Raw genomic sequence first — 57,671 nt, forward strand, 5'->3', positions numbered from 1 at the left:
ATCTAACCCTTTATCAATAAATGTTAAGGCAGACACCATGTATTGATAAGAAATGGGGGCAAATTCAGAGTGGGTTGTCACAAAAACAATAATACCTTGATTGTCATATTTTCTTATTTGCTGTGCCACTTCTAGCCCTTTTCTTTCTTCATTTTTTATTTCTATGTCCAAAAAGTAAATCGGTATCCTCGTTGTAAATGGAATTTGTTCGATTATACGCTCACTTTTACTCGTTGCCTCAATGAAATCATAAGCAATTTGATTTGATGCACAAATTTCCTCCATCATTTGCTTTAAGTTTTGTGCTTGCATCATATTATCTTCTAATATAAAAATGCTCATTCGCTCACTCATTTCTCTTGTCATCCATTGTAAGCATAGCATGTTTGATGTTTATTCATCAAAAAAACAAGCACAGACAAATCTGGTAGCGAATTTCCCAAACGGAGGTTTAACCTCCCTTTTAAAAGCATTACATGATCTAGATTAAAGTCTCCTGTTCAAAATAACATGTTTTCGGGATAAAGAAACTCATCCCCTACCAAAAATTGTACAGTATCTATTTTACATTTCTTTCATTAATTATTTATTCAACCAAAACTATAAATAAAATAAATATATTTATATTAACTTTAATAAAATAAGGGAAAATCATTTATTTTCTTACCAGCTTGTTTTAGAATAAAGGTAAGATTAATTTTCAGTAGGAGTGATATGTGTGGACCAATACAAATTTGATGTGAACCATAGTAAAATCATTGTTGATGCTATTGTTGAAGGTTACAGAGACTACATAGAACACCGAAAAGATCGTTTTAAAGCAATGAAAATTAGTTCTGCATTTGCATGGACGAAAGGAAATTTTATTGAAAGTAGATTGGCTGAGAATTGTGTTGATCTAAATTTTTCTTACAAATTAGCAAAAGCAGGTTTAACGTGGAATTAACTACAATTTATCCATGGTGAACAAAAAAGGATCTTTCTAATTAAAAATGCTGACTATTTTAACGAAAACTGTTTTTCGCAGGCTGTTTTACCTGGGAAGTTTAAGGACAAAGATTATCGTAAAACATACCTTCATGAACTATCGAAAATTAATCAAAGACTAGAATTTTCAGCTGTCGATTCAAACAAAAGAAATGACAGCGAATATACTCAACAATTATCTTTTTTTGTAACGGAGGAACAAGTAAAAGATGAATTGAAACAATTCAAATCGTTATACAATGAGTTCCATATTCTTACCTATAAAATTGATGACGCTTATCAAATATCTAACATTATGCATTATCTGCCTAATCCAGATAATAATATTGCATATAGGGTAGAAAATCTATCAAAGTATATTTCTGGTGCGGAATTAACCGATGAAGAAAGAGAAATTATTGCTCCTGCACCTGAAAAAGATTTGATCGATCCTGTCGAATTTGATATCGGAATCTTTGAAGAGAAAGAAATGAAATAAAATATTTTTTTAGAAAGAGGAGCATTATGTTTATAGGTGAAAATTTAACGAATCTTCGTATCATGCATGGTTATTCACGAAAACAGCTCTCTGACATAATAGGTGTAACAGAACAAGCCGTCTGGCAATACGAAAATAATTATACCTCACCAAAGATGCAGATTGTTAATCATTTAAAGTCTATTTTCCAAGTGAAAAGCAAGTATTTTTATAACAAGGATGTGCTTGATCGGTATGTAAAAACAGGAAATATTCCAGTCATGAATATTGCTTATCGCTCTAAAGTAATGAAGATCATATCTAAAACCCAATCAGAGGCCAAGCATATCGAGTTTTTAGACAGCTTCGTTAATTATGTAACAACTAATGTCGTTTATCCTACGCAAAAGATTATCCATCTAAGAAATGAAGTAATTGATTACGTAAATACTGCTGGTGAAGATAGAGAAACACAAATAAAGAAAGTAGCTAAGCTTGCACGCCATAAGCTAGGGTTTGACCATGACTCTAATGATGATCTTATGTTTTTAATAGAAAAAAGTGGTGTATTTATTTTTGAAAAGGCAATTGAAGAAGATATTGATGCTTACAGCTTATGGACCAAACAAGATCGCCCTTTTATTATTTTAGGGAATTTGAAACGATCGGCCGTTCGGCGAAATTTTGATATTGCACATGAACTAGGTCACTTATTACTTCACTATCGAGTAGAATTCACTAGTTTAGACCGAAAAGAATATAAAGCATTGGAAAATGAAGCTAATCAATTTGCTGGAGCATTTCTTCTTCCTGAAGAGCCCTTTTTAACAGATATGCGTTCGATTGTTCGTAAAACAAATCCTGAGGCATATATTGATTTGAAAAAGAAATGGAAAACGTCATTACAAGTTTTAGGGTATCGAGCAGCTAACTTGAGGCTATTGGATGCGAAGAATCATCGTAACTTTTATGCGGCTCTTCACCGAAAAGGGTATTTAAAAAGGGAGCCCCTGGATGAAACAATACATATTCAAAAACCAGAAAAAGTGAAGTCCATTTTCGATTTAGTTGCTAAAAAAGGCATCATTGATATCCGTAATATGATTGATAATGATTGGATGGTGGAGACTGATTTCCTTCATCGATTAACAGGAATCGATGTGGATTTTTTCAATAATTATTTAACAAAAGAACAGGATTTTGAGTTAATTAATATTAAATGATATTCATAGGGTGGTTTATTTTCCAGCCTTGTTCGCTTCATAAGCCTATAGAAAAACCTTTAAAGGCCGATTTCCCCTTTCGCAAGGCAATGGACGAAATCGGCCTTTAATTTTTCAATTTAAAATTATCTATTGCTTTATGTAGTCTAATTACCCCTTTTTTTATTTCTTCCTTTTTTAGATGCCCAAAACCTAAAATAATTCGATTAGTATATTTTTCTTTTTCAATCGTATGATCTTCTACAGGATATACTTTAACACCAAACTGTTCGATCCATTCTAGTAATTCTTTTGAAAAATGGAATTCACTTAATTCAACAATTAGGTGTAAGCCTGTTGAATAACCAAAAATGTTAACCTTATTCGAAAATGTTATTTCTAAACAATGAATAAGAAAGTTTCTTCGGTCTTTATAAATCTTTTTCATCTTCGTAATATGTCGTTCCAAATAACCTTCACCTATAAAACGGGCAAGGATAAGCTGATCTAAAGAAGGGGTATGCAGATCAGAAAACCATTTTAGCTTCCGACATTTTTCAATAAGATGTGAAGGTAGAATTAAATATCCCATTCTTAGAGCTGGTGATAAAATTTTACTAAATGAACCAATGTACAAAACATGTTCTGGATCCAATCCTTGTAATGAACTTACGGGTGGACCTTCATATCGAAACTCACTGTCATAATCATCTTCGACAAGATAACAATTGGTTTTTCTTGAGTAGTTAATCAACTGAATCCGTCGTTGAATCGGTAACGTTCCTCCTAAAGGAAACTGATGAGAAGGAGTAATAAAAACAAGCTTTGGATTTTTATTTACTGGTAGCAAAGATGTCTTCATTCCATATTCATCAACAGGTATAGGGTAAAGGATAGAGTCCGTAGTTTTAAAAATGGTTTGAATATCATTCGTTATCGGATCTTCCATTATGACTAAATCATCCGGAGATAAAAGCAATTTAGAAACAAGTGTTAGGGCTTGGGTTGCTCCAGAAGTTATGACAATTTGCTCTGGATGACAATCAACACCCCTTGTTTTTAGTAAATAGCGTGATAAAACCTGCCTTAATTCTGGACGTCCTTCAGGAATATCATATCCAAACGTAGAAGATGCAATATCATTCCATATAGTATACGATAATTTTGCCCATGTTTTGCGTGGAAATAAATCCAATGCAGGTATTCCTGAACGAAAGCTGATCATATCATTTTCTTTATTTTTATCTTCACCCCAATTCAAAGAATGGAATGAAGGTATTTTTTTTTGTTGTTCTAAAAAAGTCCCTTCAGCAACAAATGTCCCTGAACCCATTCGTGAAACGACAAAGCCTTCAGCCAATAATTGATCATAAGCTTCTAAAATCACATTTCTCGACACTTTTAATTCAGTAGATAGTGCACGTGTCGATGGTAGTTTCTCTCCTGATTGTAAGTTGCCATTTAAAATTCGTTCTCGGATTAGTTGATAAACTTGTCTAATTAAAGGTATATCCAACGAACGGTCAATAGGTATCCAAAGCATAGTTACATCTTCCTCATTAAATAAAAGTGGTACCATGAAAAATTATAATAAGTGGTACTAATACAAACCATTTTAGCATGATAAAGTTGATTCAAATAGTAAAAAGGAGATGTATGGTGATGATTAATCCGGAAGTCCAAGTAAGCCAAGCACTTAAATCGATTGCACGTAATGAACATATCAAATCTTATATTCAAAAATCCAATGAACTCTATCCCTTATTATTGCAAGCTGCCCAACGATTTGTCACTGGAGAACATAAAAAAGATGGTATTGTAACAGCAAAAGAACTAATCTCAAGAGGTTATTTTATTTCACTAGAATATATAGGGGAAAATACTACCGATTTAGAAGAATGTCGAAAAGCAAAAAATGAGTTTTTGAATCTTATTGAAGAAATGGGTTCTCTGTCTATGAAGCAAACTATCTCGCTTGATTTATCCCATATTGGGTTAGCTGTGAATTCAGAAACAGCTTATATTCAATTACTGGAGATGGCCAAGAAAGCAAATCTGTACGGGATTACACTTATGATAAGTATGGAAGAATCATCGAAAACAAGTGATATTCTTGATATCTATAAAAAAACAACGGAGCAGTATCCTAATGTAGGAGTCACTATACAGGCTCACTTATATCGATCTTACAATGATATTCAGGAACTCATTCATTATCCTGGGAAGATACGAGTTGTCAAAGGCGCTTATCAAGAACCTGTCGATATTGCTATGTCTAGATCAAAGGAATTAAATAACCGTTATCTTAAACTTGTACAACAATTAATAGAAGCTGATCACTCAGTATCCATAGCCACACATGATGAGATGCTTATTCAAGAAATGGAACACCGTCAATACTTAAATCAGCCCCACGTAGAAATGGAAATGCTCTACGGAGTCCGTCCAGATTTGTTAAGGAATTTAAAAAGGAAAGAGTACAACTGTAAAGTATATTTGACTTACGGAAAAGAGTGGTATTTGTATTTATGTCATCGAATAGCTGAATATCCGGAAAATCTATATAGTGTCGTAACAGATATAATCAATCCATCCTTAGCAGAGAGAAGTAAATCCTATTGAACGAACATTTAGTCCCAAGTTTGAAAATCATTTTGGCCATGACTATTGTGGGAAGTTCGGTTGTAGCAGGTAAACTAATCGTTCAAAGTTTTCCCGTGTTCTTAGCATCTGAACTAAGATTCCTTCTCGCAAGCATTATTTTAGTTCCATTATTGATAAAATTTGAAGGGTTCCCTTCTATTAGAAAGGGAGATGTATTAATCCTATTTTTACAAACATTATCTGGTGTATTTTTGTTTAATATTTTTATGTTATATGGACTGACAAGAACCACAGCCATTGAAGGCGGAATTATTACAAGTACCATTCCAGCAGTCACAGGGGGACTTGCCTTCCTGTTCCTTAAGGAAAAATTAACAAAGAATGTAATCATGGGAATTTTGCTAGCAGTTTTAGGGACATTAACAATCAATTTTTACGGATCTTTTTCATCCGTTGAACGTGGATCGTCCCCTTTATTTGGGAATTTACTTATCTTCGGTGCCGTTATTAGTGAAGCTTTGTTTATTATATTTGGGAAGTTTGTTGCACAACGAGTTAGTCCTCTTGCTATTTCGACGATTGTCAGTGTTTTTGGGGCTGTATTATTTTTACCCTTTGCCCTCTATGAGGGTAATCAGTTTAAGTTTGAAGAAGTATCCATTACAGAGTGGGGATTAATATTTTATTTCGGTATCGTTGTAACTGTCATTGCTTTTATTCTCATGTACCAAGGTGTTTCAAAGGTTCCTGCAAGTACAGCTGGAGTATTAACAGGTGTTTTACCAATGAGCAGTGTCATTCTCTCTGTACTTATTTTAGGTGAAGAAATTTCCTTCCCCCATATTGTAGGGATTGGTTTTACCTTAACAGCTATTTATTTGATTGCAAAACCGGCGAAAAAAACATATAGTCCAAATCATTAGTCTCAAAAACATTCGTTTTTGAGACTTGATTCATTTATAAATAAAATGACCTTAAACACTATTAATATAGGTTTTAAAACGTATCGCAAGAAAAAAATCTTATCATCTGTTATGAATGATAAGCTGAAAATAATATTGATTTTCTAGTAGAGTATTAATTCAATTTAAAACAGTTGGACTTACGATCACTCTAAGATAACATTTAAGTCAATTCTCTTAGCGTAGAATATCGACTTTTTGTATCCAGGAATTGGCTTGGCGTATATTTTCTACGTTCTTCCGGAACTCCTTCATGTAGCTACAGCCATCTATTATTAAGGAAATATGTTTACCCCTTGTAATCATCCACTACCTTAACTCTGCCTGTGGAATTAATTTAAATCCTTCTATCATCGTATCTTCTTCCACCTCGATCAATAGGCAGCGTTTACCATTGTAGTTCACCCGTTTTATATACTTTAAACCTTCAGGGCTTATAGAGACTTTTGCAACTGGCGTCTCGATTTTTATTGACTTTGCTGTATAATTTGGGACGATGTTACTTGCTTTTAGTTCATACTTCTCATCATCAATGATTTTTTGGAATGCTTCTTCCACTTTTTCTGTCTCAACGTCTTCTACACCGCTTACCTTTAATACACGCTCTACCTCTCTATAGTTCAATGTAGGGCTTTCTTCCTCTTCTTCTTCCTCATCAATCATACGGTTTATTTCTTCATATACATTGGCAAGTGTATGTGTATCTACTTCGTCTCCTACTACATCCTTTACAATCTCTTCAAAAACAGCCTTATCTTCTTGTGCAGTAATAATATCTTCTCCGCTCAACACATTTTCGATAAAATGAAAATCCGGTTGATTCGCTTTGCCTGTCGCATAAAGAACACGATTTACATCTGCTGCATCATCGGTAATGCTCGGGAACAAAAATCCACCTACTGGAGATGTTAAATTAATTATAGGGTCGACCATGATATTCGATCTAAATTCTCTCTCAATATAGTCAAATACAAGTGATTTCTTTGGCTCTTCTGTCCGATTAAGACTACAAAGAATAAAAGGATTTGTATATACTTCATCTCGATCGTTTATTTCCGATTCCTCACTAAATCGTTTTGTCGAATTAAAATATTCACCACGAATAAACGTGACTACCATATCTTTCTCGTATTGGACATCGTCATTAACCATTTTTTCAACGATACGTAGCATATGTGCCTTCCATTCTTCTACATCTTTCGTTTTCAGACTTTCATGAAGAATAAGTTGACTATTTTCTTCTGTGTCACGCTTAAATTTCACTTCAAATAACTTAACATCTAATTTACCTGTCAACACCTTTTTGAAGTTTGTCATAAACAATTCTTGTTGCTCACGATCCAGCATTGCAAACGGCTGGCTCTCCTGGTGATAAATATCGCTACTTTCCTTTGGTATATACACATTAAAAATATCGTTTATTTTCAATAAATCATTGTCAAGTTTAAATTGCCTGCGAATTGCTGCTATATCTTTTTTGTTCATTTGAGTCCAACTCCCTTATCTCTTGCTGTCCATTTTCGGTTGTCACTTTTACATACTCTCTCATTATAGCAATTTTTATGATGATAGAATAAGATAAGGTAATAGGTGTTGAAAAATAAAGAAAGAAGGTGTATGCATGAGATGTGGTTCAAAATGTTTTCTAGTGGAAATGAAAAGGAATGGTATGACAGAAACAATACCTGTCACCGCTAGATCACCAATTGGAGCACGAAAAGTAATCCGAAATGAATATGCCGAAAATGTGGAGATACTAGTTGTAAAAGAGGAAAAAAGAAAATAATGCTAGTGAATGAAAAAATTAAATGAAGCGGATAACGAAAGTGGAATGTGAAATTGGATTTGAACTTACCCTAATGCATATTGGAACGATGGGGTATGTGCATCATTTTTGCAAGAAAAAATGGAGAATGCTTATATACGCTAGAACATTGGTAGGTAGGTGCCCCTGCATTTTTGGAGTGCTGAATTTTTCGTGGTGTGCGCTGAATCTCACGTGGTTCGCGCTGAATCTTTCGCGGTGTGCGCTGAATCCTTCGACGGTCGCGCTGAATTTCCGACGATCGCGCCGAATTTCGCGTCGTGCACACTGAATCCTCCGACGGTCGCGCTGAATTTTCTCAATGGTTGCTGGTTGTTCATTCTGTAGAAATAATCGTGCACTTTAAGACTCGCTTTCAAATAGAAAAAACGAGCATGATTAAAATGATACATGCTCGCCTCTCCTTTATTTAAGTTCCGCAATACGTCCGATAAGAACCTGTTGGTACTGGAGTTTTAGCATATTCGGTTTGATCCTTAGTATGTTCATAAGGATGCTCAAGCATCTGTAAAAGCTGATCCATCGGACGATAATCGTTCTTTTCTACTACCGCTTCCAACGCCTCTTCCACACGGTGGTTTCTTGGGATAACTGCAGGATTGCTATTCCGCATTCTTTTTTTAGCCGATTCCATGGGCTCCTCCTGCGTTTCTAATCTTAACATCCACCGCTTATGCCAATCTTTAAATTCCTTCGATGCGAACAACACCATACCATCCAGTTCATCAAAAGTAAGTGCCAGAAACGTATTCGTATAATCCGCTTTATATTTTTTCATCGCATTTAGTAAGTCGTCAATAAGTGCTTTATCCTCGGGTTCTTCTTGAAAAAGTCCAAGCTTTTCCCTCATTCCATTCGTCCAATGTGTATAAAACAGACTAGGAAATGCTTTCAGTTCCTTTTCTGCCAGTTTTATAGCCTGATCTTCGTCATTATGCAATAATTGCAACAAAGTTTCTGCAAACCGAGTAAGATTCCAATTCGCAATAACTGGCTGATTGCCATATGCATAGCGCCCTCCATGATCAATGGAACTAAATACAGTCGCCGGATCATACGAATCCATAAATGCACATGGACCATAATCAATCGTTTCTCCATTAATTGTCATGTTATCTGTATTCATCACCCCATGGATAAAACCTACAAGCTGCCATTTGGCGATTAATTTCGCTTGCTTTTTGATTACTTCTTGAAGTAATGAAAGGTACGGATTACTAGCACTTTCTATTTCTGGAAAATGACGTTCGATCGTATAATTTGCAAGCGCCTGAATTTCATCCACAGTTCCATAAACCGTTGCATATTGAAATGTACCTACACGTAAATGGCTTGATGCAACACGAGTAAGTATCGCACCCTCCAGTTCCTCTTCACGATAAATTGGCTCCCCAGTTGTCACTACTGCTAGGCTTCGAGTCGTTGGAATCCGTAAAGCATGCATAGCTTCACTCATGATATACTCCCGTAGCATCGGGCCAAGAGCAGCACGTCCATCACCTCCACGTGAATACGGTGTTCTCCCTGCTCCCTTAAGCTGAATATCAAATCGTTCATCTTGTGGCGTTATCTGTTCACCTAAAAGAATCGCCCGTCCATCACCCAACATCGTAAAATGCCCAAATTGATGTCCGGCATAAGCTTGTGCAAGTGGCAACGCTCCTTTGGGAATCTCATTACCAGCAAAAATTGCTGCACCCGCGTCACTTCGTAGTGATTCCGCACATAATCCAAATGATGCCGCCAATTCCGTATTGAATTTAACTAGTTTTGGTCCCTGTACAGGTGTTGGATTCGTTAGGGTATAGAATGTCTCGGGCAGATGAGCATAACTATTATCAAAGTTCCAGCCCATTTCTTTCTTTTCTGTCATAGAATCACCTATTTCATATTTAATATCGATATTAAACCCTCACTAATTATTGATAAAATACCTGTTAGCATCTCTTTTCATTTTCCAGTGATTAACTACTTTTTAATTTCTATTTAGTAAAACTCATTAATTGAAGAGAAATTATACTTAACTCAAAGGTATGCTTAGCCTTTAGCTGAAACTCTTAAATTATACACAAAACTAAAAAGAGATTATTCATCCATTGTATCTCCTTTTTTATCAATTCTAAACTGCTTATTTATCATTGCTCTAATCAGACTAATTTAAGCTGGATAATAGTTTAAGCAAGTCTGGATAAAATGCAGTTCATTTTTCACCGCTATTATCTTACAGGACTGCGGTGATTGAGAAATCACCTTAAAAATATGTTCCGCTTTTTTAAAAAGGGTAGATAAAATGATCATCACACATACTTTTTCACTATATTCTAACCATAACACAATAACATAATATATGTACCCTCATGCCTTTCGTAGTTTCCTTCCTTTTATTCTTAGGTTCGCTTTACGTAAAACGTTCCATACAATTTTGTCTAGCGAACTTAAAAGCATAAATAGCCTGCTGTTATTTGACTATAGGGTGCGATACTTACTCGTGTTGCATCAAGCCATTTACGTGAAGGAAAGAGTCCCGGTGGAGAGATTAAATTCGGGACAAAGAGAATTAAAAATAACGGGTATTTTTTGAGCGCTAATAAAAGTATCGAAAATGCCAAGAACTTAAATTTGTAAAAATACTCCAACCATCGTATACTATTACAGTAATTGTTATTTGTCGTCATGCTGCCATGAATACGTAGATATGTAAGTTTTCTAAAAATAAGAAATTTTAAATTAAAGGGAAATTTATCAAGTTGTTGAAAACAATATTGGTGAATTTCTCCTTTTATCGTTATAAAATAATATGAACAAAGAAGTCCATAATAGAATTTAGACAGAGGAATAAGAGGTAAAAAAAATGAAAAAATTCAATATTGCTTTAAGTATCTTATTAATGAATTTATTTATTGCATTTTTAGGAATCGGGCTAGTCATTCCCGTATTACCTACCATCATGAATGAACTACATTTAACAGGAGCCATGGTAGGATATTTAGTTGCAGCTTTTGCGGTAACACAATTGCTTGTTTCTCCAATTGCAGGTCAATGGGTAGACACTTTTGGACGGAAGAAAATGATCGTGATTGGGTTATTTCTCTTCAGCCTGTCTGAATTGCTATTTGGACTCGGTAAGGTATTAGAAGTTTTATTTATTTCCCGTTTGCTTGGTGGCGTTAGTGCAGCTCTTATTATGCCTGCAGTAACAGCTTTCATTGCTGATATTACAACGATGGAGACACGATCAAAGGGACTTGGCTATATGTCAGCAGCCATCAGTACAGGATTTATTATTGGCCCTGGAATTGGAGGATTTTTAGCTGAACTAGGTACTCGCGTGCCATTTTTTGTTGCTGCTGTCTTTGCTTTTATCGCAGCAATCTTATCCCTTTTGACGCTTCGTGAACCAGAAAGAAATCAAGATGGACATATTAAAGATAAAATAACAGGACTGAAACGTGTTTTAAATCCATTATATTTTACCGCCTTCTTAATTATCTTAATTTCATCTTTTGGATTAGCCGCTTTTGATGCGATATTTAGCCTTTTCGTCGATCATAAATTTGGTTTCACTCCGAAAGATATCGCGATTGTCATCACGGGGGGAGCGATTGTCGGTGCCATCGCTCAAGTGGTGTTATTTGATCGTTTAACAAAACTTTTTGGAGAAATAAAATTAATTTGTTATTGCTTTATTTTCGCCACCGTATTCGTTTTTCTTATTACTGTCGTCCATTCCTATTTTGCCATTTTATTTGTTACTATTTTTGTCTTTGTCGGGTTCGATTTAATGAGACCAGCTGTGACATCGTATTTATCTAAAGTAGCGAAAAATGAGCAAGGGTATGTTAGTGGAATGAACTCCATGTTTACTAGTTTTGGTAATGTTTTAGGCCCGATTGTTGGTGGATTTTTATTTGATGTTGATTTAGATTATCCTTTTTATTTTGCGGCAATCTTTTTATTAATTGGTATTGTCTTAACCATACTTTGGAAACCGCAAACCGATGTAGCAAAATAACAGCTTTTTGCAATCTTGGAACTTACATTTGCCTCTCTCTCTAAATCACGGTTATTCTCGGTTAAGTAGGATCTGCTGAACAACTATTACTTTCATCCTGCCGTTGTCTTCCGCGAAATGTGACATGCTTTCCGTGGGCCCGGCTTCAGCCTCCTCGGAAGAAAACCACTTCCTGCGGGGTCTTCAGACTCGTGGGACTCCGCTAAATGCTCGTCCCATCGAAGACCATTTGCTTTTCCCACTGGAGTCAGTCACTTTTCGCTCCAGACAACTAGATTATCATTACATGTGCAAAGGTTTTTTGGTAAACCAGTCAAATCCTTTGCACTTTATATCGAGAAAAGCGAGTACAAACTATTGATTTAGATGGGATTTCTGTTTATTCAGTAGACCTTATTTATTTTATATGAAAAGATGATCTCTAAACAGAGATCATCTTTTTTATCGATCAAGTTACCATCCACGGTCTTGCATTCTATCTTCGGCACTTAATGAAGAAATTTCAATTCCTTTCATTGCAGCACCAAGCTCTTTAGATAATTCACCAATTAATTCATAATTTTTGTAATTTGTTGTTGCTTTAACAATAGCTTTCGCAAATTTCTCCGGATTTTCTGATTTAAAGATACCAGATCCGACAAATACTCCGTCTGCTCCTAATTCCATCATTAATGCTGCATCGGCTGGAGTTGCTACACCACCTGCAGCAAAGTTAACGACAGGGAGTCTGCCCTCTTCTTTAATTTGTTTAAGAAGTTCAAAAGATGCACCAAGGTTCTTTGCTTCTGTCATTAATTCATCATCATTCATTCCAGTAACCTTTCGCACTTGTGCATTCACTTTCCGAAGATGACGAACAGCCTCAACGATATTCCCTGTTCCAGGTTCTCCTTTTGTACGTAACATCGAAGCACCTTCCCCAATTCGACGGGCAGCTTCTCCTAAATCACGGCAACCACAAACAAACGGTACATTGTAGTCACTCTTTAGAAGATGGAATTCTTCATCTGCCGGAGTTAATACTTCACTCTCATCAATATAATCAACATTCATTGCTTCAAGAACTCTCGCCTCTGAAATATGGCCGATACGCACCTTAGCCATGACGGGAATCGATACAGCTTGTATAACCTCCTCAACAATTCGAGGGTCAGCCATTCTCGCTACGCCACCAGCTGCCCGAATATCAGATGGTACTCTTTCTAACGCCATAACAGCAACTGCGCCTGAAGCCTCCGCTACTTTCGCTTGCTCTGCATTTATAACGTCCATAATGACGCCGCCTTTAGTGATTTCGATAAAATTACGTTGATTTCCCATTTATTCCACTCCATTCAAATTTGCGTTTTCTATGATTATTTTTTATTATAGGAAGTAAGTGATCCCAATGAAAGAGTCAGTTTTAATAAATATGATGATGCCAGATAGAAATAAAACTAGATTTTTGACCTTGAGGTGAAACACTTTCTCATATGAGGATAAAAACAGGAAGGAAGATGGAACAAATGGATATGTTATCTTGTCATTTAAACCGTTCAAACGACGTTCCGCTGTATGAGCAGTTATACGGTTTTATAAAAAAGGAAATTACGGAAGGTCGCCTAGAATATGGTTCCAAGCTTCCGTCCAAACGCAAGCTTTCTGAATTTCTTAAGATTAGTCAAAATACGGTAGAAACTGCCTACGATCAATTAACGGCGGAAGGATATATTGAAGGAATACCACGTAAAGGTTATTTCGTCTTAGCATATGAAGATTTGGAATATGTACAAACAACAACTAAATCAGCGAATGAAGAAACAACCGAAAAAAAGGAATTGAAATACTATTTTCATCCAAGCCGGATTGATACAGAGAACTTCCCTTTTACAAAATGGCGTAAATATGCGAGAGACACGATTGATCAAGCTCACCACTCTTTACTTCTATTAGGGGATAAACAAGGAGAATTGGAATTACGACAGCAAATTGTCCATTATTTATATCACGCACGTGGTGTGAAATGCACAGCTGAACAAATTATCATTGGTGCGGGAAGCGACATTCTTATGCAACAACTTATCCTATTACTTCATAGAAACACGATCTACGGCGTGGAGAATCCAGGTTATCACGTTATATTACACATTTTAAAAAGTTATCAAAATAAAGTACACCCACTAGAAGTAGATGACGAAGGTGTTAAAGTATCATCCATTGAACAAGCAAACATTGACACTGTTTATGTCACGCCCTCACAACATTTTCCATATGGATCAGTGCTTTCTGTTAACCGCCGCATTAAGTTATTGAACTGGGCTGCTGGTAGGAATGATCGCTATATTATTGAAGACGATTATGATAGCGAATTCCGTTATAGTGGAAAGTCCATTCCTTCCCTACAAAGCATGGATCATAGTGAGAAAGTAGTTTATTTGGGGAGCTTCTCCAAATCTTTAATCCCCTCACTCCGGATTAGTTACATGGTATTGCCAAAACATTTATTAAAGAAATATAGAGAAAAGGAATTGTCCTATTACCATTGTTCGGTATCAAGGATCGATCAGCACATCTTATCGCAATTCATGAAAGAAGGCGATTTTGAACGACATCTAAATAGAATGCGAAAAATTTACCGGCGAAAATTGGAAAAAACACTAAACGTGTTAAAGCCATATAAAGAAAAAGTCGACGTAATCGGTGAACATTCTGGACTTCACATCGTCTTGACCGTAAAAAATGGGATGGAAGAGCAAGAACTTATTCAAAGAGCATTGAAAGCAGAAATTAAAATTCACCCGCTTTCCTCTTATTCATTGGAAAAAAAGTTCGATTCCTCCCCAAAAATGATTCTAGGCTTTGCTGGAATCCCAGAAGACGAATTAGAAAGTGCAATCGAATTGTTATTGGAAAGTTGGGGATTATGAATTAAATTGGGAATATCTTGCATGATTCACTAAACCCAATCCCCACCACCGTATCTTAAGCTAACAGCTACTATTGCTCCACTATTTCAGGACTTCAACTCAAAGAGTGCGCACATAAAAGCATTCCGATGTTTTATCGGAATGCTTTACGCTATCATACATTATCCATGCCTCAATAACGAATGGGGGCAGATATCAGATAAAATGCATTATTCATTGTCTGTATCGAGGTTTTTTAAGGAACGATATTTACTCCCAAAATAAAGAATCGGGTCTCCTTCCATCACTTTCAAATCCCAGACTTTTGCTATATAGATGATATGATCGCCAGCTTTCACTTCATTACAAACTTGGCAAGATAAATTGGCAAGAGCATTCTTAATAACTGGAGCACCATCTAAGTAGTCATATGCACTCTCGCTAATTTTTTCTTGTTGACCCGCATAAATCATGGATAGTTCTTTTTGATTTTCATTTAAAATACTTACTCCAAACCGTTCTAGCTTTTGTAGCTTATTATACATGGATGCTTTCTCATCTATTGAAATAGCAATTAGCTTGGGTTGAAGAGAAACTGACATAAAAGCATTGACTGTCATCCCATGAATTTTTTCTCCAAAATTGCCTGTTACAACGGTAATTCCTGTTGCAAACTTCCCCATTGCATCTCGAAATAATCGATCATTCATCATTCCATCTCCTATCTTTAAATTTCTATAAATCTCTTAAAACGAATTTTTATTAACTAGTCAATATGTACATATTAGCGTGAAACCGATTAGGCTTGTTTAGTTCGCGTACTGGCAAATAGGCTAAGTACTATCAAGGAAAGGTTGAATACCATAGCGATCGTAATGCCCATTTCCAATGACATTCCTCCCGTCTGACTCATTGCAATGATAGCACCTCCAATTCCGATTGCTACCCCAGGTGTAAACGAGTCGGCAAATTGCAAGCTTCCTGAAACCTGTCCAGATTCTCCCTCTTTCGCAAGAGCGAAAGCAACAGTACCACTCGTCGTATGTGCTAAACCGATCCCAATCCCCGTAATGACTTCACCAAGTACTGCCATCACAATATTAACCGCAGGAATCCAAGCCATGATTGCGATACCAGTGATCATTAGCAGGATACCGGTGATGATCCGCTTTTGTCGCCCACGCCCTTTGTCTGCTGCATCCCAACGAGCCTGCAAAATAGCAATGATACACCAGCTAAGCGCGGCACTTGCCACAATGAGCCCCGCCCTATCAGCAGTCACTCCTTTCGTATCTGTCAGTGCAAGCACAAGAAAGTTCTGGGTAAAGACGTACGCAGCGAAAAACAAGCCACGTGAAGCTATAAGAGATGGTAGCCCTGCACGAAATGTGAACGTGCCTTTTGGTAGCAGCTTTCGAAGTGGGTGTACCATAAGAGCCAAGCCGACGAATAAAAGCACCATTCCTACTATTTTAGGAAGCATACCAAGGCCGCTCAAGAAAAGCCCAGTACCAATCGCTAGCAAAACAGACAACCCAATGACTCCCGTCTCATTCCTTTCTTGGAAGCTTGGCATTTTCAATTTCCGGAAAGCAGGTAAGCTTAGTAATACTGCTAGAAACAGAAAAGGAAGAACCCCCCAAAAAACGAATCTCCATGACAACTGTTGTGCGATAACACCAGCTACGTAAGGGCCGAGCATCGATGGCAAAACATAGGCTGTGCCGAGAGCCCCTAAAATTTTAGGACGTAACTCATCTGGATAGCTTATTGATATTGCTGTATAAATACAAGTAAACATGGCACCGGCACCGAATCCTTGTACAGCACGGGAGCCAATTAATACATACATATCGTTCGCAATAGCAGCTACGACTAAACCGATTGTAAAAATGATAATAGCAGCAGTGAAAAGCAAAGCAGGCCCTCTCCTGTCAATTTCACGCCCTATCACTAAAGTACCAATAATCTGTGCAAGTAAATAAGCACTGAATATCCAACCAAAGAGATGAAGTCCTTGCAAATCACCGGCAATGACTGGTGCCACTGTCGTTACAGCTAATCCTTCAAATCCGATCGTCATTGCTGCCAAAATGATACCGATCGTTAATGCTAAATAACGTGAGCCAAAAATGCTTTCTGAATGAGACATTCTGTTCACCTTCCATCATGTAATAGCCTATTGGCATTTTAAGGCTACAGGATAATCAAATCCTTCACCCGTTTTAAAAGCATTTTCACTGCATTTCTAATGTTTTTTAGCAACATTCAATTGATGATAAATATCTACTCAACTTTTTAAATATTGGTGATTCTTTCCTATCGCTCTTACCACCGCAGGGCTTTCTGAATGAATTGCCGATCTACTATGGTAAGAGGGTGTCAATTTCTCTATCACACAGAATATTTCGAAATTTGCAATATGAAAAGATAAACTGCTTTTCAACACAGAACAATCATAAAACACTAAACGATGGTTCTCAGATTCTATCGTACATATGTATATATAAAACCCCATCTGGATACTTTGTAAAGATAATTCTTTATAAAGAAAAAACTATACAAACAACAAGATATACTACTATTTTGACTTTGTCAACATTTTTCTTTATAATCTATTTAGGAGTAATACTGAAGGTGAGTGGAATGAAAAAAATAAATTCTCGTGAAAAGGAAAGCAATAAAAAAACTAGAAGAGCCATTGTAAAATTGCTCAAAGAGAATGAATCAATGGATGCTCATCAATTATCGACCCTGCTTGATGTTACCGCAATGGCAATCAGGCAACATTTATATGAGCTTCAAGAAGAAAGGTTAGTCACCTATACGGAAGAGCCGAGGACAATGGGGCGACCCGCGAAGATGTGGACGCTTACCCCTGAAGCAAACCGGTTATTTCCGGATGGATATGCTGATCTAACTGTCAGCTTGATTGAATCCATGAAAGAAGCGTTCGGGGATGAAGGCTTGGAGAGACTACTTGAGGTTCGTAACCGTAAACAAATTCAAGATTACTTAAACAAAGCTCCAGCGAGCCTACCGTTGAATGAACAATTAATCGCCCTTGCGGAATTACGGACGGATGAAGGCTTTATGGCAAATGTTATAGAAGATCCTGCTGGTTCCTTTTATTTGGTAGAAAAGCATTGCCCAATTTGTGAGGCAGCAAGGGCATGCACAAACATTTGTAAGAAGGAATTGGAGATGTTTCAACACGTCCTCGGAGATGGCGTTGAAGTCACAAGAGGCGAACATATTATAAAAGGCGACAATCGTTGTGTGTATCAAATTAAATCAAAAAAGGCATCTAAGTAATCTTCCATATTACTAGATGCCTTTTTTCAAAAGAAAATAGATCGCTGTCTTTTAACATCGTTTTGGCGTTTTTTATCAGCCGCTATGTAGCCACGTTTTCTCTAATAACTTTCCAATATCATGTATTACTAGTTTGTTCAATAAAAAAGGGGCTGTCCTAAAAGACAAAAATCACCCGAAAACGCTCTCTTTCCAAAGGCTCTGCCTCAGCCACCGATACAGAGGACGGGTCAGTATCAATGACGTCACAAACCTTTACGGCGGGACGAACGAAGTGAAGGCTCAGGACGTGACGATTGTCACCGACCTCGCGTATGCTTCGGGGTTTTTGGTTAATGCTAATCCCGCAGTCTGTCACTTTTTTGGTTGATTTTCAGCTTGGAAGTAGAATCATCTATGCTGTTTTTCATGCTCTTCCTATTGGCTTTCTGGGCAACCTAGATTACTCTGCCCCCGCTTCTAAAAGGATTTGTTCAATTTCTTTAAATCCTTTTTCATGTGCATGTTGTAAAGGAGTTACATTACCGTTATCTGCTATATGGACATCTGCCCCATGATCAATTAACAATTGTACGGTTTGCTGTTGCTTTTCATCACCATTATTTAAAATAATTGCCTCTAGTAAGGCCGTCCAACCAAGATTATTGACATGATTGACGTCAATATCCGTATTCGTAAGAAGCTCCTCAACAACATCAACATATCCATGTTCTGCGGCAGGAATTAAGGCAGTACCACCATATCGATTTGTTATTGTCGGATCGGCTCCAGCTTCAATTGTTAGCTTTAAAATATCGAGAAAACCCTCAGCACCCGCATACAAGAATGGATTATTTTCCATATCATCTTGAATGTTCACGTCGGCCCCTGCGTCAATTAACATTTTCATTGACTCCACATCGTTATGATACGTGGCAATCATAGCGGCTGTCCTTCCCTCTGAATCTTGCGTATTAATATCGACACCTTCTTTCATTAAGCTACTAATTATGTCCGTATCTCCATGTTCAACCGCTTCCAACAATTGTTCATTCATATCGATCTCTCCTTTAGCTTGTTCCATTTTAGTATCATGGTTATCTAAAGCACAGCCTGGAAAAAGTAAAATACAACTAATACTTATCAATAGCCTCCTCCACATAACACTCACCATCCGCTCAAGAAAATGTTTTTAATCTGCCATTACTTTATCATCATTCCCTGAATAAATAAAACACCATACCATATCAATAAAACGTTCCTATCAAAAAAATGAAGATCTATTATAAATCCAACGTAGTATAAGCGTAGAAAGAATAGCATTAATGCCGCTATTACGGAAATCTTTCAGTGCTAATGAACTCTAAGAAATAGTAGAAATAAGAAAAACTGTACCGTGCTTTTCCATGGTACAGTCTTGTATGAAGTAGCCTCTAGGAGTGACTCATAGATCCCGAATACAATATGCCCATCGAATTCTATATGCCCTTACTGATAATATGCTAACAATATATAGGAGGGTCTTCTCTACTTAGGATTCTTGTTCCTTTTCTAGCTCTTCCTCTTCTAAATCTGCTGCAACTTCTTCTAAACTCTGTAATAGTTCATCCATACGTGACCGTAGAGGATGGGCATTTTGTAAACACTCGAGCTGACTATCAATAATCCGACCCATTGGATTTTTCTCGACGTAATGATAGTGCCCTTCTTGATCTTGGTAGCGTGCTTTCACATTATCACTTAACTGTAATTTTAAAAAGTGTATGAGACGCTCTTGCAACATTCCATGATAAATTGGGAATAAGATTTCTACACGGCGAACCATATTTCGCGTCATCATATCAGCTGAGGATAAAAATACTCTTTCATCTCCATTATTATGAAAATAATAAATGCGACTATGTTCCAAAAAACGCCCTACAATACTAATGACATGGATGTTTTCACTCACACCTGGAATACTTGGACGTAAACAACAAATTCCCCGAACAATACAATCAATTTTTACTCCAGCACAAGAAGCTTCGTACATTTTCATGATGAGTCTTTTATCCGTAAAGGAATTCATTTTCAAAATAATATGACCGTTACCATGTAAGTTATGCGATTCAATTTCCGCATCAATTAGCTCAATAAACTTCGATTGAATTTCATACGGTGAAACGGAAAGATGGTGGTACTCTGGCTTTTCCGTATAACCACTCAAATAGTTGAAGAAGTTTGACGCATCAACACCGAATTTTTTCCTGGAAGTAATGAAGCCGAAGTCGGTATATAATTTAGCTGTTTGATCATTATAATTACCTGTACCTAGATGGACAAAGCGTTCGATTTTTCCATTGCGTTTTCGCACGACTAACGTTATTTTGCTATGTGTTTTCAAGTTGTGAATTCCGTAAATGACATGACAACCTGCTTTTTCTAACGCTTTTGCCCAGTGGACATTTTGTTCCTCATCAAACCGTGCTTTCAGTTCAACTAATACAGTTACTTGCTTCCCATTTTCAGCAGCTCTCTCAAGCGCTTTTATAATTGGCGACTCTCCACTCACACGGTATAACGTCTGTTTAATCGCAAGCACGGCAGGATCGACCGCTGCTCGTGAAATAAATTCAACAATCGGCTCAAATGATTCATACGGATGATGGAATAGTAAATCTTGTTGTAACGCTTTTTCAAATATATCTTCATTCGCACGTAAATCAAGCGGACGTTGTGGTATGATCGTTTCATGAATCAATTTTTCTCGGAAATCTTGCAATGTGTTGACGAATGAAAACAAAAATGTAAAGTCGATGGGTCCGTTAACAGCATATACTTCACCTTGTTCTATATCGAGTTCGGCCGCTAAATAATTCAAAATTTTCTTATGGACATGTTCACCACGGACTTCTAAACGAACAACTCCTCCCCATTTACGCTTTTTTAATTCTTTTTCAATTTCTGATAGAAAGTCTCGTGCCCCTTCTTCATGGATGGTTAAATCTGCATTTCGTGTAATCCGAAACAGGCATGTAGCTTTTATTTTATATCCTCTAAACAAGCGCTCAGCGAAAAACTCTATGACATTCTCAAGTAATACATATTCATAACTTTCTTCTTCAGCAGGAATAGTAATAACACGTTCCAAGACAGATGGCACTTGCACGAATGCCATCCGGTCCATTTTCTCATGGTGTTCTTGTTCGTGCTTCTCTAGCAGAACAGCTAAGTTCAAACTTTTATTCAATACCATTGGAAACGGTCGGTATGCATCGACCGCCAGTGGTGTCAAAACAGGATGAACTTCATTATCAAAGTAGTCTGTCAAGTAATGCAGCTGTTTATTTGATAGTTCATCCATCTGTTTTAAATGAATATTTTCGGTCACTAAATTTGACAAAATGAGGTCATTCCATTGTTCGTACTGCTTTTTCACAAGTTGTTGGGTCTTTTCACCAATTGCATCTAGCTGTTGTCTTGGCGTTAATCCAGCTTTGTTTTCGGGATTATTAAAACCCGATTTCACTTGATCCTTTAATCCAGCAACACGCACCATGAAAAACTCATCTAAATTTGAACTGAAAATGCTAATAAACTTCATCTTTTCAAGCAAAGGGTTTTGCGAGTCCGATACTTCCTCAAGCACTCGTTCATTAAAAGCCAGCCAGCTTAATTCACGATTATTATAATATTCTGGATGGGATAAATATTTTTTTTCGAATGGTTTTTTGGCTTCTACCATAAACCTTTAGCCCCCTTTAATGTTAGAGAACATGGCTTATCGCCATTTTTTAACAGCGAAAGCTTTGTTGAACTTACAACGCTAAGGACATATATAGTACTGGCTGCCGCAACAATGCTTTTTCAGCGGGACAAGTAATAATCGCAGTCTTAGGAGTCACGCTTTTAGCCAGTGAGCAGTAAGAAAGTTTTATCTTTACTTATCTACAAATGAAAGCTGTACCGGGCAAGCAAATGCTTTTTCAACATGTTTCTTTTGCTTTTCACTATATCTCACCAGCTCTGGCGCATGGTGATTCACGTATAGTTGAAAATTAAGCCCAGCGAATGAATGTTGTTTAATTCCAATGTGCGTAATCCAACATTTTTCATCAATGAACGCATTACAAAACTTAATTAATGCTCCAAGCCTTCGCACATAACGCACTTCTTTTTTTGAAAGCATTCCTTTGTATGGCTGGAGCATATTCTTAAAGGACTTTATACTTTTAAACGATGCCATCAATACAATGAGTAATTTTTCTTTCTGCGAATAGCCATCAAAAGTGGCACTCATCAATCTAGAGAATGTTGTACGGTGTCGTTTACTTTTTGAAATGGATTGCCCTATATAAAACAAAGCTGCTGCCTGTTCTGCAAGAAAACGTTCCTTCCGCCCAAGGTTGATGATTTCTGCATCCTGAAACGATTGCAAAAACCGTTGAACAAGTTGTATCCGTTCTTTTGATAAACTTTTATCGACATGGTAACGATCTAAAAGACGATTAGTGCCACGTAATTTCACCCGTTCTTTTAAACGAAAGTTCTTATCAAGAGTAGTAGCCACAGCCTCTTTTGAAGGTAACATATCATATAAAACACCCTCACGAATTCCACGTGTATTGACAATAAAACGACTTGTTCCCGCCCATTCTCCAACGGCACAAAAAACTTCCAAGACAATATTCATTAGATCTGCTCGTTCTCGGGATAACACGTCAATATTCATTATTTCACGCTCGTTTAGCTTTCCAAAAGACGTGCGGATGCGAGCAATTGTTGTACACCTAATTTCCGCGGCATGAATCTCGATTTGAACAGAATCTTCATATAATGTGGAAAGCTGCGCTAACTGGCGAGCATTACCACCGAGTCCCGCAATGATACCTCCAACATTTTTTAACCATGGTACACCTTGTAGCTCTTTTTTTAAGTAATTTCGTAGTTGCAAACGTTGCTCAAAAGGAATCACAGCCCCTTTTGCATAAGACTTTTGGAGTGTTACCGCACCAAAAGGAAAACTATGAGCTTGAACGAGTTTTCTTTTTTTAAACAATGTTACCTCAGTGCTCGCTCCACCTAAGTCAATCGTAATACCACGATCATAAGAAAGCGCCTCCGTAGCAGATAAACAGCCATAATACGCTTCTTTTTCTTCCTCTAATACTTCTACTGTGAAGCCAATTTTTTCATCTATTTTTCGGATGATTTCTCCACGATTTTTTGCCATTCGAATCGCCGCTGTTGCTAAACAACGAACCTCACAGTTGTCGTAAGCTTGTATGAGTTTACGACAAGACTTAAGTGTATCGATTAAAATGTTGATTCCCGTTTCTGATAATGCACCATCATCATCAAAATGCTTACCAAGACGAGCAGTCACCTTAAAGTCATCAACTGGATGAAAACTCGACTGGCGTATTTCATAAATAACGAGTCTAATTGTATTTGAACCTATATCGATAATGCCAATCATGCGATCCATTCTGTGACATCTCTTTTCCTATATTTCTAGCGTCATATTGATGTGTTTTAAAACACATCAAACGACCTATTTCGAGCGTACCATTCAATTGTAAAAAGAAGGTTGAGGGATTGTTAATTTAAGGTAAAGTTGAGGATTAATCTAGATAGCTTTATTTTATGAAAATATAATCGAATCCTTTCCGCTTAAGTGTATAAGATGCAAAAACAAGGTATGTAATGAATATTGGTGGAAACAGAGGTTGGTTACCATGTGATAGGGATTTTTCACACTGTTTTGTGGTGAATGAATCGTTTCAAATAATTGCTTTAAATAAAATATGTGTAACAAATGACACCTTTATACATGTCTTTAATTATTTGGATACTACGCATATAAAAAACTGTTCCATACATGTACATAGAACAGTCATCATTAGACGAAACTCCGGTAACTACCGGAACAACGGTTTTATTTAATTTTTCCTATAGGCGTATTCAAAAATCTAATAGTTTGATGTCTTCATTTAACTCTTTTAATGCTCTAGGTTCGATTTTTAATGTATAATCATTATAACCAATACCACCATAAATAAAATCATATTTAAAAAGCTGTTTATCTATTAAGCACGGTAAATCAAGACCTATCATAGGAACGCTTCCTACTTCATAACCTGTCACTTTTTTAACTTCCTTCCTTGACGCTAATTTAACTGAGCTACACTCTAAAACATCCGACATTTCTTCAAAATCTACTTTCTCATGTGCCCCTGAAATAATGAAGGCAAAGAACCCTTTATTCGTTTTTAGGATTAATGTTGGTGCCGTTTGACCTATCTCAATCCCAAAGTAGTCTGCACCATCTTTTGCAGATAATAATGGACGCTCGTGTCTAATTACCTCATAGTTAAATGGTCTATTTTTCAGTATTTCTTGCAATTTTTTCATAATATCCTCCAAAGTAATACTTTGATTATTTCATCAACTAATTTCAATATATCTAACTATGGATAAATTTTCCGAAAAAAAATATTAAGGAACGTTGCGATACTCTAATCATCTATTAATGTCCATTGCATAAAATAGCTTAACACCTTCATTCGTTTTTTCTAACGTGGTGAATAAGTTGCCATTTGTCCTAAAGGATAACTATATACAATTTCTTCATCGAATGTAACATAATTAAGGTATACCATTAAGAGTAGATACCGTTTACCTGTTTGTGGGTCACTAAGTACAATATGGTCCCGACCTGCCGCTTCAATAATTCCGGTAAAAACCTTTTGATCACCATCGAAAGTCATGTACACCGTTGCTAATTTTCCCCTGTTTAACCGTAAAATGTTTTCAATGAATGATTGTTCAATAGGGAGTTGCCCCATTACTCCTGGTTGAGAAATTGGTGTTGTAGGTGTTGGTGTAGGTGTAGCTGGTGTAAATTCTGACGCTTGAACACCTGGAACTTGCCATGGTGGCATACCCTCCATCAAAAAAGGTTGTCGATAAGGTTGATTATACATCATATTTCCTCCTAAAATGTGTTATATACTCCCGGACAATCAGATTCAGTTGGTTGGTAAAAACAATGAGATTTATATCTACCTACATTCCACTGATCAAACCATTGTGCAGGACAATCAGCAGCTGGTTGAAAAAACCATAAGGAATAAGAAGCTGGGTGATATCGTTTCCCGCTAATAACTTCTCTAGCTAACCGGATATCAATGGGACGGGCCCTTTGATAAAAATAACCTTTTTGAGTAGCTTCAAAACCGCCAGGCGATTGAAAAACCATGTCACTAACAGTACGAAGCTGTGTAAAATCCAAGCAATTACTTCGAACACGGTTTACTCCCACGTTTCCGACCATTAACATTCCGAGGTCCCCTTCACCTTCAGCTTCTGCTCTAATCAATCGCGCTAAAAGCTCCACGTCTTCTTCCGTTGCTGGAATAACTCCCATAATCTTCACCTCCCCCTATTCCTTATGCTATTAAATGAACAATTAATTGGTATTTTGTCCTTAGGAAATCGACATGGATTAATATCCTGACAGAACATTGCTTCCATACATACACGTTTTATTTGATTCACCTGTCGTACACGAAAATTGAATCGATAAATCAGATCAAAAGCAAATAGGTGAAGTCTAGAAAAAATATTTGAAGTTTAACACAAAAGATATCTAGGGGTAGCCAAGACAATTCCCGGCGCTAAAAAGCCCCTCCCTGATTGCTCGGATAGAGGCTTGTAAAGGTTGATATAACACTTGATTAGCATTTTTGGGGAATATGAAGCACGTCTTGATCCTCTAAGACTGCATTTCTTACGTTTGATAATTAATAGGTATTCAAATGAAGCCATGTATGTTCACACATCTTAATAACATTAATGTGTTTGTTAGATTTTAATTTCGTACGTTGTCATCCACTATCACTAAAGGATAATCATAAAGGATTACAATATCGCTGGTCGGTAGTGAGCAAGGAGCAATGAACCTCTCGTCCCAAGATATTAGTTGTTGTTTTTTTAGTGTATTACAGATATAATACATTTAATTATTGTCTCAATAATTTAATACAGTACGTTTATGAAAAAATAAAATGAGGTGATAGATTATATCCAATAATTTACTTGGATTACAGATAACGGTCATATATAATGGATGTATATAATTAGACTTTTGGGAAAATTAAAAGTGGAAATGAAATTTTAGTGAGGGGGTTTGTAATGAATTTTTTAAAACGTGGATTTTTAAGTATTACAAGAAAAAAAGGGAAATCATTAATTTTATTAGCCGTTATTTTTATCCTAGGAAATTTAATAGCAGGAGCAATTTCTATTCAACAAGCAACTGGTAATGTGGAAAAGAATATTAAAGAAAGACTGGGAGCTGCGGCAACGGTTGAGCTTGATTATGAAGAATTAGATACGCTAAGTGACGAAGAGTGGGAAAGTATAGAGTTTGAAGACATAGACATTGAGTTAATTAAAAAAATTGGTGAACTTTCCTATGTGAAATATTATGATTATAGTATGGCTACCCATCTAGGATCAGAGAGCATGGAGAGTTATCAGGGTGATAACGAGGATGAAGATTTTGTTTCGATGGGTCCTAGTATGGACTTTATGCTGAAAGGAATTAACTATGCTCCTGTGATTGACTTTGAAGAACAGAAGGGCAAATTAATCGATGGCCGTGTTTTTACACAGGAAGAGATAGATAATGGCACTTCTGTAGCGATTATTTCAAAAAAATTGGCAGAAAAAAATAATCTGCATGTAGGAGATACGTTTACATTAGAAAATGCAGTCTATGATTATGATGATGAAACAGGAGATGAAGAGTTAATTACATCCCGGGATGTTGTATTGGAAATTATCGGATTATTTGAACCTCAATCAATCAAAGAAAACGAGGGTGATAGTTCGGATCATGGTATGATTGATTTTATGAACATTGAGTATCAAAATACCGTGTATGTTTCAAATGAAATTGTCGCTAGTGAAAATAAATTTAATTGGGAAGAATATTCGAAAGTAGATGAAGAGTTTGCCGAAATGATAGAAGAGGAAGAGGGATCTTTCGAATATTACACGCCAATGTTTGTCTTAAACAGCCCTGAAGATACGGACGCATTTGTGGAAGAGGTAACACCATTGTTGCCAGAGTTTTATACAGTAATCAGTGCTGCCGATCAATATGATAGCATTTCAGGGTCGATGGAATCCATGTCCAAACTATCAAAATATGTTTTAATTGTTGCAGTAATTGCAACGGTATTAATCACTGGTTTAGTAGTTTTACTATTTCTGAGGGATCGAAAACGTGAATTGGGTATTTACTTATCCTTAGGAGAACGACGGGGCCGTGTTGTCGGGCAAGTACTAATCGAAGTAATGGTTGTTGCGTTCATTGGTATTACTATATCCTTATTCAGCGGAAACCTCTTAGCTGGACAGATATCTGATACGCTGATGAAAGCAGATGATAAAAATTCGTCTTTTGAAGATGTTATCTATTATAGTGAGATTCAAACAGATTTGACAACGGAAGACGTATTGGATTCTTATGAGGTAAACCTTAATTCGAGTTATATTATAGGGTTCTATGTAATAGGTTTGTTAACTATTTTAATTTCAACGGTTATTCCATTAATTTATATTGTAAGGCTAAATCCGAAGAAAATACTGATGTAATAGAGAGGTGAGATTATGATATTAGAAGCGAAAGATTTAAGTTATTATTATCAAGATGGCGAGCAACGTCGTTATATTTTAAAAGATACATCTATCTCTTTTGAAAAAGGAAAATTTTATACCATTTTGGGGCAATCGGGTTCAGGTAAAACGACCTTGTTATCATTACTCAGTGCCTTAGATTCGCCTCATGGTGGTGCAGTAATGTTTAAAGAAGAAGACATTAAAAAGATTGGCTACGAAAGATATCGACGCAATAACGTCGGGATTATCTTTCAAAGTTATAATCTAATTCCAACCTTTACAGCTTTAGAAAATGTACTAGTTCCTATGTCGATTACCGAAAATGAAATTCCAGAAGATACAAAGAATGTAGCCTATAATTTACTAGATTACATCGGGATTGTAAAAAGTAAAGCAGATCGCCCCGTTAATAAACTTTCCGGTGGAGAGCAGCAGCGTGTAGCTATTGCCCGCGCACTGGCGACCAATGTGGAATTAATTCTTGCCGATGAGCCAACAGGAAATCTTGATGAAGAGATGGAACAGGAAATCATTGATATCTTTAAAAGATTGGCACATGAGCACGAGAAATGCGTCATTGTGGTAACACACTCTAATGAAATTGCTTTGCAGTCTGATCAGGCTTTCCATTTAAGGAAGGGTGTACTGTCTTCCTATGAGTGACTTTTTATCAAAATTTAACAAAGACAAGTACCAAGACATGGTGAATGAACAAGAAGACAAACAGGTAAAAGATGAGAAAATAGAGAATCAAGAGAATACAGAACCGCAGCAAAAGCAGGAAGAACAAGCTTCTGCTGCGGAAGAGAAAGAAGCAGTATCTAAGCGTGATACTCCGCTTAAGTCAAATCCTAATCCTGTCGCTTCTAGAAGTAGTCGCCGACAGGATGCGGAAGAAGAGGTTGAAATTGATTTAGATTATCAAAAGAAAAAGAGACGTCAGATGTGGCTGATTATTGCAGGATCTGTTTTAGCCTGTATGCTGATTTTCCTCATTTATCATAAGCTTGTCCATGTGAAGGTGGAAGATTTTGTGGACAAGCCTGTTGCAGATGCTCGCGCTTGGGCGAAAGAAAATGATGTGGAAATTGAGCTAGAACAAGAACATAGTATGGAACATGATGCAAATCAGATTATTTCGCAGAGTGTAGCTGCTGGAAAGAAAATACGTAAAGGGAAGACACTCGAATTAGTTAGTAGTTTAGGACCAGATCCAGAAGAGGTTATCCCACTTGCTGATTTTTCGAAAATGGATCGAGTAGAAGCAGAAGAGTGGATTGACGAGAATAAGGCGGAAAACCTGCAACTGGTCGCGGAGTATAGTGATGATATTAAAGATGGAAAATTTATTAAGTTTACCATCAAAGACAGTGGAATTGATGAATCAGAATACCAACGTAAAGACAGTGCTGCCGTCTATTATTCAAAAGGGAAAGAAGTCTTCGAAAAGAATATCACCATCCCTGATTTTACGGGAACTCCCAAAGAAGAAGTAGAAAAATGGGCAAAAACCAATGAAATTAAAATGAAGTACAAAGAGAAGGACTCTGACAGTGTCGAAGCAGGCCATATTATTAGTCAAAGCAAAAAAGCAGATGAAATGATTGCGAAAAGGGACAAGATGAAAGTTGTTGTATCTCTAGGTGAAGCCACAGTAGTTCCGAACTTTTGGGGACTGACAGCCGAGGAAGCTACTAGCAATTATCCAGATTTAGATGTGATAGTAAAGCATGTATTTAACGCAGATGCTCCTTATGGAACACTTATTTCCCAATCTGTTAAAGCTGATACAAAGTTAACGGAGAATGATAATAAAAGTGTGACAGTTACTTATTCGCAAGGTAGGCCTTATTTACATGATTTTCGTGGGCAACTAGAAGGTGATTTGCCGAGATTATTTTATGAAGAATACCAATCAAAAGGTGCGAATATTAAATACTATGTTAAGTTTGTCGATGCACCTGAGGTAAAGGGAACCGTGGTCGGTATGAGTAAATTTAATGAGTTTGTACCAATGACTTACACTGTAGAGATTAGAATTAGTAATAATGCTTCAGCACCTCCTAATCCACCAGATTTTTTCGATGATGAACCAGGTGGAGACGGAGGACCTGTAGAAATAGAAGAACCAGAGCAACCTATAGAAAAATAAGCATTATTCCAAGCGTGTATTCTGCACCTACAAATTCAACTTGATATTTTTTCTGAACAAAGATCTTATCCATTCTGCGATTGCTAGATTTTTCATTAGGTATAGAAGTAATTTTAGTAGTTACAGACCTAATAAAAAAAGCTTTTACTAATACTGGCATCCTTGTTAAGAGCACATTAAAAAAGAGTAAAGCAACCAGAAGGTGATTTCTATATTGTGTAGGGGTCATCTTCTTTAAATTCCATTGACAACGATTTTTGATGTAGGTCATATAATGCTTAATATTTACTTTTCAATTCGTTTAATGTGTTTTACAACTTACTTAAAGATTCTAAAAATAATACAAGTTTCAAAGTGAAATAATTATTTAATTTTCAGAATATTAATGTTATACATTTTTACAATAAAGGAAAGGAGACTCTAGTTAAGAAGGGATAAAACGGAGGATCTTTATAACCATTACAAAAGGAGGCATTAAAATAAACAAGATGCTATTAAGATTTGTTATTGCTTTAATTTTGTTCGGTTTAGTTATAACACCTACTAGCATGGTACTAGCTGAAACAGAAGTTACACTGGATAAAGAACAAGAACCAATTAAGTTGTACTATGAAGATTTTCTTAACGAGGAAGAATTAAACGAAAAGGTAACCGATGTATTAAAAGATGATTCAGTTTCCGGGGTTTTGGTTGTTCACAAAGAAGAGTATCCAGATTTTTCACTTTCTAAATTCCCTGTTGGAACATGGAAACCTTATAAAAATGGACAAATTAGGTATAACGGTCCGAGAAGTGACACCTATAGTAGCACTGTAAATGTTGTTGCTGGTGATCCAGGAATAACAATGGATCTAAAGTATTCTAGTACTCATTCTTCAACTTATTCCGGAAGCTTTGGATTAGATGCTGCTGTAGGCATAAGTGCTGCTGTTGGTTTTCCTGTTACCGGTTCTAATTCAGTATCACTCTCAGGTACTTATAAAGTCCCTTCAGAACATAATGGTAAAACAGTTAAGAGAGCTACTCTTAGGGTAAAAGTTGTGTATGCTAATCATTCTTACACAGTTAGAAACAATAGTTATCCTAAAGGTAAAACAGGTACTGCAAAAAAACCTTATGGAGTCTACTATCAGAAAACTTTTACTTACAAGTAATTTAGGGATCAGCCTGTTTCAGAAACCCGCGCTTGGGCGAAGGTAGTCAAGTCACATTTAAAAATGAGTTAAGCACAGAAGATGATTTCTATATTGAATAGGGATCATCTTCTTTTAATTCCACTGATAAATAAGCGAAGGTAGCAATCCTGTAGAGATTTCCTCCACAATTATAAAACATAACTATTTTTGAATGAACACCTTAACAGTTTGATATCGATTGATACTTGAAACTAATGGATTCCTTCTATGGCAAGGAAAGAAATATTTACGCAAGGACTTTGGCTTTCTAGATGAAACGAAGCTAAGAAACTAAAAAAGCCCCTATACAGCTACGGCCATCTATTTGCGCATGAACAGTTGACAAATCAACTATTTAAAGACATAATTTAATTAATGAATAAAAACATGAAAATATTCACAATAAATTGGAGGCTGTTAGAATGGCTAAAGGGCCAAAGGGTTTTACAGAGGCAGAAAAAGATAATTTGCGAACGAAACTCTGTATAGCATGTGAGCGAAGCTGGGCATTGCACGGGTACAAAAAAACAAGTATAGGTGAATTGACCGCCAAAATTGGAATATCAACAGGGGCGTTTTATATGTTGTATTCGTCTAAGGAAGATTTGTTTTGCGATAGTTTAGAACGGGTACAAAGTCGATTAAAAAACCGATTACGAGATATTATTTGTCAAGACGGTGGCAAAGAGGGATTTACCAAAGCAATGAAATGGCATTTTGAAGAATATGATCGCTATCCATTTCTATACGATTGTGGTACACCTGATTTTTTATCTTTTCTAAATAAATTGCCAAAAGAACGAGTAGAAAAACTAAAATTTGATAGTGCAGCATTTTTTGATGAAACAATGGAACTTGCTAATCTTACGCTAAAAGTTCAAAAGGAAAAAGCGCATGCTTTAATTGGCACCTTACTGTATACGGTGACCATAAAAGACAAGTTAGACTACGATCATTTTGAAGTATTCGACTTTCTCCTAGACAGTGTTGTAGATAAGCTGTTTGAGTAAGTAAAACCGATCAGGGAATATTTTTGAATAAAGGAGGTGGAAAATATGAATTTGCCAATCCCAGATTTTGTTCCGGTTTTCAGTCCAGATACAATACTGACCATATCGATCGTATTATTAATTATTGGTGTATGTCTTGTCGGTGTGGGACTTCTGATGTTGTTTTTGTACAAACGAAAAAACAAAAAAGTAATTGTTCCATGGATTTGCACGGGTGCAGGTCTATTACTCGCGATAAATCACGGAATACAACTACTATTCCGTTTGTAGGAGGGATGAACAGTGATTAAAAAACTCAATCAGACATGCCAAAAGTTTAATGACGCTCTTGGCATTTCCATTAAATTGCCGGAACCAAAAAAGGGCACGTTAAAAGCCGCTTCCACTTATAGCTTTGTTGTTGGAACAGGGTTAGTAGCCGCTAGCATCATATTTGAACAAAAGTGGTGTGCTGCTGCAGGCGGATTAAGTATTGTGAACAGCATTGTATTAAGACGAGAAGCGAAAGAAAAATAAGCAAGTGTGTAAAACGATGTTACCAGCCAGAAAAAAACTTTTATTAAATCCTTCTTTCCTCTTAAAATACAAAAGTTTCATTCCCCACTTTTGTGGTGTTTATGCGTATTTTTAAGATTTGATCCTCACTTTAATAGTATAAAACCGACTGAAATTAGGATCTGATGTTTGAGGTTAAAATTTTTGAACTTTTTCAGTGGCCTCCTATTGGTCTTTAAGACAACCAAAACTTAAAAAATGATTAAATACGCATTTCAATTGACAATGTTGGACTTTAATATCCCTGATTAGTTTTTCTATATTTTTTGTCTAGATCAAATAACTCTTAGAGTTTTTGGTCTTTTTTGTATTTTCTTCTTTTTTTATCTGCAAAACGTCCTCTGTCGTGCTAGTTATACAAAAAGATAAGAATCTCATCAGACAGAAAGGAGGAGATAAAGATGATGAATTTTTCTACGTTACTCGCTTACGAAAGAATGCGGTTGTACGTAAACTTGAAACATTCACATTACAGAGAGAAAAAGTGGTATAGTTACAAACCAATCGTCTTTTAGTTAGCCTTCCCATTACTTTACGGAGCTATATCACTAATAAGAGGAATGTATGATGGATTCTATCCTTATTTCTTTCTAAATCCGAATGGTCATATTCCTGATGGAGTTCGTAGCTATGCTAATGTAGGTTTGGTATAGTAGGTTTCGCTTTTGTGTATTGCATGCTTGGTTTTCTGCTAAGATTAATAAACAGAGTTATTTTTAGATGTAAAAACACAAAGTACCTGCAAAATAATAAAAGGTTATGTGATATGAACTAAAAAAATAGTATCACCTTATTTTTAACTTGCTAATATGAGTTCACTGTTTTTCTACAATTCGGCGACTTAGTTGAAAAAGAAAAACAAAAGGATAATCTCCAATTTTATGGAAGTTAAACTTTTGTTACTAATTTCATCATTCATTTTTTGTGTTCGTCTTAAACATATCCCCTAAATAGTCATCATATTATTTTAAAAAAAGAATTTCATTTCATCACTAAGTTTATTAATTTGAATCATGTTATATATAGTTGAGAAGAAATATGATAATTTTAAAATGATAAAATTTATATCAAATGGACATTCCTAAGAAATAATGTATGTTACAATTTAGATAAAATATGATGTGCGGAGGGATCTCATTATGCCTACAGAGTTTATAACAATTACAACTATATTATCTATCATTATATGGATTGCCGTGTCTCGGGAAGCCGTTAAATCTACGGAAAAGATAAACTGGAGAAAAATGATAACGTTACTATCTGCAGGAACCCTGTCAACGTTAGTGACAACCATTGCACTTTTTCAAAGCCTCTCCTTCTTCCATTAACGGACGTGATTGTGAAAAAACAGCTTGTAACATTAAAAAGGTACAGATTTAATTCTGTGCCTATTCTTTATATATAATGAAGAGTAAGTTATTAAATAGAAAGTTACTTACGTATTGGAGGGCTTATTATGCATTATGATCATATTATAGTAGGTGCAGGTTCAATGGGGATGGCTGCAGGTTATTATTTGGCACGGGAAGGGAAAAAAACTCTCTTATTAGATGCTTTTCAACCTCCACACGATAAAGGCAGTCATCATGGAGATACAAGACTCATTCGCTTCGCCTATGGAGAAGGTGCACGCTATGTTCCTTTTGTATTACGGGCTAAGGAGTTATGGGAAGAGCTAGAAACATTAACAGATAAGAAAGTTTTCCATCGTGTCGGTATTTTAAACTTTACCCCTAAAGATGATCCATATATGGACAATATTATACAAAGCTCTAAACAATATAATTTACCGGTTGAATTGTTAACACCAAAGGAAGCAAATAAACGTTGGAAAGGGATTCACCTTACAAAAGATATGACATCTTGTTTTGAACCAACTTCTGGAGTATTAATGACTCAAAATATTATTGAAGCATATTATGAGTTAGCAATGAAGGCAGGAGCCGAAGTCATAGGAAATAATCGAGTTGTTAAAATCGAACCTGTTAAACATATTGTAAAAATAACAACGGAAAATGGTGATACTTTCACAGCAGACTCAATTATTTTGTCAGTAGGAGCATGGTCTAAACAAATTATGAACGATTTGCAAGCCGATTTACCTATTACTCCAATTCGCAAAACATTTGCATGGTATGAAGTAGTTGAATCGATTTATGATGATTCCAATTTTCCTGGTTTTACATATACAGATGGAGAGAAAACTTATTATGGCTTCCCGAGTATCGATAGAGCTGGCTTAAAAATCGGACGCCATGATTTAGGGGATGAAGTAAATCCCGATGAAGAAAAAGCCCCATTTGGTAGTGTGGAAGGGGATCAGGAAGATTTAGACCTGTTTTTAAAAACCTTTATGCCAAAAGTTGGAAAACTGAAATACGGAAAAACATGTATGTACACGATGACACCTGATAAAGACTTTATCATCGATCTACTTCCTAACCATCCGAACATCGCAATTGCTGCAGGCTTTTCAGGTCACGGATTCAAGTTTGCTAGCGCAGTAGGTGAAGCATTAAAAGATTTATTATTAATGGGAAAGCCCAAAATTGATTTATCTCCTTTTTCTATCAAACGCTTTACGTAAAATAAAATTATTTTTAAGGAATGTAGACAATTTCCTTTGATCTTAATTGAAATGGGATTCACTAGTACATGTCATAATTTCACCCTTGCCACTACTGAAAGATCTTGTGAATTCCATTTTCGTCAGTTTTTAAAGTTATTTTTGAAGCTGCCAGAAAGTCATTGTTAGCTGATTTTCTAATGCTAGTTTCTCATGAAAAAACCCCTTCCCTATTTTCTTGGAAAGAGGCTGTAAACATTGATATAAAGCTAATATTATTGTTTTGAGAACTGTGGAGCACGTCTTGTACCTTTAAGACCGTATTTCTTAATTATCGAGTCAGGTTGTTTACCTTATTGTATAGTGTTCCCAAAGTTGGTTTTATAATGTTTGTGAACATCTTTTATATAGAAATTTGGACAAACTTGTCTATGTTTTATATGGAATTTACATTCAATAATCACTAGAAGACATATCAATTCTCTAGCTAATGTTTACTTATAATAAGAACCAATTATACATCACTCAAAAACAATAAACTAGATAGCTTAAAATGATTACAAGTAAAGACAAGTTGTGCACATGATACACATTAGACCATTGTATTTAGGACCTATTAATGCGACATTAACCATCTTGTTGCCTTCTTTAATGTTTTTAACCATATTTTTATATATTTTTCTTTAATTGTAGAATCTTTTACATCTAACCAATTTTTAATTTCCCTTGCAGATATTATTATTGCATCTCTGTACAATTCCATCGGATCCCAATAACGAAATAATTTTTCGATTTTTCTAACACCATCTAATGGACAACTTGAAAATAGTATAAATAACGCTGCATCATAAGTACTAGGGCGCAAAGAAGCCCATTCCCAATCAATTATATAATAGGATCTTTTCGTTTTTATAATATTTGTTGGGATAAGGTCACCATGGCTGAATACCAGATAAGGATTTTGATGCAACTTACCGATTAAACATTCCAGGGCTCCTCTAGTTTCCATATCAAGCCTTTTGTATATCTTTTCAAAATAGTTTGCTGCTTTCATATCTCTATTTAACACATCAATATTTTTTGGATAGTTCTTTATTTCTGCAATATTTTTAATCACATTGAATAATTCATTAAATGCAATATCTAACTGGAGAGTAAAATCATTTCTATGTGAACCTAATGTTATTCCTTCAATTTTTTCGAAAATTAGGATAATACACTCTTCATTATGAAAAAAGTCCAACAGTTTAGGAGTAGTTACCATGGAGCATTTTAACGTTTTATCAATATTCATCTCATTAAATAATGAATTAAAAAACTCTCTTCCAGTTGATATACCTACTTTTATAAAGTGTTTTTCAGTTATAAGAGTAGCACGCTGTTTTAGTGTTAATTGACTATTTAAATTTACTAATTCTTTTTCATCAAGGTAAATATTTATGTTTGAATGGTCTCTGAGTATTTTAGGGAAGTTCAAATTTTTACACACCCTTTCAATCTTGCCAAGATACTGTTGGCAAAGACCAGATAATTTTATTGATATAGCTTTAATTCCACTAATCCTCTTAGATATTTTCACCTAATCACTGATGTTTCGGATGAAGGGCTTGATACCTGACATTACTTTCTGATAATACATATTTTTACAAATACTCCGCAAACGAATTCCGTCCTCTTCCGTAAGCTCATAACCATTATATACTTTAGCAATTTTCAAGTCAGTTAATGCAGCGTGCAAATATTGAATATCCAAGTACACGTAACAAGTGCTTCACGTAGTAAAGTCGCGTCATTATTTAGTAGCTTTATAGGCAGATTAAAAGCAAAGGGAGAAAAATAGGGCAATACATATAAAAAGCCCTCTCCCACAAAAAGTGAGAAAGGGCTGTAATCCAATCGTATCAATACGATTAACGTTTTGAGAACTGTGGTGCACGACGTGCGCCTTTAAGACCGTATTTCTTACGTTCTTTCATTCTTGAATCACGTGTTAAGTATCCTTCACGTTTTAACGTTATGCGGTAGTCTGGGTCTGCTTGCAGTAGTGCGCGAGCAACGCCATGGCGGATTGCTCCAGCTTGACCAGTGTAACCACCACCGTGGACATTAACTAATACGTCATATGTTCCTTCTGTTTCAGTTGAAACAAGCGGTTGTTTTAAAATTAATCGTTGTGTTTCATATGGAAAATATTCTTCTGCATCACGGTTGTTTATAATCACACGACCAGATCCCGGTACTAAACGTACACGTGCTGTTGACGTTTTACGGCGACCTGTTCCATAGTATTGTACTTGTGCCAATCGTTTAACCTCCCTTTATTATCCTTTAAGCTCGTAAACTTCTGGTTTTTGTGCATGGTTTTTATGCTCTGGTCCACGGTAAACATGTAATTTTTTAAACATTTTACGTCCTAGTGGTCCTTTTGGAAGCATCCCTCTAATTGCAATTTCAATCATTTTTTCAGGATGGTTCGTTCTCATCTCATCTGCATTACGCTCTTTTAACCCACCTGTGTAACCAGAATGGCGGTAATACATTTTGTCGTTTATTTTGTTTCCAGTAAGTTCAATTTTATCTGCATTAATAATAATTACATGATCTCCTGTATCAACATGCGGTGTGTAAGTCGGCTTATGCTTTCCACGAAGGATTGCAGCAAGTTCGCTTGAAAGACGACCAAGTCTTTGACCTTCAGCGTCGACCACATACCATTTGCGTTCCACAGTACTATCATTTGCCATGAAAGTAGTGCGCATTTTTTTCCCTCCAACATTCTTTCCTTTTTTCACATTTCATCTATATTCACACAATTAGTTTCCGGGGCTAATTATGGATTAGAAATAATTTGCCATACACCATAATATATCAAGTATCCTATGTTTGTCAAGCATTACCTCTTTGTTTTCCCGCTTCATTCTCATATTTTACCTTCCATAAAAACAACCCTTCTGGAGGTAATGTTTTTCCAGCAAAAGTACGGTCCTTTTTACGAAACATTTCTTCAATTTCAGGAAGGTCAATTTTGCCACTACCTACATCCAATAAAACACCGACAATAATTCGCACCATATTATATAAAAAGCCGTTCCCTCGCAAAATAAACACAATCTCATCCTCATGTTTTTTACAACTGACTTCATACAATGTGCGTACTTTACCGCCTTTTACTGCTGTACGGGCGGAACAAAAAGAGGTGAAATCGTGTGTCCCTTCAAATAATGAACAAGCCACTTGTATCTTTTTAATATCCACGTCAAACGGATAATAATAAGCATAATTTCGCTTAAACACATTCCGCTCTTTACAATTGAACACGAAATAGCGGTATTCTTTTTCGATTGCATCAAATTGCGCGTGAAAGTTTGCAGGTGCAGGCTCAATCCCTTTTACATGAATATCCTTTGGAAGTACAGCGTTCAATGCCTTTTTCCAACTTTCAGGAGGAATATTCATCTCTGTTTCAAAATGAAAAACTTGGGCTTTCGCATGAACTCCTGCATCTGTCCGTCCAGAAAAGTAAATTTGCACCTGTTTACCCTTATGCATTTTTGTCATTGCTTTTTCCATTTCCGCTTGGACGGTTCGTTTATTCGGCTGTATTTGTGATCCGGAAAAATGAGTTCCATCATAACTTACGGTACATTTTAATTTTTGCATAGGTCCTATACCTCTCATTCTAACTGCGCACATAGATTAAGAGTGCAACGACACAGATAAAAAGGATAAAGATGAAGAGGTCTTTTTTTCGATACGTTAACTCTCTTAATTTCGTTCTGCCTTCCCCGCCTTGGTATCCTCGTGCTTCCATTGCCATGGCTAATTCTTCCGCACGTTTAAAGGCGCTAACAAATAGCGGCACAAGTAGCGGAATAATTGCTTTCATTCTTTCCTTTAGTGGGCCTGTACGAAAATCGACACCTCGGGAAGCTTGTGCTTTTGAAATTTTATCCGTTTCTTGCATCAGTGTTGGGATAAATCGAAGCGATATCGACATCATTAAAGCAAGTTCGTGAACTGGGAACTTTACTTTCTTTAATGGATGAAGCAAGCTTTCAATTGCATCCGTAATTTCAATAGGTGTCGTTGTTAATGTAAGCAAAGATGTCATTAAAATAAGTAAACAAAAGCGTAATGAAATAACTAATCCTTGAATAACCCCACCCAAATGAAATTTGATCGATAATATTTCAAAAAGAACTGGGCCCTCTTTCGTTAAAAATAAGTGCAGTAAAAACGTAAAGATAATTAAAAACCAGACAGGTGTTAACCCTTTAATAATAAACCGTAATGGGATAAAAGTAGAAATAATCGTAATGATTACAAACGTTGTTAATAGACCGTAACTTAACACATTATTCGCAAAAAATACGACGATGACATAAAAAAATATGATAACTATTTTTGTTCTTGGATCTAACTTGTGAATGAGTGAGGTTCCAGGAACATATTGTCCGATAATCATAGAATTACTCATGTAAAGTAAAGCTCCTTATAGTGCGTGTTCAAAAAGGTCGATAAAAAGGACCAAGAAGTTCAAGGCGGCTTAGCTATGAGGTACGGAGCGTATGCTTTTACATACGTAAGTACCGCAAAAGTAAGCTTAGAAAACTTTGCATTCGCTACGCCTTTACTGCGAATGCCCTAGTTGCACTTATGCAGTAAGAAAGGATTTATCCTTTCTTAGCTGCCAACGCAGAAATTCGATGCGTCATTTTTGTTGGACTTTTTGAACATCCTCTTATAATGTACGACTGATTTGTGCGGCTATCTCTTTTGTTGATTGTCTCGTTAATGGAAGCTGTGTGCCAAATTTCTCATTATACTTTTTTAGAAACTGGATGGATTCAGGTACTTGTAAGTGTACCTTTTGAATGTCGGATTCTCTTAAAAAAACTTCTTCTGGTTTTCCTTCCATATACTTTTCACCTTGATTTAAAATGATAATATAGTCGGCATATTTTAGTGCATCTTCCATACTATGTGTGACAAGTATTGTTGTAATCTCTTCTTCCTGATGCATTTGGTAAAACATATCCATCATTTCTTTTTGTCCCTTTGGATCAAGTCCTGCTGTTGGCTCATCCAATACATAAATACTTGGATTCGTTGCGAGCACTCCTGCAATGGCAACCCGACGCATTTGTCCTCCGCTTAATTCAAATGGGGATCTAGATAGAAAATCATTTGAAAGACCAACTTTCGGCATAATCTCTTCGATTCTCTTTTTAATCGTGCTTGTCGGAACGCCGAAGTTTTCTGGACCAAATGCGATATCTTTTTCAACGGTTTCTTCAAAAAGTTGGTGCTCTGGATATTGAAATACAACGCCGACTTTACTTCTTAACTCTTTCATTTCCCTAAGCTTTTTTTCACTTGATAGCGTGTAATTTCCAATCTTTACCTCACCTTTTGTCGGGGTAAGTAATCCATTTAAATGTTGAATAAGCGTTGATTTACCGGAGCCAGTATGTCCAATAATCGCAATAAATGAACCAGAAGGAATGTGAAACGAGACATTTTTTAGTGCATTGTGCTCAAATGGTGTATTTGGTTGATATGTATAGCTTACATTTTTGAATGTAATATCCATAATTCCTCCAACATTTCCTCCGTTGTTAATGGTTCATTTAAAACATTAACTCCTAGATCTTTTAATTCTTGAGATAATTCAATTAAAAATGGCATATCGAGACCGATTTTTTGTAGTTCGCTGCCGTTTTTTAAAATTTCCCGAGGTGTACCAGTTGCCCATATTTCTCCTTTATTTAAGACAATAACTCGTTCCACCTTCATCACTTCATGTAAATCATGTGTGATTGTGATGAGTGATAAATCTTTTTCTTTTTGTAAATGCCCGATCGTTTCCATTATTTCTGTTCGTCCTTTTGGATCAAGCATCACTGTTGCTTCATCTAAGATAAGGACTTTTGGTGAAATGGCAATAACACCAGCAATCGCTACACGTTGTTTTTGCCCTCCTGATAAGCGATGTGGTTCTGTAAGACGATACTCTTTCATTTTTACCGCTTCTAAAGCATCTTCAATACGGATTTCCATCTCTTTTCGTTCGATGCCACGGTTTTCCATTCCAAAAGCAACATCGTCCTGAACGGTTGCCCCGACAAACTGATTATCGGGATTTTGAAAAACCATCCCTACATCTTTACGAATCTCCCATACGGATTCTTCGGTTAATAATTTTCCATTTATATAAACTTCCCCTTCTTGAGGAAATAATAGACCATTCATTAATTTAGCAATGGTTGATTTACCTGAACCGTTATGACCGATTATCGCAACCGATTCATTTCCTTTAATCGAAAACGTACAGTTCTTTAGAATCCATGGACCGTCTTCACCATAGTGGAAAGAGACATTATTAAATTCGACAATTGGATTCATTAGCTATATGCCTCCAAGCGCATTTTTCTATTCTTTATTATACATGAAATCATCCTTGTTTACTCATTATTTGAATGGTAAACCTATTCTGTGTTTGTGCGGATTTATTCTAGTTCGCGCTGTATTAAATCCAAGTGCGCTGAATTAACCTTCGTTTGCGCTGTATTATGTCCACGGGCGCTGAATTATCCTTGGTTCGCGCTGTATTATGTCCACGGGCGCTGAATTATCCCTGGTTCACGCTGTATTATGTCCACGGGCGCTGAATTATCCTTGGTTTGCGCTGTATTATGTCCACGGGCGCTGAATTATCCTTGGTTTGCGCTGTATTATGTCCACGGGCGCTGAATTATCCTTGGTTTGCGCTGTATTATGTCCACGGGCGCTGAATTATCCTTGGTTCGCGCTGTATTAAATCCAAGTGCGCTGAATTAACCTTCGTTTGCGCTGTATTATGTCCACGGGCACTGAATTAACCTTCGTTTGCGCTGTATTATGTCCAAGTGCGCTGAATTAACCTTCGTTTGCGCTGTATTAAATCCACGGGCGCTGAATTAACCTTGGTTCGCGCTGTATTATGTCCACGGGCGCTGAATTATCCCTGGTTCACGCTGTATTAAATCCAAGCCGCTGAATTACCCTTGGTTCGCGCTGTATTAAATCCACATGCAATGAACTACTCTAGTTGTCTGGAGCGAAAGTGACTGACTCCAGCGGGAAAAGCGCGAGTCTGAAGACCCCGCAGGAAGTGGTTTTCTTCCGAGGAGGCTGAGGCCGTGCCCGCTAAAAAGCACTGTCACATTTTGCGGAAGACAACGGTAAGATGAAACACAAATTAGTTGTTCAACAGACCCTACACGGCTAGACTTGATGATTTTACTTCCACACTACAAGAATTTTACACTAACAAAAAAGGGCTTGGATCGATCTCCGGTTAAAGAGATGTCGCCTGCCCTTTCCACTCATTCTATGGATGAATTACAATTATTCGTTCGTTTCTTCTTCAACTAACTCAATAATAGCCATGTTCGCACCGTCTCCACGGCGAGGACCTAGTTTTAGTATACGTGTATACCCACCTTGTCTAGCCTCATAGCGATCGGCAATTTCACCAAAAAGTTTTTGAAGAACGCGTTCGCCGTCTTCTGTCTTTTTGTTATATAAAAATGATGCCGCTTGTCTGCGAGCATGTAAATCGCCGCGTTTACCTAATGTAATCATTTTATCGACAGTAGATCTTAGTTCTTTCGCTTTTGCTTCTGTCGTTTCCACACGCTCGTGAATAATTACATCTGCTGTTAAATTTCGTAATAATGCCATACGAGTGTCTGTTGTGCGACCTAACTTTCTTGCCATGAGTATCCCTCCTTTTCACTACATGACGATTCTTTCTATCATAAATTAATCGTCACTACGTAAACTTAAGTCTAGTTCCGCCAATTTATTTTTCACTTCATCAAGCGATTTTCGACCTAAGTTACGTACTTTCATCATATCTTCTTCCGTTTTCGCTGCTAACTCTTGTACTGTATTTATCCCCGCACGCTTTAAACAGTTATAAGACCTAACTGATAAATCTAGCTCTTCAATCGTCATTTCGAGAACTTTTTCTTTTTGGTCTTCTTCTTTTTCAACCATGATTTCAGCTTTTTGTGCATCATCTGTTAATCCTACGAAAATATTCAGATGTTCTGTAAATACTTTTGCACCTAAAGACACTGCCTCTTCAGGTCGGATACTTCCGTTCGTCCAAACATCAAAAGTTAATTTATCGTAATTGGTAATCTGACCGACACGTGTATTTTCTACTTGATAAGACACACGGGAAACTGGTGTAAAGATCGAATCAACTGGAATGACTCCAATTGGTTGGTTGTCTTGTTTGTTTTCTTCAGCAGTACGATAACCACGTCCACGTTCCGCTGTAATCTTCATATACAATTTACCACTACTATTTAATGTTGCGATAGGAAGTTCTGGATTTAAAACTTCTACATCACTATCATATGTTAAATCAGCAGCTGTAACAACGCCTTCGCCTTGTGCATCAATTTCGAGTGTTTTAACATCATCGGAATAGATTTTGAGAGCTAGTTTCTTTAAGTTCAAAATAATTGTTGTTACATCTTCTACTACTCCATCAATTGTTGAAAATTCATGAAGTGCTCCGTCAATTTGTACGGATGTAACAGCGGCACCTGGAAGTGAGGATAAAAGGATACGGCGTAATGAATTACCTAATGTGGTACCATATCCTCTTTCAAGCGGCTCCACTACAAATTTACCAAATGTAGCGTCATCACTTACTTCAACCGTTTCAATATTGGGTTTTTCAATCTCGATCATTCCATCAAGCCCTCCTTTAAAACTAACGTCCAATCTAAACTTTTTCTAGTAAATTTAGATTTTATTAATATTACCATTATCTGTTTCTTACTGTTTATAAAGGTGATTACCTACTATAAACGTTTAAATTGCAATCATAATACTGCTAATCTTCTTATCAAAAGCATAATGAATGTTCATCTTAAACATTTACTACTGGCTTTATAACCATTATAGACAGAGTGACAAATTCTAAACGGTAAAATTACACACGACGGCGTTTTGGTGGGCGACATCCGTTATGTGGTACTGGAGTTACGTCACGAATAGCCGTAATTTCAAGACCTGCTGCTTGCAATGAACGGATTGCTGCTTCACGACCTGCACCAGGACCTTTAACCGAAACTTCTAAGTTTTTCATGTTCGTTTCAAGCGCAGACTTAGCTGCTGTTTCAGCTGCCATTTGTGCTGCGAATGGTGTCGATTTACGTGAACCTTTAAATCCAAGCGCTCCTGCTGAACTCCAGCCAATGACATTACCTTGTAAATCAGTAATCGTAACGATTGTGTTGTTAAATGTCGAATGGATATGCGCAATTCCTGTTTCTATCGTCTTTTTCACACGACGTTTACGTGGTGTATTCGTTTTTCGAGCCATATTAACTATTACCTCCTTTTTAAGTTAGTCTTTCTTTCCTGCAACTGCACGACGTGGTCCTTTTCGAGTACGTGAGTTGTTTTTCGTTTTTTGACCCCGAACTGGAAGTCCTCTACGGTGTCTAACTCCTCGATATGAACCGATTTCTGTTAAACGTTTAATGTTTAAAGAAACTTCACGACGTAAGTCTCCTTCAATTGTGTAGTTATTTACAGCCTGACGGATTTTTCCTAACTCTTCTTCTGTTAGGTCACGAACTCGTGTATCTTCAGAAACGCCTGCTTCTGCTAATACATTTTTTGCACTTGTGTTACCAATTCCATAAATAGATGTTAATGCGATAACGATCCGTTTATCTCTTGGAATATCAATACCTGCAATACGTGCCATACGTTAATTCACCTCCAAAAAGATTATCCTTGTTTTTGCTTATGCTTAGGGTTTTCACAAATGACCATTACTTTCCCTTTACGTCTAATAATTTTACACTTTTCACAAATTGGTTTTACTGATGCTCTTACTTTCATCAATTTACCTCCTCTAATATCGGAGCTTACTTACTATTTGTAACGGTAAGTTATACGACCTTTAGTTAAATCGTATGGTGATAACTCAACTGTCACTTTATCTCCTGGTAAGATGCGGATGAAATGCATACGGATTTTGCCCGATACGTGAGCCAAGATCGTATGACCATTTTCAAGCTCTACATGGAACATTGCATTAGGCAATGTTTCTGTGACAACACCTTCTACTTCAATTACATCGTCTTTAGACATCGTGTTCGTCTCCTCTCTCTAAATCAGTCACAACTTCACTTGCATATTTTGCTATAGCAAATCGTAACTTCCCGTTGGAGACACGATTAGTCTCCAAAAGACTGTTTCTTACTTCACTAGAAATGAATGGTGTTCCTGCAATATGATTGACATTCTTTCTTTTTGGCCGATCATATTTTCGTTTTTCGCCATCTGCTAGTGAAACAAATCGATCGTCTAGTATGTTGATTACTACCGCGTATTGATTTTGTTCTCTACCTTTTGTAATCCGAACAATCTGCCCCAATTGTGGAACAGTATTATCTTCAGTCAACAACGATCACCTTCACTTACATTATAATAAAATAATCGTGTACCATGAAAGTTATTTATTCATTTCTGCCTGAATGTCTTCAAACACTTTGTTAATATCTTGGTCACCATTTACTGTTACTAAAATTCCTTGTTTTTCATAGTAATCAAGTAACGGCTTCGTTTGCTCCATATTAACTGCTAATCGTTTTTGTACTGTTTCTATTGTATCATCTTCTCGTTGAATGAGTTCGGCGCCATCTTTATCACAAATTCCTTCTTGTTCCGGCGGATTATATACAACATGGTATGTTGCACCACATACTGGACAAACTCTTCTTCCGGTTAAACGTTCTAACAACTTTTCTTCCGGTACATCAACATGAATAACATAATCGAGCTTTTTGTTTAATTTTGTCGTAATATCGCGAAGTGCCTCTGCTTGAGGAATTGTCCTTGGAAAGCCATCGAGTAAAAAACCTTTTTCGCAATCCGTTTTACTTAGTCGTTCTTCAACAATTCCGTTTGTTACCTCATCAGGAACGAGTGCACCTTCATCCAAATATTGTTTTGCTTTTTTACCTAGCGGCGTACCTTCTTTGATCGCGAGTCGGAACATGTCACCAGTTGAAATATGTGGAATATGATACTTTTCATTAATCTTTTCCGCTTGTGTTCCTTTTCCTGCTCCAGGAAGTCCCATTAAGATTAAATGCAATGTTTTCTCCTCACTCTCACGTTTAACACGTTTTTACTTTATAAACCCTTTGTAATGTCGTTTTACTAATTGACTTTCTAATTGTTTCATCGTTTGTAATGCAACCCCAACGACAATTAGAAGACTCGTTCCACCAATTTGGACAGCCGTTGGTAGATTTGCGATTCCTCCAAGGACCATTGGTAAAACTGCAACGGATGCTAAGAAAATCGAACCAACAAACGTTAAACGATACATTACACGTGTTAAATATGTCTCCGTATTTCTCCCTGGACGAATTCCAGGAATATATCCACCTTGTTTTTGTAAGTTTTCAGCCATTTGTTCAGGGTTTACTTGAACAAATGTGTAAAAATACGTAAAGGCGATGATTAGAATAACATATAGTACCATGCCCATTGGTTCCGTATAATCAAAGATCTTTTCGATTGTAGATGCAACCGCATTGCCTTCAAAGAAACCTGCCACTGTTCTAGGTGCCACAATAAACGCAATTGCAAAGATAACCGGAATTACTCCTGCCGCATTAACTTTTAATGGTAAATGAGTAGAGTGCCCACCTACTGGAGATCTATTAACTAATTTTTTAGCATATTGAATCGGTATTTTTCGCTCCGCCTGCTGTATATATATAACACCAACTGTAACTGCTAAAACAACTAAAAAGATTAGCGCTACAATGACGATATTAATAAATAATTCTGACCCAGGATTGATAAAATACTGACTATAGAGCTGCTTTACACCATTTGGCACTGCAGCAACAATTCCACCAAAAATGATAATGGAAATACCGTTACCAACACCATTTGCCGTAATTTGTTCGCCAAGCCACATTAAAAATGCAGTTCCACTTGTTAATACAATTGAAATGACGATTATTTTTCCGATGTTTGGATTTTCGATTAAGAGTCCACCCGCCATTGCATTAAATCCGATGGACATTGCTATACCTTGGACAAATGCAAGCACGATGGTTCCATAGCGGGTAATTTGGGCAATTTTTTTACGACCCATTTCACCTTGTTTTTTCCATTCTGTAAATTTCGGGACTACATCCATTTGTAATAACTGCATGATAATGGATGCAGTTATATATGGCATAATTCCCATTGCCAAAATGGAAAAGTTTTCTAAGGCGCCTCCACCAAACGTATTTAAAAAGCCAAATACGTTTTGCTGATTCATAAAGTCAATAGCTTCTCTGTTTGTGTATGGTACTGGAATAAATGTACCAAGCCGAAATATGACGAGCATTAATAATGTAAAGACAATCTTTTTTCTTATATCAGCGATTCGCATGAAATTAGAGATTGTACGAAACATTAAATCACCTCAGTTTTGCCGCCTGCCGCCTCAATCGCTTCCTTTGCTGCAGTTGAAAATTTATGAGCCTTAACGTTAAGCTTTTTATCGATCGCACCATTTGCTAGAATCTTTACTCCCGATTTCACTTTACTAACTACACCCGTTTCAAGTAATAGCTCAGGTGTAACTTCCGTATTTTCATCAAAACGGTTCAAGGTATCTAAATTAACAATTGCATATTCTTTCTTGTTGATATTCGTAAATCCTCGTTTCGGTAAGCGTTGGAATAAAGGTGTTTGTCCTCCTTCAAATCCGAGACGTACACCGCCGCCTGAACGAGCATTTTGACCTTTATGTCCTTTTCCAGAAGTCTTCCCATGCCCTGATGCCATCCCACGTCCGACACGTTTACGGTTCTTACGACTTCCTTCATTAGACTTTAACTCATGAAGTTTCATGTTCGCGCCTCCTTTTCTCTAACTAATTACAGTTCTTTCACCGCAACTAAATGAGATACTGTGTTAATCATTCCTCTTATAGCTGGCGTATCGTTATGAGTAACTGTATCATTGATCTTTTTAAGTCCTAATGTATGAACTGTTTTCACTTGGTTCTCTTTTCTACCGATCACACTACGTTTGAGGGTAATTTCTAATTGTTTAGACATAATGTTTTCCCTCCTTATCCTAATAACTCTTCGACAGATTTCCCACGTAATTTTGCTACATCTTCAGCTGTTTTTAAGCTTTCCAATCCATTAATTGTTGCGCGAATCATATTAATTGGATTATTTGAGCCTAATGACTTTGTTAAAATATCCCCTACACCGGCTAGTTCTAATACCGCACGGACAGGTCCACCAGAGATAACTCCTGTACCTTCTGCAGCTGGTTTCATTAGTACATTACCTGAGCCAAATCGTCCATTTATTTCGTGTGGAATGGTTGTTCCTACGATTGGTACTTCTATTAAGTTTTTCTTGGCATTGTCGATTGCTTTTTTAATTGCCTCTGGTACTTCAAGTGCTTTACCAGTTCCAAATCCAACGCGACCGTTCTTATCGCCGACAACTACTACAGCTGCAAAACGAAAACGACGTCCACCTTTTACTACTTTTGCTACACGGTTAACTGTAACAACACGTTCTTCTAAGTCCATTTTGTTTGTGTCATTATTTCTACTCAACGAAATGTCCCTCCTTCTTTTTAAAAGTTAAGTCCAGCTTCACGAGCTGCTTCAGCAAGTGCTTTAACACGTCCGTGGTAGATATATCCTCCGCGGTCAAACACTACTGTTTTATATCCTTTTTCAATCGCACGTTCTGCAAGCAACTTTCCAATTTGTTCTGCTGCTTCCACGTTGCTTTTAGATGTTAGGTTCAAATCTTTTTCATTTGTGTTTGCACTAACTAATGTAACACCTTCATCATCATTAATTAGTTGTGCATAAATGTTTTTATTGGAACGAAATACGTTTAGACGTGGACGACTTTCTGTGCCACTAATTTTCTTACGTACTCGGCCATGGATTCTTTTACGAACATAGTTTTTACTAGGTTTGGTGATCATTTAGTTGCCCTCCTTTCAGGCCTATATGTTCTACTTAGCAGTTTTACCTTCTTTACGACGTACATATTCACCTTTATAGCGAATACCTTTACCTTTATACGGTTCAGGTGGGCGAATTGCTCTAATATTAGCTGCAACAGCTCCCACTCTTTCTTTATCGATCCCTTTTACGATAATTTCCGTGTTTTTAGGTACATCAAATTCAATATTATCTTCTTGTTCTATCTCAACTGGATGAGAATAACCAGCACTTACGACAAGTTTATTTCCTTGTTTTTGTGCACGGTATCCAACCCCGATAATTTCAAGTTCTTTTTGAAAACCTTTTGAAACGCCTTCGATCATATTAAAGATTAAACTACGAGTAGTACCATGTAATGAACGATTTTCTTTATCATCATTAGGACGTTCTACTGTAATTGTTTTATCCTCTAAACTAATCGTTAAATTTCCGTTAAGCGTTCTACTTAATTCTCCCTTTGGCCCTTTGACTGAAACTTTGTTATTGTCAATTTTTACATCGACACCTTCAGGGACTTCAATTGGTCTTAATCCAATTCGTGACATTCACTCCACCTCCTAATTACCGTGTTAATTACCAAATATAAGCTAATACTTCTCCGCCAACTGCTTGAGCACGAGCTTCTTTATCTGATAAAACACCTTTTGATGTTGAAACGATTGCTGTGCCTAAACCGTTCAGTACTCTTGGCACCTCATTCGCTTTAGCATATACTCGAAGACCTGGTTTACTAATTCTTTTTAAGCCTGTAATAACACGTTCGTCATTTGCACCATACTTTAAAAAGATTCGTAAAACACCTTGTTTATCATCTTTAATTACTTCATAATCACGTACATATCCTTCACGCTTTAAAATGTCCGCAATTTCTGCTTTCACTTTAGAAGCTGGTAGCTCTAATTTTTCATGACGTACTACATTTGCATTACGAATACGTGTTAGCATGTCTGCTATTGGATCTGTCATAACCATTAATCATTACCTCCTTCCCGAATTTACGATTACCAACTAGCTTTTTTAACACCAGGAATTTGACCCTTATGGGCAAGTTCACGAAAACAAATTCGGCATAATTTAAATTTACGAATTACTGAATGTGGACGACCACAACGTTCACAACGTGTATACTCACGAACTTTATACTTTTGTGGGCGCTTTTGTTTCGCTATCATTGATTTTTTAGCCACAAATTTTCCTCCTTGCATTAAATTCCGTACTTATTTTTGAAACGGCATACCTAACTGTGTTAAAAGTTCACGCGCTTCTTCATCCGTATTTGATGTTGTTACGATTGCGATATCCATCCCACGAACTTTATTTACTTTATCATAATTGATTTCTGGAAAAATCAGTTGCTCTTTCACACCTAATGTGTAGTTTCCTCTACCGTCAAATGCTTTATTGGAAATCCCTCTAAAGTCACGTACTCGTGGTAATGCCACACGGATTAGCTTTTGTAAAAATTCATACATTCTTTCGCCTCTTAATGTTACTTTCGTTCCAATCGGCATACCTTCTCTTAAGCGAAAGCCAGCGATCGACTTCTTTGCACGTGTGACAACAGGTTTTTGTCCCGCAATAAGTGTAAGTTCTTCTATTGCATTGTCTAAAAGTTTAGAGTTCTGAACAGCGTCACCAACACCCATATTAATAATAACCTTTTCTACTTTTGGTACTTCCATTACTGATTTATATTCGAATTTATCCATCATTGATGGTACGACTTTCTCTTGATAAATTTGTTTTAATTCGTTCATCTTGTCACCCTCCTTTCGCTTTATTTATCTAAAGGTTCACCAGATTTTTTAGCGATCCGGACTTTTTTTCCATCTCGTACTTCATATCCAACACGTGTTGGTTCGCCTGATTTTGGATCGATTGGCAACACGTTGGAAACATGAATTGGTGCTTCTTGATTTAATATTCCACCTTGTGGATTCTCTTGGGAAGGTTTTGCATGAATCTTTACCATATTGACACCTTCAACAAGAATACGGTTCTTTTTAGGATATGCTTCTAAAATAGTTCCTTGCTTTCCACGATCTTTTCCAGAAAGCACTTTAACCTTATCTCCCTTTTTCACATGCATTAATAACGCACCTCCTGTTTTACACTTATCTATTTGTAATCGTTCTTCTCATATCTACAATTACAATACTTCTGGAGCTAGAGATACGATTTTCATAAACTTAGCATCACGTAGTTCACGTGCCACTGGTCCAAAAATACGAGTTCCTCTTGGACTTTTATCATCACGAATAATTACTGCTGCATTCTCATCAAAACGGATATATGAACCATCCTTACGACGAGCACCTGTTTTTGATCTCACGATTACCGCTCTCACTACTTCACCTTTTTTGACAACTCCCCCAGGTGTTGCTTGTTTTACTGTGCAAACAATTACATCACCAATATTAGCTGTTTTCTTTCCAGTTCCACCTAATACTTTAATTGTCAAAACTTCACGAGCTCCAGAGTTATCTGCAATTTTTAAACGACTCTCTTGTTGAATCATAGAACTTTACCTCCTCTCGGAAACTTCCCTGTTCACTAAATGATTACTGCTTCTTCGACTACTTCTACTAGTCGGTAATGTTTTGTTTTAGAAAGTGGGCGAGTTTCCATTATACGTACGATATCGCCATTTTTCGCCACATTGTTTTCATCATGGGCTTTCATTTTCTTTGAATGCTTTACGCGCTTTCCATATAGCGGATGAACTTTATAGCTCTCTACTACAACTGTAATAGTTTTATCCATTTTATCTGAAACAACACGTCCTGTGTATACTTTACGGTCATTACGTTCACTCATATTGAGGCGTCCTCCTCTCAAGGTTAATTATTAACGCTCAGTTCACGTTCACGTGCAACTGTTTTTAAGCGAGCGATCGTTCTTTTTACTTCTTTGATTCGAGCTGTATTTTCTAACTGTCCAGTAGCTAACTGGAAACGTAAGTTGAAAAGCTCTTCTTTCATCGATTTGACATTTTGTTCAATTTCGGCAGTGGTAAGTTCTTTTATTTCTTTAGCCTTCATTGATTTCACCACCAATTTCTTCACGTTTAACAAACTTAGTTTTGATCGGTAGTTTATGAGAAGCAAGACGTAGTGCTTCACGTGCAACTTCTTCTTCTACACCTGCAATTTCAAATAATACTTTTCCTGGTTTTACTACTGCTACCCATCCCTCAAGAGCTCCTTTACCAGAACCCATTCTTACTTCTAGGGGCTTTGCAGTATATGGTTTGTCTGGAAAGATTTTAATCCATACTTTCCCACCACGTTTCATGTAACGAGTCATTGCAATACGAGCGGCTTCGATTTGACGGCTCGTTATCCAAGAAGCTTCAGTCGCTTGTAAACCATAATCTCCGAAAGTTACTTCTACGCCACCTTTTGCTTTACCTTTCATTCGTCCTCGGTGTTGTCTACGATATTTAACACGTTTTGGCATTAACATAAGTATTGCCCCCTTCCTTATTTTTTCGGTTTTTCTGGAAGGATTTCTCCACGATAGATCCACACTTTGACACCTAGTTTTCCGTAAGTTGTGTCTGCTTCTACATGTGCATAATCAATGTCCGCACGTAATGTGTGTAGTGGTACAGTTCCTTCACTATAATGTTCTGCTCTAGCAATATCTGCTCCGCCTAAACGTCCAGATACTTGTGTTTTAATCCCTAAAGCTCCCGAACGCATTGTACGTTGGATAGCTTGTTTCTGTGCACGACGGAAAGAAATACGTCCTTCTAATTGACGTGCAATATTTTCAGCAACTAACTTTGCGTTAAGATCTATTTTTTTGATTTCAACGATGTTAATATGAATTCTTTTTCCAGTTAGTTTGTTTAAATCTTTACGTAGCTTTTCTACTTCAGATCCGCCTTTACCAATAACCATTCCAGGTTTTCCAGTATGAATTGTAATGTTCACACGATTTGCTGCTCGCTCAATTTCGATTGTTGATACGGCTGATGTTTTTAGACGACCTTCTAAATATTCTCTAATTTGAATATCTTCATGAAGTAAATCAGCATAATCTTTATCCGCATACCATTTTGATTCCCAATCTTTAATAATTCCTACACGAAGACCAATTGGATTTATTTTTTGACCCACAGACTATCCCTCCTTCTTTTCTGACACAATGACAGTGATATGACTCGTACGTTTATTGATTTTACTTGCACGACCTTGCGCACGTGGTCTAAATCTTTTCAACGTAACTCCTTCGTCAACATACACTTCCGATACAATTAAATTGTCAGGGTCCATTTCATAGTTATGCTCAGCGTTTGCAATTGCTGAGTTCAATACCTTTTCTACAATAGGTGATGCCCCACGTTGTGTGTGACGTAAAATTGCTATTGCCTCGCCGACTTCTTTTCCACGAATTAAATCGACAACTACACGTACTTTACGAGGAGCGATACGAACTTGCTTTGCTACTGCTTTAGCTACACTTATTTCCTTAGCTTCTGTCATTTCCTATTCGCCTCCTCTCATTATCGTTTTGTTCTCTTGTCATCGCCAGCGTGACCTCTAAATGATCTAGTAGGTGCAAATTCACCTAATTTATGTCCTACCATATCTTCTGTCACGTATACTGGTACATGTTTACGACCGTCATGCACCGCAAAAGTATGCCCGACGAATGATGGGAAAATAGTAGAGCGTCTTGACCATGTTTTAACGACTTGCTTCTTGTCACTTTCGTTTAGTTGATCAACCTTTTTTAATAGATGATCATCTGCAAAAGGTCCTTTTTTCAAACTACGACCCATAAGTAAGCCTCCTCTCACACTTTTAAATTATTTATTTTTTACGTTTACGTACAATATATTGGTTTGATGGCTTATTAAGCTTACGTGTTTTCTTACCAAGTGTCGGTTTACCCCATGGTGATACTGGTGATGGACGTCCAATAGGTGTACGACCTTCCCCTCCACCGTGCGGGTGATCAACTGGGTTCATTGCAGATCCACGTACAGTTGGTCTCTTCCCTAACCAGCGAGAGCGACCAGCTTTACCAATTCGAACTAGCTCATGCTCAATATTTCCTACTTGCCCTACTGTAGCACGGCAGCTCGTTAAAATTAAACGTACTTCACCTGAAGCTAAACGAACGAGTGTATACTTTCCTTCACGTCCTAAGATTTGTGCTTCTGCTCCAGCGGAACGTGCAAGCTGTCCACCTGCCCCTGGTTTTAATTCAACATTATGAATGACTGTACCTACAGGAATGTTTCCAAGCGGTAATGCATTTCCAACTTTGATATCAGCATTTTCCCCTGATTCGATTTGCACGCCTACTTCAAGCCCTTTTGGAGCTAAAATATATCTTTTTTCTCCGTCTGCATAATGAATTAGTGCAATGTTTGCAGAGCGATTTGGATCATATTCAATTGTGGCAACGCGTCCTGGTATGCCATCTTTGTTTCGTTTAAAGTCGATTAAACGATATTGACGTTTATGTCCACCACCGTGGTGACGTGTCGTGATTCTACCCTGGTTATTACGTCCGGCACGTTTTGAAAGTGGTCGAAGTAATGATTTTTCAGGTTTGTCAGTTGTAATGTCTGAAAAGTCTAGTCCTGACATGTTTCTTGTACCGTTCGAAGTTGCTTTATACTTTTTAATGGACACGTTTTTCCCCTCCTTTTATTAATAATGATTAACCTTCAAAAAAGTCTAAGTCTTTACTATCCTCTGACAGCTGCACAATTGCTTTTTTGCGGTTTGGACGATATCCACCGTAACGTCCCATTCTCTTGAATTTACCTTTTACGTTCATTGTGTTCACTTTTTCTACTTTTACCCCAAATGCTGTTTCAATCGCTTGTTTAATTTCAGTTCGATTTGCTTTTGGATCAACTTCAAAAGTATATTTTTTATCAGCCATTAAGTCTGCAGAGTGTTCTGTAATTACAGGGCGTTTAATAATGTCTCGTAAATCTTTCATTATGCAAGCACCTCCCCTGCTTTTTCAGCTGCATCTTTTGTTAAAATTAATTTGTCGTATGCAACTAAATCTAAAACATTTACTTCTCCAACAGTAATTACTTTTACTGTTTGAAGATTATTTGCTGAACGAATGACGTTATCGTTTTTGTCAGAAGTGACAATTAACACTTTCTCATCAACGTTTAGTGCATTTAAAACAGCAACAATTTCTTTTGTTTTTGGAGCTTCAAATTGTAAATCGTTCAATACGATCACATCTTCACTCTTCACTTTTGAAGAAAGTGCTGATTTTAACGCTAATTTACGTACCTTTTTCGGTAATTTGTATTTGTAATTTCTTTCAGGCGTTGGTCCAAATACTATCCCACCACCAACCCATTGAGGGGATCTAATCGAACCTTGACGTGCTCTACCGGTTCCTTTTTGTCTCCATGGCTTGCGTCCGCCACCCCGAACTTCAGATCTGTTTTTAACAGCGTGAGTTCCTTGTCTTTTTGCAGCACGTTGCATAATAATAACTTGATGAATAACATGATTGTTAGGCTCTATACCAAAGACAGAAGCATTTAATTCGACATCTCCAGCCTCTGTTCCATCTTGATTTAATAACGCTACTTTAGGCACGATGTTTCCTCCCTTCACTTATATAATTAATTTCCTTTTATTGCTGTTGTTATTTTAACAAGTGATTTTTTCGCACCAGGAATATTTCCTTTAATTAAGATCACATTACGCTCTGCATCTACACTAACAACTTCTAAGTTTTGAATGGTTACTTGTTCAGCACCCATTTGGCCTGGTAATGCTTTTCCTTTAAATACACGGCTAGCATCAACAGAACCCATTGATCCACCAGTTCTATGGAAACGAGATCCGTGACTCATTGGTCCACGTGCATAATTATGACGCTTAATAGACCCTTGAAATCCTTTCCCTTTAGATGTACCTGTTACATCAATTTTATCGCCAGTTTGAAAAACATCAACGCTAATTTCTTGACCGACTTCATATTCGTCAATTTTAGCGTTACGGATTTCACGAACGTAGCGCTTAGGGGTAGTGTTTGCTTTTTCAGCATGCCCTCTCTCTGCTTTGTTTGAACGTGGATCTAATTTAGAGCCTTGTTCATACACTTCCGGTTTATCAATTTCAGAAAAACCTATTTGAATAGCTTCATATCCATCTGTTTCAATCGTCTTTTTTTGTAGAACGACATTTGGTTCAGCTTGCACAACTGTAACTGGAACTAATTCTCCATTATCTAAGAAAATTTGTGTCATGCCGACTTTGCGTCCTAAGATTCCTTTCGTCATCCGTCTACACCTCCTATAAAACGTACATTATAATTTTATTTCAATATCTACACCAGACGGAAGATCAAGTCTCATTAATGAGTCAACCGTTTGTGGTGTTGGGTTAAGAATATCGATTAAACGTTTATGTGTGCGCATTTCAAATTGTTCTCTTGAATCTTTATATTTATGAACCGCACGTAACACTGTAAAGATATTTTTTTCCGTTGGTAACGGAATTGGTCCAGAAACTTTAGCGCCTGCTCTTTTTGCAGTTTTCACAATTTTTTCAGCTGATTGATCTAAAATTCTGTGATCATACGCTTTTAAACGAATTCGAATCTTTTCATTTGCCATTATTTCCCCTCCCTTTCGTCCATTTTATAATAGACATACTCCGTGAAAATTACTTGACGCTCGCCATGGCAATAGTCCGCATCAACAACCTCTCACTTCATCGCTTATCCACTGAGAAATTACCACTGATTTATTAAGAAAAATCAATTTCATTTCATCTGTCTTGACAATCTGTATATATGATTGCACGATTATATATTATACAAACATTTTTCTATGATTGCAAGTCAAAACATTCAATTTCCGTGGAATTTTTATGCTATTATTCTGTCGTTTATCATTTAGGTTTTCTCATATAATTTACAGCTTTTTAAATTCAAAATTGATGATGAACTGCGCCGTAACATCGAATAGTGAATGTCCTACCTCCGCTACGGAAATACACTCCGCTTTCCGTGGGCTCGCGATGAGCCTCCTCGCTCGCAAAGACCGCTTACTGTGGGGGCTCATCGTCTTCGCTTTCCCACAGGAGTCTCCGTGTATTTCCTTCGCTAGGATGGTATGTTAACTCATTACAATTATTTATCGGTGAAATCCCATAATTTCCTTCACCTTTACGATTAGTTGATTAGAGCGTAAAGCAGTCGTCTCTTGGAACTGCGCAAATGCTCGTCCTACCGAAAA

65 protein-coding genes and 2 pseudogenes (1 of these 67 only partly in view) are annotated in these 57,671 nt (G+C 36.8%); 16 read left to right on the plus strand and 51 right to left on the minus strand.

Annotated elements, in window-relative coordinates; genetic code table 11:
• Window positions 1-342, minus strand: the beginning of a protein-coding gene (locus DFR56_RS16195; protein ID WP_110396587.1) for a LytR/AlgR family response regulator transcription factor. 393 nt of this gene lie to the left of the window's left edge; the window shows 342 of its 735 coding nt (coding positions 1-342); it begins with the start codon at window positions 340-342; its stop codon lies off the left edge, out of view.
• A 376-nt stretch (window positions 343-718) separates the two neighbouring features.
• Here DFR56_RS16195 and DFR56_RS24095 point away from each other — a divergent pair.
• Window positions 719-1,465 (plus strand): annotated as a pseudogene (locus DFR56_RS24095) (spr1630 family ClpXP-sensitive toxin).
• A 26-nt stretch (window positions 1,466-1,491) separates the two neighbouring features.
• Window positions 1,492-2,667, plus strand: coding sequence for a spr1629 family repressor/antitoxin (locus DFR56_RS16205; protein ID WP_110396497.1), 1,176 nt, complete (start codon window positions 1,492-1,494; stop codon window positions 2,665-2,667).
• Between the two features lie 106 nt (window positions 2,668-2,773).
• On the opposite strand, the gene pdxR (DFR56_RS16210) is transcribed toward DFR56_RS16205, so the two are convergent.
• Entirely contained in the window at window positions 2,774-4,189 is a 1,416-nt protein-coding gene (gene pdxR / locus DFR56_RS16210; RefSeq protein ID WP_110396498.1) for a MocR-like pyridoxine biosynthesis transcription factor PdxR, read from the minus strand.
• Window positions 4,190-4,308: 119 nt separating this feature from the next.
• Here pdxR (DFR56_RS16210) and DFR56_RS16215 point away from each other — a divergent pair, with 119 nt between their 5' ends.
• Both DFR56_RS16215 and DFR56_RS16220 read left to right on the plus strand, forming a co-directional pair.
• On the plus strand, window positions 4,309-5,268 hold the full coding sequence (locus DFR56_RS16215; RefSeq protein WP_110396499.1) for a proline dehydrogenase family protein: 960 nt from the start codon (window positions 4,309-4,311) through the stop codon (window positions 5,266-5,268).
• Complete coding sequence (locus DFR56_RS16220; protein WP_110396500.1) at window positions 5,265-6,173, plus strand: DMT family transporter; 909 nt, start codon at window positions 5,265-5,267, stop codon at window positions 6,171-6,173. Before DFR56_RS16215 ends, DFR56_RS16220 begins: the two co-directional genes overlap by 4 nt.
• Window positions 6,174-6,521: 348 nt before the next feature.
• On the opposite strand, the gene DFR56_RS16225 is transcribed toward DFR56_RS16220, so the two are convergent.
• Window positions 6,522-7,697: a DUF4317 domain-containing protein gene (locus DFR56_RS16225; RefSeq protein ID WP_110396501.1), complete on the minus strand. Its 1,176-nt coding sequence runs from the start codon at window positions 7,695-7,697 to the stop codon at window positions 6,522-6,524.
• A gap of 136 nt (window positions 7,698-7,833) precedes the next feature.
• Between DFR56_RS16225 and DFR56_RS23320 the strand changes: the two genes are divergently transcribed.
• Complete coding sequence (locus tag DFR56_RS23320) at window positions 7,834-7,998, plus strand: hypothetical protein (protein ID WP_207520106.1); 165 nt, start codon at window positions 7,834-7,836, stop codon at window positions 7,996-7,998.
• A 209-nt stretch (window positions 7,999-8,207) separates the two neighbouring features.
• Here the strand turns inward: DFR56_RS23320 and DFR56_RS16230 are convergent, their stop codons facing one another.
• Window positions 8,208-8,429, minus strand: coding sequence for a hypothetical protein (locus DFR56_RS16230; RefSeq protein ID WP_110396502.1), 222 nt, complete (start codon window positions 8,427-8,429; stop codon window positions 8,208-8,210).
• Window positions 8,430-8,446: 17 nt separating this feature from the next.
• Window positions 8,447-9,910 (minus strand): protein adenylyltransferase SelO, encoded by a 1,464-nt coding sequence (locus tag DFR56_RS16235; protein WP_110396503.1) that lies wholly within the window; start codon window positions 9,908-9,910, stop codon window positions 8,447-8,449.
• 978 nt (window positions 9,911-10,888) lie between these two features.
• Between DFR56_RS16235 and DFR56_RS16240 the strand changes: the two genes are divergently transcribed.
• A complete protein-coding gene (locus tag DFR56_RS16240) occupies window positions 10,889-12,049 on the plus strand; it encodes an MFS transporter (RefSeq protein WP_110396504.1) in 1,161 nt (386 codons plus the stop codon).
• Window positions 12,050-12,502: 453 nt separating this feature from the next.
• Here the strand turns inward: DFR56_RS16240 and pdxS are convergent, their stop codons facing one another.
• Window positions 12,503-13,369 (minus strand): pyridoxal 5'-phosphate synthase lyase subunit PdxS, encoded by an 867-nt coding sequence (gene pdxS, locus DFR56_RS16245; RefSeq protein WP_110396505.1) that lies wholly within the window; start codon window positions 13,367-13,369, stop codon window positions 12,503-12,505.
• 185 nt (window positions 13,370-13,554) lie between these two features.
• Here pdxS and pdxR (DFR56_RS16250) point away from each other — a divergent pair, with 185 nt between their 5' ends.
• Window positions 13,555-14,955, plus strand: coding sequence for a MocR-like pyridoxine biosynthesis transcription factor PdxR (gene pdxR, locus DFR56_RS16250; protein WP_110396588.1), 1,401 nt, complete (start codon window positions 13,555-13,557; stop codon window positions 14,953-14,955).
• 209 nt (window positions 14,956-15,164) lie between these two features.
• Here the strand turns inward: pdxR (DFR56_RS16250) and DFR56_RS16255 are convergent, their stop codons facing one another.
• Both DFR56_RS16255 and DFR56_RS16260 read right to left on the minus strand, forming a co-directional pair.
• Window positions 15,165-15,644: a flavin reductase family protein gene (locus tag DFR56_RS16255; protein ID WP_110396506.1), complete on the minus strand. Its 480-nt coding sequence runs from the start codon at window positions 15,642-15,644 to the stop codon at window positions 15,165-15,167.
• Between the two features lie 89 nt (window positions 15,645-15,733).
• Window positions 15,734-17,086, minus strand: a complete 1,353-nt coding sequence (locus tag DFR56_RS16260) for an MFS transporter (RefSeq protein ID WP_110396507.1) — start codon at window positions 17,084-17,086, stop codon at window positions 15,734-15,736.
• Window positions 17,087-17,580: 494 nt separating this feature from the next.
• Here DFR56_RS16260 and DFR56_RS16265 point away from each other — a divergent pair, with 494 nt between their 5' ends.
• Window positions 17,581-18,249, plus strand: coding sequence for a helix-turn-helix transcriptional regulator (locus DFR56_RS16265; protein ID WP_110396589.1), 669 nt, complete (start codon window positions 17,581-17,583; stop codon window positions 18,247-18,249).
• 442 nt (window positions 18,250-18,691) lie between these two features.
• Here the strand turns inward: DFR56_RS16265 and DFR56_RS16270 are convergent, their stop codons facing one another.
• The 6 genes from DFR56_RS16270 to DFR56_RS16295 form a co-directional block, all read right to left on the minus strand.
• The gene (locus tag DFR56_RS16270; RefSeq protein WP_110396508.1) at window positions 18,692-19,390 is read right to left on the minus strand and encodes an ankyrin repeat domain-containing protein; all 699 of its coding nucleotides are present in this window, start codon (window positions 19,388-19,390) and stop codon (window positions 18,692-18,694) included.
• A 369-nt stretch (window positions 19,391-19,759) separates the two neighbouring features.
• Entirely contained in the window at window positions 19,760-21,952 is a 2,193-nt protein-coding gene (locus DFR56_RS16275; RefSeq protein WP_110396509.1) for an RNA degradosome polyphosphate kinase, read from the minus strand.
• A gap of 195 nt (window positions 21,953-22,147) precedes the next feature.
• Window positions 22,148-23,695 (minus strand): Ppx/GppA phosphatase family protein, encoded by a 1,548-nt coding sequence (locus DFR56_RS16280; RefSeq protein ID WP_110396510.1) that lies wholly within the window; start codon window positions 23,693-23,695, stop codon window positions 22,148-22,150.
• A 476-nt stretch (window positions 23,696-24,171) separates the two neighbouring features.
• The gene (locus DFR56_RS16285; protein ID WP_110396511.1) at window positions 24,172-24,621 is read right to left on the minus strand and encodes an aminoacyl-tRNA deacylase; all 450 of its coding nucleotides are present in this window, start codon (window positions 24,619-24,621) and stop codon (window positions 24,172-24,174) included.
• A gap of 161 nt (window positions 24,622-24,782) precedes the next feature.
• Complete coding sequence (gene gerQ / locus DFR56_RS16290) at window positions 24,783-25,193, minus strand: spore coat protein GerQ (protein WP_342353170.1); 411 nt, start codon at window positions 25,191-25,193, stop codon at window positions 24,783-24,785.
• Between the two features lie 11 nt (window positions 25,194-25,204).
• Entirely contained in the window at window positions 25,205-25,636 is a 432-nt protein-coding gene (locus DFR56_RS16295; RefSeq protein WP_110396513.1) for a cell wall hydrolase, read from the minus strand.
• Between the two features lie 767 nt (window positions 25,637-26,403).
• Here DFR56_RS16295 and DFR56_RS16300 point away from each other — a divergent pair.
• From DFR56_RS16300 to solA, 8 genes are all read left to right on the plus strand, one after another.
• Window positions 26,404-27,873 (plus strand): ABC transporter permease, encoded by a 1,470-nt coding sequence (locus tag DFR56_RS16300; RefSeq protein ID WP_110396514.1) that lies wholly within the window; start codon window positions 26,404-26,406, stop codon window positions 27,871-27,873.
• 15 nt (window positions 27,874-27,888) lie between these two features.
• Complete coding sequence (locus DFR56_RS16305) at window positions 27,889-28,560, plus strand: ABC transporter ATP-binding protein (RefSeq protein ID WP_211320647.1); 672 nt, start codon at window positions 27,889-27,891, stop codon at window positions 28,558-28,560.
• Window positions 28,553-30,049, plus strand: coding sequence for a PASTA domain-containing protein (locus DFR56_RS16310; RefSeq protein ID WP_110396516.1), 1,497 nt, complete (start codon window positions 28,553-28,555; stop codon window positions 30,047-30,049). Before DFR56_RS16305 ends, DFR56_RS16310 begins: the two co-directional genes overlap by 8 nt.
• A 488-nt stretch (window positions 30,050-30,537) precedes the next feature.
• Window positions 30,538-31,203: a V-type proton ATPase subunit F family protein gene (locus DFR56_RS16320; RefSeq protein ID WP_110396518.1), complete on the plus strand. Its 666-nt coding sequence runs from the start codon at window positions 30,538-30,540 to the stop codon at window positions 31,201-31,203.
• Between the two features lie 443 nt (window positions 31,204-31,646).
• Window positions 31,647-32,234 (plus strand): TetR/AcrR family transcriptional regulator, encoded by a 588-nt coding sequence (locus DFR56_RS16325; protein ID WP_110396519.1) that lies wholly within the window; start codon window positions 31,647-31,649, stop codon window positions 32,232-32,234.
• Window positions 32,235-32,279: 45 nt separating this feature from the next.
• Window positions 32,280-32,504, plus strand: a complete 225-nt coding sequence (locus DFR56_RS16330; protein WP_110396520.1) for an LPXTG cell wall anchor domain-containing protein — start codon at window positions 32,280-32,282, stop codon at window positions 32,502-32,504.
• Window positions 32,505-32,516: 12 nt separating this feature from the next.
• On the plus strand, window positions 32,517-32,750 hold the full coding sequence (locus DFR56_RS16335; RefSeq protein WP_110396521.1) for a hypothetical protein: 234 nt from the start codon (window positions 32,517-32,519) through the stop codon (window positions 32,748-32,750).
• A gap of 1,495 nt (window positions 32,751-34,245) precedes the next feature.
• The gene (gene solA, locus DFR56_RS16345; RefSeq protein ID WP_110396523.1) at window positions 34,246-35,376 is read left to right on the plus strand and encodes an N-methyl-L-tryptophan oxidase; all 1,131 of its coding nucleotides are present in this window, start codon (window positions 34,246-34,248) and stop codon (window positions 35,374-35,376) included.
• A 595-nt stretch (window positions 35,377-35,971) separates the two neighbouring features.
• Here the strand turns inward: solA and DFR56_RS16350 are convergent.
• The 37 genes and pseudogenes from DFR56_RS16350 to rpsJ all read right to left on the minus strand — a co-directional run bounded on the left by DFR56_RS16350 (window position 35,972) and on the right by rpsJ (window position 57,047).
• A complete protein-coding gene (locus tag DFR56_RS16350) occupies window positions 35,972-36,832 on the minus strand; it encodes a phosphotransferase (RefSeq protein ID WP_110396524.1) in 861 nt (286 codons plus the stop codon).
• Window positions 36,833-37,265: 433 nt separating this feature from the next.
• Entirely contained in the window at window positions 37,266-37,658 is a 393-nt protein-coding gene (rpsI, locus tag DFR56_RS16355) for a 30S ribosomal protein S9 (protein ID WP_110396525.1), read from the minus strand.
• 18 nt (window positions 37,659-37,676) lie between these two features.
• On the minus strand, window positions 37,677-38,114 hold the full coding sequence (gene rplM / locus DFR56_RS16360) for a 50S ribosomal protein L13 (protein WP_110396526.1): 438 nt from the start codon (window positions 38,112-38,114) through the stop codon (window positions 37,677-37,679).
• A gap of 127 nt (window positions 38,115-38,241) precedes the next feature.
• The gene (gene truA, locus DFR56_RS16365; protein WP_110396527.1) at window positions 38,242-39,015 is read right to left on the minus strand and encodes a tRNA pseudouridine(38-40) synthase TruA; all 774 of its coding nucleotides are present in this window, start codon (window positions 39,013-39,015) and stop codon (window positions 38,242-38,244) included.
• 19 nt (window positions 39,016-39,034) lie between these two features.
• On the minus strand, window positions 39,035-39,832 hold the full coding sequence (locus tag DFR56_RS16370) for an energy-coupling factor transporter transmembrane component T family protein (protein ID WP_110396528.1): 798 nt from the start codon (window positions 39,830-39,832) through the stop codon (window positions 39,035-39,037).
• 264 nt (window positions 39,833-40,096) lie between these two features.
• Window positions 40,097-40,948, minus strand: coding sequence for an energy-coupling factor ABC transporter ATP-binding protein (locus DFR56_RS16375; protein WP_110396529.1), 852 nt, complete (start codon window positions 40,946-40,948; stop codon window positions 40,097-40,099).
• Window positions 40,924-41,760, minus strand: a complete 837-nt coding sequence (locus DFR56_RS16380; RefSeq protein WP_110396530.1) for an energy-coupling factor ABC transporter ATP-binding protein — start codon at window positions 41,758-41,760, stop codon at window positions 40,924-40,926. Before DFR56_RS16380 ends, DFR56_RS16375 begins: the two co-directional genes overlap by 25 nt.
• Before the next feature lie 984 nt (window positions 41,761-42,744).
• On the minus strand, window positions 42,745-43,116 hold the full coding sequence (gene rplQ / locus DFR56_RS16385) for a 50S ribosomal protein L17 (protein ID WP_110396531.1): 372 nt from the start codon (window positions 43,114-43,116) through the stop codon (window positions 42,745-42,747).
• A gap of 45 nt (window positions 43,117-43,161) precedes the next feature.
• Window positions 43,162-44,106 (minus strand): DNA-directed RNA polymerase subunit alpha, encoded by a 945-nt coding sequence (locus tag DFR56_RS16390; RefSeq protein ID WP_110396532.1) that lies wholly within the window; start codon window positions 44,104-44,106, stop codon window positions 43,162-43,164.
• A 244-nt stretch (window positions 44,107-44,350) separates the two neighbouring features.
• On the minus strand, window positions 44,351-44,743 hold the full coding sequence (rpsK, locus tag DFR56_RS16395) for a 30S ribosomal protein S11 (protein ID WP_110396533.1): 393 nt from the start codon (window positions 44,741-44,743) through the stop codon (window positions 44,351-44,353).
• 24 nt (window positions 44,744-44,767) lie between these two features.
• Window positions 44,768-45,133: a 30S ribosomal protein S13 gene (gene rpsM, locus DFR56_RS16400; protein WP_110396534.1), complete on the minus strand. Its 366-nt coding sequence runs from the start codon at window positions 45,131-45,133 to the stop codon at window positions 44,768-44,770.
• A gap of 23 nt (window positions 45,134-45,156) precedes the next feature.
• Window positions 45,157-45,270, minus strand: a complete 114-nt coding sequence (gene rpmJ, locus DFR56_RS16405; protein ID WP_110396535.1) for a 50S ribosomal protein L36 — start codon at window positions 45,268-45,270, stop codon at window positions 45,157-45,159.
• Window positions 45,271-45,303: 33 nt separating this feature from the next.
• Window positions 45,304-45,522 carry a translation initiation factor IF-1 gene (gene infA / locus DFR56_RS16410; RefSeq protein ID WP_110396536.1) on the minus strand — a complete coding sequence of 73 codons (219 nt, stop codon included), beginning with the start codon at window positions 45,520-45,522 and terminating at the stop codon, window positions 45,304-45,306.
• Window positions 45,515-45,835, minus strand: coding sequence for a KOW domain-containing RNA-binding protein (locus DFR56_RS16415; RefSeq protein WP_110396537.1), 321 nt, complete (start codon window positions 45,833-45,835; stop codon window positions 45,515-45,517). The genes infA and DFR56_RS16415 overlap by 8 nt, the downstream gene beginning before the upstream one ends.
• Window positions 45,836-45,886: 51 nt before the next feature.
• The gene (locus DFR56_RS16420; RefSeq protein ID WP_110396538.1) at window positions 45,887-46,531 is read right to left on the minus strand and encodes an adenylate kinase; all 645 of its coding nucleotides are present in this window, start codon (window positions 46,529-46,531) and stop codon (window positions 45,887-45,889) included.
• A 33-nt stretch (window positions 46,532-46,564) separates the two neighbouring features.
• The gene (gene secY / locus DFR56_RS16425; RefSeq protein WP_110396539.1) at window positions 46,565-47,857 is read right to left on the minus strand and encodes a preprotein translocase subunit SecY; all 1,293 of its coding nucleotides are present in this window, start codon (window positions 47,855-47,857) and stop codon (window positions 46,565-46,567) included.
• Window positions 47,857-48,297 carry a 50S ribosomal protein L15 gene (rplO, locus tag DFR56_RS16430; protein ID WP_110396540.1) on the minus strand — a complete coding sequence of 147 codons (441 nt, stop codon included), beginning with the start codon at window positions 48,295-48,297 and terminating at the stop codon, window positions 47,857-47,859. The genes secY and rplO overlap by 1 nt, the downstream gene beginning before the upstream one ends.
• 26 nt (window positions 48,298-48,323) lie before the next feature.
• Window positions 48,324-48,506, minus strand: coding sequence for a 50S ribosomal protein L30 (rpmD, locus tag DFR56_RS16435; RefSeq protein ID WP_110396541.1), 183 nt, complete (start codon window positions 48,504-48,506; stop codon window positions 48,324-48,326).
• A gap of 14 nt (window positions 48,507-48,520) precedes the next feature.
• Window positions 48,521-48,997 carry a 30S ribosomal protein S5 gene (gene rpsE / locus DFR56_RS16440; protein WP_110396590.1) on the minus strand — a complete coding sequence of 159 codons (477 nt, stop codon included), beginning with the start codon at window positions 48,995-48,997 and terminating at the stop codon, window positions 48,521-48,523.
• A gap of 47 nt (window positions 48,998-49,044) precedes the next feature.
• A complete protein-coding gene (gene rplR / locus DFR56_RS16445; protein ID WP_110396542.1) occupies window positions 49,045-49,407 on the minus strand; it encodes a 50S ribosomal protein L18 in 363 nt (120 codons plus the stop codon).
• A gap of 30 nt (window positions 49,408-49,437) precedes the next feature.
• Entirely contained in the window at window positions 49,438-49,974 is a 537-nt protein-coding gene (gene rplF / locus DFR56_RS16450) for a 50S ribosomal protein L6 (RefSeq protein WP_110396543.1), read from the minus strand.
• A gap of 28 nt (window positions 49,975-50,002) precedes the next feature.
• Entirely contained in the window at window positions 50,003-50,401 is a 399-nt protein-coding gene (gene rpsH / locus DFR56_RS16455; protein ID WP_110396544.1) for a 30S ribosomal protein S8, read from the minus strand.
• A gap of 29 nt (window positions 50,402-50,430) precedes the next feature.
• Window positions 50,431-50,616, minus strand: a complete 186-nt coding sequence (locus DFR56_RS16460; RefSeq protein WP_110396545.1) for a type Z 30S ribosomal protein S14 — start codon at window positions 50,614-50,616, stop codon at window positions 50,431-50,433.
• A 30-nt stretch (window positions 50,617-50,646) separates the two neighbouring features.
• Window positions 50,647-51,186, minus strand: coding sequence for a 50S ribosomal protein L5 (gene rplE / locus DFR56_RS16465; protein WP_110396546.1), 540 nt, complete (start codon window positions 51,184-51,186; stop codon window positions 50,647-50,649).
• Window positions 51,187-51,206: 20 nt separating this feature from the next.
• A complete protein-coding gene (gene rplX / locus DFR56_RS16470; protein WP_110396547.1) occupies window positions 51,207-51,518 on the minus strand; it encodes a 50S ribosomal protein L24 in 312 nt (103 codons plus the stop codon).
• Window positions 51,519-51,578: 60 nt separating this feature from the next.
• Window positions 51,579-51,947 carry a 50S ribosomal protein L14 gene (gene rplN, locus DFR56_RS16475; RefSeq protein ID WP_110396548.1) on the minus strand — a complete coding sequence of 123 codons (369 nt, stop codon included), beginning with the start codon at window positions 51,945-51,947 and terminating at the stop codon, window positions 51,579-51,581.
• Window positions 51,948-51,982: 35 nt separating this feature from the next.
• On the minus strand, window positions 51,983-52,246 hold the full coding sequence (rpsQ, locus tag DFR56_RS16480; RefSeq protein WP_110396549.1) for a 30S ribosomal protein S17: 264 nt from the start codon (window positions 52,244-52,246) through the stop codon (window positions 51,983-51,985).
• A gap of 23 nt (window positions 52,247-52,269) precedes the next feature.
• The gene (gene rpmC, locus DFR56_RS16485; RefSeq protein ID WP_110396550.1) at window positions 52,270-52,470 is read right to left on the minus strand and encodes a 50S ribosomal protein L29; all 201 of its coding nucleotides are present in this window, start codon (window positions 52,468-52,470) and stop codon (window positions 52,270-52,272) included.
• Window positions 52,460-52,894: a 50S ribosomal protein L16 gene (rplP, locus tag DFR56_RS16490; protein WP_110396551.1), complete on the minus strand. Its 435-nt coding sequence runs from the start codon at window positions 52,892-52,894 to the stop codon at window positions 52,460-52,462. The genes rpmC and rplP overlap by 11 nt, the downstream gene beginning before the upstream one ends.
• Window positions 52,872-53,553: pseudogene (gene rpsC / locus DFR56_RS16495) on the minus strand (30S ribosomal protein S3). The gene rplP and the pseudogene rpsC overlap by 23 nt, the downstream one beginning before the upstream one ends.
• 3 nt (window positions 53,554-53,556) lie before the next feature.
• Window positions 53,557-53,919 carry a 50S ribosomal protein L22 gene (rplV, locus tag DFR56_RS16500; protein WP_110396553.1) on the minus strand — a complete coding sequence of 121 codons (363 nt, stop codon included), beginning with the start codon at window positions 53,917-53,919 and terminating at the stop codon, window positions 53,557-53,559.
• A 20-nt stretch (window positions 53,920-53,939) separates the two neighbouring features.
• Window positions 53,940-54,218, minus strand: a complete 279-nt coding sequence (gene rpsS / locus DFR56_RS16505; protein ID WP_110396554.1) for a 30S ribosomal protein S19 — start codon at window positions 54,216-54,218, stop codon at window positions 53,940-53,942.
• A 31-nt stretch (window positions 54,219-54,249) separates the two neighbouring features.
• A complete protein-coding gene (rplB, locus tag DFR56_RS16510) occupies window positions 54,250-55,080 on the minus strand; it encodes a 50S ribosomal protein L2 (protein WP_110396555.1) in 831 nt (276 codons plus the stop codon).
• A gap of 28 nt (window positions 55,081-55,108) precedes the next feature.
• Window positions 55,109-55,396: a 50S ribosomal protein L23 gene (rplW, locus tag DFR56_RS16515; protein ID WP_110396556.1), complete on the minus strand. Its 288-nt coding sequence runs from the start codon at window positions 55,394-55,396 to the stop codon at window positions 55,109-55,111.
• Entirely contained in the window at window positions 55,396-56,022 is a 627-nt protein-coding gene (gene rplD / locus DFR56_RS16520) for a 50S ribosomal protein L4 (protein WP_110396557.1), read from the minus strand. Before rplD ends, rplW begins: the two co-directional genes overlap by 1 nt.
• A gap of 26 nt (window positions 56,023-56,048) precedes the next feature.
• Window positions 56,049-56,711, minus strand: a complete 663-nt coding sequence (rplC, locus tag DFR56_RS16525) for a 50S ribosomal protein L3 (RefSeq protein ID WP_110396558.1) — start codon at window positions 56,709-56,711, stop codon at window positions 56,049-56,051.
• A gap of 27 nt (window positions 56,712-56,738) precedes the next feature.
• Window positions 56,739-57,047: a 30S ribosomal protein S10 gene (gene rpsJ, locus DFR56_RS16530; protein ID WP_110396559.1), complete on the minus strand. Its 309-nt coding sequence runs from the start codon at window positions 57,045-57,047 to the stop codon at window positions 56,739-56,741.
• Window positions 57,048-57,671: the final 624 nt, after the last annotated feature.

Origin of the sequence: Pseudogracilibacillus auburnensis (assembly GCF_003201975.1) — a bacterium.
In the GTDB taxonomy this organism is placed as follows: Bacteria; Bacillota; Bacilli; order Bacillales; family Amphibacillaceae; genus Pseudogracilibacillus; species Pseudogracilibacillus auburnensis.

Bases quoted from the DNA above. Each gene is read 5' to 3' on its own strand.
- rplW (WP_110396556.1), bottom strand. From the start codon at position 55,396: ATGAAAGATTTACGAGACATTATTAAACGCCCTGTAATTACAGAACAC.
- DFR56_RS16260 (WP_110396507.1), bottom strand. From the start codon at position 17,086: ATGTCTCATTCAGAAAGCATTTTTGGCTCACGTTATTTAGCATTAACG.
- DFR56_RS16275 (WP_110396509.1), bottom strand. From the start codon at position 21,952: ATGGTAGAAGCCAAAAAACCATTCGAAAAAAAATATTTATCCCATCCA.
- DFR56_RS16230 (WP_110396502.1), bottom strand. From the start codon at position 8,429: ATGTATCATTTTAATCATGCTCGTTTTTTCTATTTGAAAGCGAGTCTT.
- DFR56_RS16235 (WP_110396503.1), bottom strand. From the start codon at position 9,910: ATGACAGAAAAGAAAGAAATGGGCTGGAACTTTGATAATAGTTATGCT.
- rplE (WP_110396546.1), bottom strand. From the start codon at position 51,186: ATGAACGAATTAAAACAAATTTATCAAGAGAAAGTCGTACCATCAATG.
- pdxS (WP_110396505.1), bottom strand. From the start codon at position 13,369: ATGGGAAATCAACGTAATTTTATCGAAATCACTAAAGGCGGCGTCATT.
- DFR56_RS16310 (WP_110396516.1), top strand. From the start codon at position 28,553: ATGAGTGACTTTTTATCAAAATTTAACAAAGACAAGTACCAAGACATG.
- DFR56_RS16215 (WP_110396499.1), top strand. From the start codon at position 4,309: ATGATTAATCCGGAAGTCCAAGTAAGCCAAGCACTTAAATCGATTGCA.
- DFR56_RS16240 (WP_110396504.1), top strand. From the start codon at position 10,889: ATGAAAAAATTCAATATTGCTTTAAGTATCTTATTAATGAATTTATTT.
- pdxR (WP_110396588.1), top strand. From the start codon at position 13,555: ATGGATATGTTATCTTGTCATTTAAACCGTTCAAACGACGTTCCGCTG.
- rpmJ (WP_110396535.1), bottom strand. From the start codon at position 45,270: ATGAAAGTAAGAGCATCAGTAAAACCAATTTGTGAAAAGTGTAAAATT.
- secY (WP_110396539.1), bottom strand. From the start codon at position 47,857: ATGTTTCGTACAATCTCTAATTTCATGCGAATCGCTGATATAAGAAAA.
- DFR56_RS16330 (WP_110396520.1), top strand. From the start codon at position 32,280: ATGAATTTGCCAATCCCAGATTTTGTTCCGGTTTTCAGTCCAGATACA.
- rpsS (WP_110396554.1), bottom strand. From the start codon at position 54,218: ATGGGTCGTAGTTTGAAAAAAGGACCTTTTGCAGATGATCATCTATTA.
- rplX (WP_110396547.1), bottom strand. From the start codon at position 51,518: ATGCATGTGAAAAAGGGAGATAAGGTTAAAGTGCTTTCTGGAAAAGAT.
- DFR56_RS16370 (WP_110396528.1), bottom strand. From the start codon at position 39,832: ATGAGTAATTCTATGATTATCGGACAATATGTTCCTGGAACCTCACTC.
- rpmC (WP_110396550.1), bottom strand. From the start codon at position 52,470: ATGAAGGCTAAAGAAATAAAAGAACTTACCACTGCCGAAATTGAACAA.
- rplN (WP_110396548.1), bottom strand. From the start codon at position 51,947: ATGATTCAACAAGAGAGTCGTTTAAAAATTGCAGATAACTCTGGAGCT.
- DFR56_RS16305 (WP_211320647.1), top strand. From the start codon at position 27,889: ATGATATTAGAAGCGAAAGATTTAAGTTATTATTATCAAGATGGCGAG.
- pdxR (WP_110396498.1), bottom strand. From the start codon at position 4,189: ATGCTTTGGATACCTATTGACCGTTCGTTGGATATACCTTTAATTAGA.
- rplM (WP_110396526.1), bottom strand. From the start codon at position 38,114: ATGCGCACTACTTTCATGGCAAATGATAGTACTGTGGAACGCAAATGG.
- DFR56_RS16320 (WP_110396518.1), top strand. From the start codon at position 30,538: ATGCTATTAAGATTTGTTATTGCTTTAATTTTGTTCGGTTTAGTTATA.
- rplQ (WP_110396531.1), bottom strand. From the start codon at position 43,116: ATGGCAAGAAAGTTAGGTCGCACAACAGACACTCGTATGGCATTATTA.
- rpsJ (WP_110396559.1), bottom strand. From the start codon at position 57,047: ATGGCAAATGAAAAGATTCGAATTCGTTTAAAAGCGTATGATCACAGA.
- gerQ (WP_342353170.1), bottom strand. From the start codon at position 25,193: ATGTATAATCAACCTTATCGACAACCTTTTTTGATGGAGGGTATGCCA.
- rplO (WP_110396540.1), bottom strand. From the start codon at position 48,297: ATGAAACTTCATGAGTTAAAGTCTAATGAAGGAAGTCGTAAGAACCGT.
- DFR56_RS16205 (WP_110396497.1), top strand. From the start codon at position 1,492: ATGTTTATAGGTGAAAATTTAACGAATCTTCGTATCATGCATGGTTAT.
- DFR56_RS16255 (WP_110396506.1), bottom strand. From the start codon at position 15,644: ATGAATGATCGATTATTTCGAGATGCAATGGGGAAGTTTGCAACAGGA.
- rpsE (WP_110396590.1), bottom strand. From the start codon at position 48,997: ATGGACTTAGAAGAACGTGTTGTTACAGTTAACCGTGTAGCAAAAGTA.
- DFR56_RS16325 (WP_110396519.1), top strand. From the start codon at position 31,647: ATGGCTAAAGGGCCAAAGGGTTTTACAGAGGCAGAAAAAGATAATTTG.
- DFR56_RS16225 (WP_110396501.1), bottom strand. From the start codon at position 7,697: ATGAACAAAAAAGATATAGCAGCAATTCGCAGGCAATTTAAACTTGAC.
- rpsM (WP_110396534.1), bottom strand. From the start codon at position 45,133: ATGGCACGTATTGCAGGTATTGATATTCCAAGAGATAAACGGATCGTT.
- rplC (WP_110396558.1), bottom strand. From the start codon at position 56,711: ATGACGAAAGGAATCTTAGGACGCAAAGTCGGCATGACACAAATTTTC.
- DFR56_RS16285 (WP_110396511.1), bottom strand. From the start codon at position 24,621: ATGAAAAAATTGCAAGAAATACTGAAAAATAGACCATTTAACTATGAG.
- DFR56_RS16380 (WP_110396530.1), bottom strand. From the start codon at position 41,760: ATGAATCCAATTGTCGAATTTAATAATGTCTCTTTCCACTATGGTGAA.
- DFR56_RS16280 (WP_110396510.1), bottom strand. From the start codon at position 23,695: ATGGATCGCATGATTGGCATTATCGATATAGGTTCAAATACAATTAGA.
- DFR56_RS16295 (WP_110396513.1), bottom strand. From the start codon at position 25,636: ATGGGAGTTATTCCAGCAACGGAAGAAGACGTGGAGCTTTTAGCGCGA.
- truA (WP_110396527.1), bottom strand. From the start codon at position 39,015: ATGCAAAAATTAAAATGTACCGTAAGTTATGATGGAACTCATTTTTCC.
- rpsK (WP_110396533.1), bottom strand. From the start codon at position 44,743: ATGGCTCGAAAAACGAATACACCACGTAAACGTCGTGTGAAAAAGACG.
- solA (WP_110396523.1), top strand. From the start codon at position 34,246: ATGCATTATGATCATATTATAGTAGGTGCAGGTTCAATGGGGATGGCT.
- rplV (WP_110396553.1), bottom strand. From the start codon at position 53,919: ATGACAGAAGCTAAGGAAATAAGTGTAGCTAAAGCAGTAGCAAAGCAA.
- infA (WP_110396536.1), bottom strand. From the start codon at position 45,522: ATGTCTAAAGACGATGTAATTGAAGTAGAAGGTGTTGTCACAGAAACA.
- DFR56_RS16375 (WP_110396529.1), bottom strand. From the start codon at position 40,948: ATGGATATTACATTCAAAAATGTAAGCTATACATATCAACCAAATACA.
- DFR56_RS16390 (WP_110396532.1), bottom strand. From the start codon at position 44,106: ATGATCGAGATTGAAAAACCCAATATTGAAACGGTTGAAGTAAGTGAT.
- DFR56_RS16300 (WP_110396514.1), top strand. From the start codon at position 26,404: ATGAATTTTTTAAAACGTGGATTTTTAAGTATTACAAGAAAAAAAGGG.
- rplP (WP_110396551.1), bottom strand. From the start codon at position 52,894: ATGTTAATGCCAAAACGTGTTAAATATCGTAGACAACACCGAGGACGA.
- rplF (WP_110396543.1), bottom strand. From the start codon at position 49,974: ATGTCACGAATTGGATTAAGACCAATTGAAGTCCCTGAAGGTGTCGAT.
- rpsH (WP_110396544.1), bottom strand. From the start codon at position 50,401: ATGGTTATGACAGATCCAATAGCAGACATGCTAACACGTATTCGTAAT.
- DFR56_RS23320 (WP_207520106.1), top strand. From the start codon at position 7,834: ATGAGATGTGGTTCAAAATGTTTTCTAGTGGAAATGAAAAGGAATGGT.
- DFR56_RS16270 (WP_110396508.1), bottom strand. From the start codon at position 19,390: ATGTGGAGGAGGCTATTGATAAGTATTAGTTGTATTTTACTTTTTCCA.
- rpmD (WP_110396541.1), bottom strand. From the start codon at position 48,506: ATGTCTAAACAATTAGAAATTACCCTCAAACGTAGTGTGATCGGTAGA.
- rpsQ (WP_110396549.1), bottom strand. From the start codon at position 52,246: ATGAGTGAACGTAATGACCGTAAAGTATACACAGGACGTGTTGTTTCA.
- rplR (WP_110396542.1), bottom strand. From the start codon at position 49,407: ATGATCACCAAACCTAGTAAAAACTATGTTCGTAAAAGAATCCATGGC.
- DFR56_RS16265 (WP_110396589.1), top strand. From the start codon at position 17,581: ATGAAAAAAATAAATTCTCGTGAAAAGGAAAGCAATAAAAAAACTAGA.